Below are 56,914 nucleotides of genomic sequence, written 5' to 3' on the forward strand. Positions count from 1 at the left end.
AACTAACAAGTGTCACAGATAGTGTCACAAATTTTTAATATTTCAATAATTTTAAATAAAAGTAAATTGAGGTTTATCAACATTATAAGTTTCTATTAAAAACTTATTACTTCCGACTGATAAACTAATATACGCATTTTCTTTATGAGGATTTTTTATCATCCATAAATCATCTTTGTCTATTACAATATTTGAGAAACCTAATATTTCATATTGAGATAGCAACTCTAATTTTAGCTCTTCAAAAGTTTTATTGAATATAAAGGGAATAGTAATTTTAAAATTTCCATCTTTTTCATAGATTGATAACTCTTCAACCTCTTTTTTTATATTTTCTTCATAAGTGTATTTTTTGATAAATTTATAAGTAGAAGATAGAGTTGAAACCACTAATACTGTTATAAATAGATCTAAGAAAACATATAAAACATCAAAATATGAAGAAACAACATTTACTAAAAAATTAATAACTAAAGAATAAATTAATCCTACAAGAATTGTAATAATCATAGGAAAAATAACTATAGAAAAAAAAGTTATAAGTTTATAAGTTTTTGTTTTATTCCAAGATTCCCAAATGCTCATCTCTTCATCTAAAGCAATTGCAGGAAAAACCAAAGACATTCTAGAAAATATCATCAAAACAACAATTAAGGTTATAGGAATACCAACTATTGGTATAAATAAAAAAAGAAAAGAAGGAACACATAAAAAACCTATAATAAATGAAGAACTTAAATATTTAAATTCTCTCAAACCAAATTTGAAGAAACCCCATGTAGGAACAGCATTTTCTTCAAGTAAGAGAACTCTGTGAGTTGTAATAGCTACTATAATACTAATAATTAAAGACAAAATAAGAAAAAATACCAAAGTAAAATCTGAAAAAATATTCGTAATATTTGGAGTAGTAAAAGATTTATTATAATAATCAATTATCATTAATAAAATAAAAGGAATTATTAAAGCCTTTATTAAAATATTTTTCTTTTTAACCAATAAAATAAAAGTATCATTTATAATTTCCTTATATGCTCTAAAAAAACCAATATGATTAGATCTATTTTCATTCATTACTTTTTTCCTTGTTTATTGTATAAATAACAACAATTTTTTAATCAGACATTCTATCAATTTTCTGTCACAAATAATGTCACAAAACATACAATATAATAATTTTTGATTATTTCTAATCTATTTGATATAATGGTATGATTTCTAAAATAGATGTTATTAAATTTAAATTGAAAGAAAGGTAATCAAAATTGAAAAAAAATTTTCATATTAAAAAAATCTCAGATTATGCAATGGTTGGTGGGTTAGGTGCTTTACTTGTAGTTGGATTAGTTGGATGTGACGATAAATCAAAAAACAATCAACAAAACCAAGGTCAAAGTGATGCTTTTTCAAATGCTAGCCAAAAACAAAATGCTTTTGTAATTATAGAAGAATCAGCAGATGGTAAATACAAAATAGCTGATGAATTTCCAGCTTCAAAAACTACAATTGTACTTAGAAAACCAGATGGAACTGAAAAAATTTTATCACAAGAAGAAATAGATAAATTAGTAAAAGAAGAAGAAGTAAAAATTGATGCAGGTACATCTCCTCTTACAAATCCAAATGCCCAAGTATCAGATGGTGGAATGGGACTTGGTGGAGTTTTATTATCTTCAATTGCAGGTGCAATGATTGGTTCTTGGCTTGGGAATAAACTATTTAATAATCAAAACTTCCAAAACCAAAGACAAACTCAATATAAATCACCACAAACATATAGTAAATCTCAAAGTTCATTTACAAAATCTTCAGCAACAACAGGTAGTAATTCATCAAGTAAAAAAAGTGGATTTTTTGGTGGAAACAATAGTTCTACGACATCAAAATCAACTTCATCGTCTAGTTTTGGGAGCTAATAAATGCAATTAGAAAAATTAAAACCTTTAAGTGATGAATACTTAGAATCAATAGGTTTTGTCTGGCATACAGATAGTGATAATTCATCCTATGTTAGTGATGAAATTGTAGTGATTAGTGAAGATCAAGCAAATGCTTTTTATGAAGCAACAAATGAACTTTATGATATGTTTGCTGAGACGGGTCAATATATAATTGATAATGAGCTATTTCATGAAATAAACATACCTTTTAATCTAATTGAAGTTATAAAAGAGTCTTGGGAAAATGAAGTTCATTGGCATTTATATTCAAGATTTGATTTAGCAGGTGGGATTGATGGGAAACCTATAAAATTAATTGAGTTTAATGCGGATACTCCAACTTCACTTTTTGAAACAGCGATTATTCAATGGGCAATGTTAAAAGCAAATGGTTTAAATGAAGCTAGTCAATTTAACAATCTTTATGAAGCTTTAAAAGATAATTTCAAAAGAATTATTACTTTAAATGGAGATTTAGAAAAATTTGATGAATATTATTCAACTCTTGGCTGGAAAATACTGTTTTCTTCAATTTCAAACTCAAGTGAAGATATAAACACAACAAAACTTTTACAACATATTGCAAGTGAAGCTGGGTTTAACACAGATTTTGAATTTATAGAAAATGTTCAATTTAGTGATGATGGTATTTTTAAGGATGATGAACTTTTTGAATTCTGGTTTAAACTAATTCCTTGGGAAAATATCGCTATTGAAGAGAGTGAATTAGCTTTGATTTTAACAGAAATTATAAAAGAGAAAAAAGCAATTATTTTTAATCCAGCTTACACATTGATGTTTCAATCAAAAGGATTTATGAAAATTTTATGGGATTTATATCCAAATCATCCTTTATTACTTGAAACTTCATTTGAACCTTTAGTTGATAAAAAACAAGTTGAAAAAAGATGTTTTGGAAGAGAAGGTGCAAATACAAAAATAATAAATAGTGATGGTTCAATTGATCAAGAAACATTAGGTGATTATGAAGGTCATAAAGCTATTTACCAAGAGTTTGTAGAATTTCCTAAAGATTCAAATGGAAACTATTACCAAGCGGGAGTATTTTTCGCTTATGAAGCTTGTGCATTAGGATTTAGAAGAGGTGGAAAAATATTAAATAATATGTCTAAATTTGTAGGTCATGTTATAAAATAAAAGACTTGTAAAAAAGAAGATTTATTTAATAAATCTTCTTTCTATCTCTTCATCACTTAATTCAACACTATCTTCATTTAAAAAACCATAAAAATAACTATCAACTTCAGTAAGAACTTCAATAATTAAAATATTTTTACCATCATAATTTTTAACAAATTTTTCAATAGCTTCAAGAGCAGAATCATCCCAGTATTTTTCAATCTCATCATTGTTTCCAACATCACAGAACAGACAATCTTCACACATTGAAAATAAATATTTACCAGCACCCTCATAAATCTCAAATGAATTATTTTCATTATCTAATTTCTCATTTGTAAAAGGACAATACAAACTAAATTTACTCATATTCTTAGGTTTTATAACAACTTTATTCAAAATCAATCCTTATTTTTATTAATACTTACTACTCAATTTATTGCAGAATTATACATTTAATTTTTTAAACAAACGCTTTATTTTAGGAGTTTATATATATTTATACAAATGATATTTTCTTATTTTTGATTATTTATAGCTCTTTGAATATCATTATTATATTTATATACCATATAATCAAACATCTTAGCTTCTTGGTTTTTTTGAAAGAAAAAAAACATTTCTATAAGCCTATAACCCATTCTGAAAAATGCAGTAAAAGGAACTAAATAACTAAATAAAGTCGAATAAGTTCTATAGGGATAATACTTTTCTAACTCATCTTTTAACTCTTTTAAAACTACACTCTCTTCTTGCAGTGTCATCCTATCTTGTGCCGAAATTGTTCTAATTGCGATAAAAAAATTTACAACAAACATAAAAGAATTTAAATTCCAACCAATAATACAAATATCTAAATAACTCATCTATTCTCTTTATTTTAATATTAAAGTTTGGATTATAACCTATTTATCTTTTATACTAAATCTATTAAGTATAATTGTAATTAAAAATTTTACTAATGAGAAAAAATGACAAAAATTGAATACGAATTAAATATTAAAAAATTAATCTCTTGGGCACATGAATATTATGTAAATGATAATCCACTAGCAACTGATGAAGAGTATGATAAATTAGCGAGAAGTTGTTTAGCTTATGAAAGCGAAAACCCAACTTTAAGCCATCCAAATTCGCCAAATAAAAGGGTTGGAGGTTTTATTCTTGAAGGTTTTGAAAAAGCTTCACACCTAAGCCGTATGTGGTCACAAGAAGATGTATTTAATACTCAAGAGTTGGAAGATTGGATTAAAAGAGCTCACAAAGTTAATACAAATTTAGAGTTTTTTTGCCAACCAAAATTTGATGGAGCATCTTTAAATCTTATTTATGAAAATGGTTTATTAAGACAAGCTATCACAAGAGGTGATGGAAGTATTGGAGAAGATGTTACAAATAATGTTAAAACTATCCACTCTATTCCTCTTCAAATAGCTGAAAAATCTTTAGTTGAAATTAGAGGTGAGATTGTTATTAAAAAAGCTGATTTTGAAAAGATAAATATAGAAAGAGTTAAAAGCAATGACCAAGTTTTTGCAAATCCAAGAAATGCAGCAGCAGGAAGTTTAAGACAATTAGACCCAACAATCACAGCAAAAAGAAAACTATTTTTTAATGTTTGGGGAGTTGGACTTAACTCATTAAGATTTACAAAATACTCACAAATGATGGATTATATCTACTCTTTAGGTTTTGTAAAACCTCCAATGCAAACAATAACTTCAAGTGTTGAGGGAATAGAAAATCTATATCATGAAATAATAAAAGTTCGAGATGATATAGAAATGATGCTTGATGGAATGGTTGTAAAAATTGATGATATTGAAACACAAGATGAATTAGGTTACACAGTAAAATTTCCTAGATGGTCTTGTGCTTATAAATTTCCTGCTTTAGAAAAAACGACTAAAATCAAAGATATTATTTTACAAGTTGGAAGAACAGGAGTTATAACGCCAGTTGCAATTGTAGAACCAACTGATATAGAGGGAGTTATCGTTGAACGTGCAAGTTTACACAATTTTGATGAAATAGCAAGAAAAGATATAAGAATCAATGATGAAGTAATTATCATAAGAAGTGGTGATGTAATTCCAAAAATCACAAAGGTTTTTACAGACAGAAGAGATGGAACACAACTTAATATTCTTCGCCCTACTTCATGCCCAGATTGTGCTAGTGAACTACTTGATGAAGGAGCTTTAATTAAATGTCAGAACCTTGATTGTCCAAGTCGTGTGGTTAATTCAATAATATATTTTGCAAGTAAAAACTGTATGAATATTGATGGATTGGGAAATAAAATTGTTGAAACTTTAGTAAATGAAAAAAAGATTTTTGATATTTTAGATTTATACTCTTTAAAATATGAAGATTTAGAAAATCTTGAGGGATTCAAAGAGAAAAAGATTAATAATCTTTTAAATGCACTTAATAATACAAAAGCAACGGCTCTTCACAGAATTATAAATGCTTTAGGAATTGAACATATTGGAGAAGTTGCTTCAAAACAGATTTGTTTAGAGTTTGGATTAAAAGTTGTAGATATTGATTATGATAGTCTAATTGCTTTAGATGGAATTGGTGAACAAATGGCAAACTCATTTTGTGAATTTATGAGAGTAAATAAAGAGTTAGTTTTAAAACTTTTTGAAATTATCAATCCAACAGTTGAAGAAAAAGTTGAAGTTGAAGAAAATAACTTTAAAGGCAAAACAATAGTTCTAACAGGAACAATGAGTGTAAGTCGTGGAGATATAAAAAAGAAACTAGAACTTCTTGGAGCTAAAATCAGCTCATCAGTATCTAAAAAGACTGATTTTGTCATTTATGGAGAAGATGCAGGAAGTAAATATGATAAAGCAATTGAATTAAATGTTCAAGTACTAACCGAAGATGAAATGAATAAAATGATTTAAAAAAATAACTTTATTTAAGAGTAAATTTAATAAAAATTTAAGTATAATAAACACAATAAAAAAAAGGAGCAAAATATGGATGTTAATAGTATAAATAGTAATATATCTACTCTTAATTCCTCGTCTTCTTTAGGTCTTGAAAGAATTAGTTCAAGTAAATCAGTAAATAAAATAGACAAAGATGGTACAAATCTTTATATAAGTGATTATAATAAAAAAAGAGATGAACTATCTTTAAATGTTCAATCTTTAAATGAGGGAATTGCAATTAGTAAAATTGCTCAAGACTCTATTTCTAAACAACAAACATATCTTACAAATATTCAAACAAAACTTGAAAATAATGATTCATATGAAAATAAAAATGATTTAAAACAAAGTATAAATGAAGATTTAAAAAGTTTTAATCAAATAGCTTATAGTACAAAATTCAAATCAGAAAATCTTTTGGCAACTGATTATTATGATGAAAAAACAACAATTGATATAAATACTAAAAATTCAAACTTTTCAATTGAAAAACCAAATACTCCAAGTTATGCTAATGATATTTTTGAACTTTCAAATAATAGTGATTTAAATAATCAAGAAGCTTTACAAGGTCTTTCATCAAAAGTTCAAAACTCATCAGATCAATTACAAAATTCATATAATGATTTTAGTGAATTTGGAAACAATCTTAAAAATAGTGCAAAAGATACTATAGAAGAACAAGTAAATTTATATAACGAAAATAAAATGAATAAAGATAGAAATTTCGGGCAAGACTCAAGTGATTTTACAAAAACAAATGTTAGTTCAAATATGGGTTATCTAGCAGCTTCTCAAGCTAATATCGTTCAAGAACAAAGTGTAAGACTTTTATCTTAATTCTTAAACTTTGTTTGACAATAGTTTATAGCAACACCTTCTCTTAAGCCATCATCTAGAACTATCGACTCTTTTTTATTTAAAACTTCGAAAATCATTTTATAAATAAAAATCCCAACTTCAATAAATTCGACTCGTCCACGGCCTACTAATTTTGTAATATCTTCTTTTGATGAATTTTTAAAAATATCTAAACTATTAGAAATATCTTCAAGATTTACTATTGTTCCATTTACGATATTTCTATCATATGAAAAAAAATCTTGACCTAATTTTATAGCAGCAATTGTTGTTGGTGTTCCAGCAGTTGCCACAAAACTATAATCTTTTAAATCAATATCTAAATTATCCAAAAAGATTTTTATCTCTTTTTTTCTAAATTCTAAATCATTATGTAAATCATCATAATTTAAAGATTTTTGAGTCATTGTAACTATTCCAAAATCAAAACTATGAGATTCATAAGTATCATTTGTATTTATAATTATTTCAGTAGAACCACCACCAATGTCTAATAAAATAAATTTTTCAGAATAAATTTTTTCTCTTTTTAAAGCATATTTAACAGCTAATAAAGTTAATCTAGCTTCTTCTTTTCCATCTATTATAGTAAAAGTAGTTCCAACTTTTTGTTTAAAATATTCCAAAACATCTTTGTTATTTAAAGCTTTTCTCATAGCAGCCGTTGTGACACAAATTGCATCTTCTGGATTATAATTTATAACTTGGATAGAGTGTGAAATTGCCTCTATCACTCTTTGAAGAGCTTCTGATGAAATCAATCCTGTATCAATTAAACCATCAGCCATTCCTACTACTTCATTATATTCTGAAATAATTTTATGATCTGTACAATCATATTTCAAAACACGAAAAGAGTTTGAACCTAAATCAATAGTTACTATTTCTTGATTCATTAAAATACTTATAAATGAGGAATTTTGATTTTTGAATTTAATAAATATCCAATAATTATCATCATAAATAAGACAAAAGTTTCTGAAATAAAACCTGTTAAAAAAATCAAATACACAAGCCATAATAAAATTGCACCTAAAGGAGTTGGAATACCTGTAAAAAAATTTTCTACTTTTCCTTCATCTGCATTTATATTAAATTGAATTAATCTTCTAAGTCCTGAAATTACATAATAAACAAAAGCAAATATAACTAAAGGCATATTCATAAACGCCTCTTTTGTATCAATAACTGCAAAAAAGATAAACATTGTTGGAACTATTACGAATGATAAAAAATCTGCAAAAGAATCAAGTTGAATTCCAAATTGTGTAGATAAATTATATTTTCTAGCAATTTTACCATCCACTATATCAAAACCACCTGCAAGCCAAGCAAAAAGTGCAGCTGCAAAAAAATCATGGTGAGTTAAAAAATAAATTGCAAAAATTCCAGATGCAATATTAAAAAAAGTTACGATATTAGCTAAATTAAAATGATTGTTTTTATTAAACAAAAAAGTCATTCTTTCCCTTTGTATATATGATATTGATTTCGTCCATTTTCTTTTGCTTTATATAAACTCTCATCAGCTTGTTTATAAAGTTTGTTAGCCGATATATAAGTATGTGGCTCATATACAATAGCACCCATTGAAATTGAAACGATGTTGAGTATTTTACTATTTTTATGCTCAATTTCTAGTTCTAAAATCTTGTAATTTATATCTTTTAAGCAATTTTCCAAGCTATTTTCATCAATATCAAATAAAACCACACCAAACTCTTCACCACCTAACCTAAAAACAAATTCATATTTTTTATTGAAATATTCTTTTAGTGTAAAAGCAACTTTTTTTAATGTAACATCACCCATATCATGCCCATATGTATCATTGTATTGCTTGAAATAATCAATATCAAACATAATAAATGCACATTTCCAATTATTTGCATTGGCAATGAATGGCATATTATCAAAAATAGTATCAAAATATTTTCTATTATATAGTTTTGTCATTGAATCAGTTATGGAATCGATTTTATATTTTTTATTTAAGACGGTTAGTTGTTTATCTTTTTTTATTACTTGATATATAATATATACTATAACAATAAATGATATAAAAAGAATTATCACAATGCTATAAAATAAATATTTTTTCATATTATCGTAATCTTCTACGAACTTTTTTCTCTCTTTAAAAGCTACTTGAGTTTCATACTGTATTAAAAAATTAATTTTATTTAATACCTCTTTGAAAAAATGAAGTTTATTTTCTTTAAAAGCATTTAATACTTCAGTGTTAATTGTATCTGTTACAATTTTCTCATCACTATTTTTATAAGCATCATAGTAGTACTTCCACTCTTCTTCAATTATTAGTTGTTCTTTTTTTATATCACATACATACTTCAATGTTCTACAAGAGATGATTTCTTTATAATTATCTGAGATGATTTGAAGTTTAACAATAGGTATTAAATTTCCAAAATATATGTTATCAACCTGTTTTTTTAGGTTATCTATTTGAGTGTTAAATAAAATTGAAGAGAAAATTAGTGTTGATAAAACAGTACACACTAAAATTATTAATCTAACTGTAGTTGATTTTAAAAAATTACTTATCATATTATTATGCTATCTAAAAATATATTTAAATCAAGTAAAATAGTTAATTTACTTTTCTACTGTTTTTTGTTACAATTTTAACATATAAATATTAGGAAAAACATGCAATTAAATACTAGCAACCAAAGTTCAAGTACAATTTATCAACAATTATCAAATGAGAAGTCTCAACAAACTTCTATTGATAAAAATAATAAATCTACATTTGAAAAAAATGATATGGTTGAAAGTTCAAATAGTAAAAATACACAAAGAGATGAAGAATCGAAAAAAATAGAAAATATGACTTCTTCAAATCCAAATTTAGACAATGCAAAAGAAGAATTATCAAAAAATGGGAACTTAAATAAGCTTTTCTTACAAAATTTAATCTAAGGAGTTAATTATGACAATTAGTAATAATTTAAATTCAATGAATTCATCTGAACTTCAATTAAATCAAATGGTATCAAATATTGCACAAGTTGCAGATACAATTGGAGATCCAGAGTTTCAAGAAGTAAGTGCTGATTTAATAGATTCTATTGTAGGCCAGATTCCAGAAGTTATATCATATCAAGCAAATGCTCAAAGTATACAAACACAAAATGCTGTATCAGATATGCTTTTAAATATAAAAGCTTAAGTAATTTATAAAAACTATTTATTAGTTTTTATAAATTTAGACAACTCTCTTAATTGCTCTTCATTAAAAACTTCAATTTCATTATCTTTTAAAAGTCTTGCTGTTAAACCTTGACCATCTACTAAATTATGTGAAAAAGTCCCATCATAAATTTTTATATTTCCACAAGAGGGAGAATTTGCTTTTAATAGAGCTACTTTTATATTTTCTTCTTTGCAAATATCAAGAGCTTTTTTTGCACCTAATAAAAAGTTGATTGTTACATCTGTTCCATTTTCATCTTTTACAATAAAAGGTTTATTATTATTAACAATTTCAGCTGGATTTCTAGGAATCCCTAACCCACCTGCAACTTCTGGACAAAAAGAATAAATTTCATTTTCGCAAAGAATATCCATAAATAATTCTTTCGAAGAAAATGGAAATTTCGGATTAAATGCTATTGATGAATTAGCTCCATCATATCTAACATCTTCTCCCAATAAACAAGAAGATATTAATATTTTCATATAATATTTTCTTCTTCAGAACTTTCTAAATGTTCTACATCATTATTATAAAAAAAAGTTGATAATTGGATATTGCTAAAAGCTGCTTTCATAGATACAAATATTTGAGGATTTTCTGCTTCTAATTTTGCAAGTAACTCTTTTGTAGTTGCCCTTGCATGTGGCATTTTTACATCAAATCTCAAACCAGGACAAGCTTCATCTCCAATTACATTTATTTCATTTGTATCTGCAAATGCTCGTAATTGTCTCTCTCTACAAAAAATCAATGGTCTTATAACTTCTAAACCATTTTCTGCTTTGTATTTTGGAGGCATAGAACGCATAGTTCCATTGTAAAAGAAGTTCATAAAAAATGATTCCATTGCATCATCTAAATGATGCCCCAAAGCTACTTTATTAAAACCTTGTTCTTGTGCTGTTGAGTATAAATACCCTCTTCTCATTCTTGAAAAAAATGAACAAAAAGATGAATTTTTTCTAATTTTTTCACCTGCTAGTTCAAAAATTTGTGTATCTATAATTTCATGGTCAATTCCATGCTCTTTGCAGTGATTACTTAAAAATTCAACTTGCTCACCCATTCCATAAGTTACTGTAACTGCTTTAAATTCAAAATTATATGGGGCAACTTTTTTTATTCTATTTAAGGCGTGAATTAATGTTAATGAATCTTTTCCACCTGAAAAACCCACTAAAATTCTATCACCTTCTTTTATTAATCCATATTCTGCATTAGTTTTTCCAACTATTGTAGAAATTTTTTTACTTAATTCAACCAATATATTATTCCTATAATTTTTTTGTGATTATATCAAAAAAGTTCTCAAAAGCTTTTTGATATTTTCTGTATTTATATTTTTATACTAAAATGATGAGAATCAATTTGCATATTTTGACTCAAATAAAATTTATGAGCCTCTTTTCTTATAACAGAAGAGTCAAGATGTATAGATTTACAATTTTGCTGTTTTGCATATATTTTTATAAAATCAAAAAGTACTTTTGCTGCACTAGAATATTGAGCACTTTTCTCTGTTACAAAATCTTCAATATAAAGATATTTTCCCCAAGATAATTTTTGTAAAATATTAAAACCTACAACACAAATTATTTGGTTATTTTCTGTAACATAAATAACTTGATAACCATTTTTTATCTGTTCTGCAATCATTGAAAAAAAATCATTTTCAGATAAGTCTTCCCTTATTTGATGCATTAATGTATAACAATATTTTATTTCTTCTTCTGAAGCAATTTTTATTTCCATAAAAATCCTTAAAATTATTTTACAATAATATCTAAGCTTTTTTAATAAATGGATTAACAATTGTATATAATGTTGTTTTTACTCTATTTTTAGATAAATACTATATAATTTCATAAATACTACATAAAGATTCGAAATGACTATAGAAGAAGAGAAAGAACTTAGACAAAAAATCACTGACATAATTTTGCCCTTAGCTATGAATATGACTGAAGATCAAATTAGAAATATTATTATGTCAGTTGAAAAAGATAATGATAATATTCAAAAAGGTTTTGGAGCAATGCTTTTTGAACAAATTATGGTTCAGAAAAATAATAGAATAAGAAGAAATTTCTTTTAAACTATCCTATCAAAAATACCAAAAGACTCAACAATAAATATACAAAGGATACTTATGCGAAATTTTATAAGTTATGATGAATCTATTAATATATTAAATAATATAAATATTTCAAAAATAACAACTGAAAAACTTTTTATAACAAATGCTATTGGTAAAGTTATTGCAAAAGATATAATAGCAAATCACAATAGTCCAGAATTTCCAACATCTGCAATGGATGGTTATGCAATAAAATTTGAAGATATTAAAAATGAAGATATTAAATTAATAGCAAAAAATCCTGCGGGAAGTATTGTAGAATCCGAAGTTATAACTAACACTTGTATCAAAACCTTTACTGGTTCTTTAATGCCAAAAGGAAGTGATACTTTAATTCCTATTGAAAATGTTGAGATTGTTAATGATAAAATAAAAATTATCAAAGCTGTTCCTTTTGGATTTGCAGTTAGAAATATTGGTGAAAATTATAAAAAAAATGAAATTCTAATAAAAAAAGGAACTGTTATTGGTTTTGCTGAAATAGGAGTTTTAGCATCATTAAATATCTCTCAAATTGAAGTAGTTTGCAATCCTACAATTGCAATTGCAAGTACTGGAAGTGAAATTTTAGATTTAGGTGAAGTGCAAACAAATGATTCACAAATTAGAAGTTCAAATCATCTAACATTAGAAGCTTTGTTTAAAAGTAATGGTGCAAATATTATTCAAATGGGAATAGTTAAAGATGATATAAATTCTATTACAAACTTACTTGAAACAGCTTTGTTAAAAGCTGATATTATTATCACAACTGGTGGTGTTTCTGTTGGTGATTATGATTTTGTTCAAGATGTTATAAAAGATAAACTAAAAGCTGAAGTTTTATTTCATGGGGTTAATATAAAACCAGGAATGCACTTATTAGCAGCAATTAAAGATGGGAAAATTATTATTGCACTTCCAGGATTTGCTTACTCTTCAACAGTATGTGCAATTTTATATGTGTTACCATTAATTTTTAAATTTAGAAATTCAAATGAGTCTCTTCCAATTGTAAAAGCAGTTATAAATCAAGACTTTCCAAAGAAAATGGATAAAACAATTTTTACAGCTTGTAATGTGGAATATAAAGAGGGTCAATATCATATAAATTTTGATGGTAAAAAAGAAGGTACAAGTGCAATTTTAACAAATATGTTAGAAAGCCCTGCTCTTTTAATACAAAAAGATGATAGTCAAAATATAAAAGCTGGAGATTTAGTAGATATTTTACTTTTAAATAATATAAAATAAAAAGAATTCTCTTTTATTTTATATTTACTGTTTGTTTTGATTTAATTAAATGATAAGTAGTTAAAAGAAGTAAAATCAAAGTTGCAATTTGAGTTAAAACTGAACTCTCTTCACTAATTGTATTAAAATTCAAAATATTTAAATCTGAAAAATACATATCAAATAAAAAACCAAATAATAATGACAATATTGCAATAGTTGCAATATATATTATTAAAGAAGTTTTTCCAAGAAGTTTATATACAACACTCATAGTAACAGCACTTGTTGCAGGTCCTGCTGTTAAAAAAATAAATGCTGCTCCACCACTCATCCCACTTAACATTAAAGCAGCAGCAAGTGGCAAAGAAGCTGTCGCACAAACATATAAAGGCATAGAAAATAAAATAATTACAATATATGTTAAAAATTGATTTTCAAATAGTAGAGAACTATACTCTTTTGGAACAAAAGTAGTAAAAATAGAACCTAAAATAAGTCCAATAAATAAAGGTTTTACCATATCTTTTGCTAAAGTTATATAAGCATATTCAAAAACTTCTTTTATTGAAAAAAATTTTTTTTCTTCTTTTGAAGAACTGCAAGAACAATGACAAGAACAAGATGATTCTTCTTTAATTTCATCTGTTTTTTTACTATCTTTTTCTACAAAGTTCTGAATTAACCCCACCATAATTGCAATTATAATAGAAGAAACAACTCTAAAAATAGTAAAAATTAATCCAAAAAATGAGAATGTTGCTAAAATAGAATCTACACCAGTAATTGGAGTAGAGATTAAAAAACTCTGAACGGCACCTTTACTTGCACCCTCTTTTCTCAAACTTTGAGCTAGAGGAATAACGGAACATGAACAAACAGGAAGTGGTATTCCAAAAAGTGTAGCTTTAATAACTGAACCTATAGAGCTTTTTCCTAAATGTTTTGAGATAAAATCATCAGGAACTAATTGTTTTAAAATACCAGCTAACAACAATCCAACTAATAAATAAATTGACATTGCATCTAAAAGTAATAAAAAATTATTTGCTAAGAGTTCAAATTTTTCCATTTATTCTTCAATCAAAGTTTTTGTTGTAATTGATTTTTTTGGCTTAACACCAAGATCTATAAACTCTTCAGCTCTTTTTATTAAATTTGCATTTCCAGTACTTAATTTATTCATAGCACTATCATAAGATTTTTGAGTTCTATTTAGATTTAAACCAATATCTTCAATATCTGCCACAAAACCTGCAAATTTATCATATAAATCAGCTGCTTTTTTAGAAATTAATTGAGCATTTTCATTTTGGTGTTCATTTCTCCAAATATTTTCAATTGTTCGTAAAGTTACGTATAAAGTTGATGGAGAAACTAACATGATATTGTGTTCAAAAGCCATTTTGAATAAACTATCATCATTTGAAGTAGCTAGGATAAAAGCTCCCTCAATTGGAATAAATAATAAAACAAAATCTAAAGTACTAACACCTTCTAAAGCTTCATATTTTTTAGAACTTAATCCTTTTATATGTCCATTAATAGATTTAATCAAATCTTTACAAGCATTTTCTTTATGTGTTTTATCTTCTGTTTTACAATAAGCTAAATAAGCATTTAAAGACACTTTTGAATCAATAATAATATCTTTTTTAGATGGCAAATGCACAATCACATCAGGTTTAAGTCGTCTTCCATCTTCATCATTAAATGAACCTTGAACTGTATACTCTTTGCCTTCTCTCAAACCTGTTTGCTCTAAGATAGAAGATAAAATCATTTCTCCCCAATCACCTTGAGTTTTATTTTGACCTTTAAGTGCTTTTGTTAAATTTACAGCATCAGTTGATATTTGGTTATTTAAATCTTTTAAATTTTTAATCTCTGTTAATAATGTTGTTCTTTGAATTGTCTCTTCATTGTAAATTTCATTAACTCGTTTTCCAAATAAATCAAGTTGATCTTTAAATGAAGTTAAAACTTGTGTCAAATTTACATTTGATTTTTTTTGATTTTCATCAAAAAGTTTATTTGCAAGATTTTCAAACTCTATTTTCATTTGTTGTTTTGATTCTTCTAAAAGAGTGATTTTTTCATTAAAATTTGACTCTCTAATTTCAAACTCTCGTACTAATTGTTTCTCTTTATTTTCAGAGAGTTTTGATAGATTTGATAATTTTAATTCATAAGTTGCTGTTACATTATCTATTATTTGATGAGAGTGTTTTTCAATAACTTTTAATTTATCTTCTAAACTCTCTTTTATTAGCTTTTTTTCTTCTTCTAATTTTCTATTTGAAGTATTAAGAGTATTGATTTGACCTTCATAAGAGCTATGATTTAACTCTATTTTTTCATTTAATGCTTTTAGTTTTAGCAAAGCTTCATCTTGTAAATTTTTCAATTGATTTTCATATTTTTGTCTTGAAAATTGTAATATAATCAATAAACCCGATAAAATTGCAATTGATGCAATAATTATTGTTAAATAATTAACTTCAATAATTCCACTATTCAACATTAAATTCCCCTTTTAAAGCACTTTCTAAATCCATAGCATGAACATCATAACCTAACTCTTTAAATCTCTCAATCAATGGTGGATGAGAATAATAAAAGAAAATATACATAGGATGTGAAAGTGGAAATGATTTATTTTCATTTGCTAATTTTAACAAGGCACTTACCAAATCCTCTTTTGTTGATAAATTTGAACCAAATTCATCAGCAGCATACTCATTATGTCTTGAAATCATAGAAATCAAAGGCATTAAGAAAAATGATAAAATTGGTGAAAAAATCATAAACACGGCAATAATCGCATAAGGTTCATTGTTTAATGATAAACCTAAAAATAGTTTATCTGGTAAATTTCCAAAAATTGCAAAAAATACAAACATAACAACACCCATAATTCCGATATTTTTTATAATATCTCCATTTTTAAAGTGACCTAATTCATGCCCTAAAACGGCTAAAAGTTCATTATGAGTTAATTTTTCAACTAAAGTGTCAAATAGAACTACTCTTTTTGTAGCTCCAAGTCCACCAAAATAAGCATTTAATCTATTGTCTCTTTTACTAGCATCAACGCTGAAAACTCCACTACTTTTAAAGCCAACTTCATCTAAAAGATTTTCAATTTTTGATTCTAACTCTTTATCTTTTAATTTCTCAAATTTATCAAACATTTTATCTCTAATTACTGGATAAAGCATGTTTATTAAAATAATAACTGCAAAAATAAATATAAATCCCCAAATCCACCAAGCTGAAAAACTATTTATAATAAATGAAATTCCAGCAATTACAATTGATCCAAAAACTAAAAATAGAACTCCAGTTTTTAAAGTATCTTTTATAAACAAAGCTGGTGTCATATTTGAAAAACCATATTTTTTATTTAATTTAAATGTTGAATAAAGTTCAAAAGGAAGAGTCAAAACCCAATTTATAATAATAAACAAATCCACAAAAACAACTGCTTTTAACCAAAAAGAGTCTAATTGTACCAATGAATCTAAAAATGACAAACCAAAGCCAATCCATAAAATAAAAAGTATAAAATCATAAAATGATGAACAAATAGCTAGTTTTTCTTTTTCAATTGAGTAATTTGCAGCTTCAAGATATTTAGAAGAATCTAAAATAATAGGCTTTAAATTTTTTGCGTTTTTTATGTAACCAATTTGCATAAATGATGTATAAGTGTTAAATACAAAATATAAACAAAAAGCTATAACAAATATTTCTAACAAGGCAATAATCCTTTTTTTATGATATTTTTTATTATTATAATACTACTTTAATTCTTGGAAATATGTAAAATCTTCCCTAAATCAAAGTGTATTTATAAAAGAAGTGAGTTCAGCTATTGTTTTTTTATCTTCACTTATATAAACTAGCTCATAATTCTCTTCAAATGACTCTTTTGTCCAATTAATACTGCCAAAAATTGCAGTTTTCGAGTCAATTAATGCTAATTTTAAGTGCATTTTATCTCTTACCAGAATTACTTTTATGTCATTCTTTTTTAGAAAATCGAAGATTTCTGAATCTTCTTTTACTTTTTTTGCATCAAGAAAAACACTAACTTTAACTCCATTTTTTGAAGCTTCTACTAAATCTTTAGCAAACTTTTTATAAGAAAAATTATACATAGCGATTAATATTTCAGATTTTGCACTTGTAAGTGATTCGCTAATTTTGTCTTTAACCTCTTCACCTTGTTTTGGAAGAATATAAATCTCATTTGCAAATAGATTAATTACTAAAAAAATTGAAATAACAAATATTTTTAACACTTTATTTCCTTATTCAAATATATCAAAAAATTCTAAAGGAATTTTTGAGGGTTTAAAGTTCTTTAGAAATGCTAATTTAATTGTAGCTTTAAATAAAAGTTCCTCATCTCTAAGAACTTCTTGATACATTACAATTGAAGCTGCTTTTCTTTCAACTAATTTTGTTTTAACTTCTAAAATATCACCAAAAATAGCTGATTTAATATAATCAGCTTGCACACTTTTTACCACAAAAAAATCATCATTTTTATGAGGAGATAAACCCTTTTGAAAAAAAAGCTCAGACCTAGCTCTTTCACAAAAATTTAAATAATTAGCATAATAAACAACACCACCGCAATCTGTATCTTCATAATAGACTCTTATTTTCACTAAAAACTCCATATATTTAACAATTAAGTTTATTTTACACTCTTAAGTGTAAAGATGATGTTAATTTTACTCTAACAAAAATATTGATTTTCCAATCATTCTTAGATTTAAAAGTTAATTATGTTAAAATTAACTTTCAAAATTTCGTATATTTCAAGGTGTATTTGTGTCAATTTTTGCTTTACAATCATTAGCAGGTGGATTTCTAGATGAAGATTTAGAACATTTTAATAAAAGATTTGATGATTGGTGTATTCAATTTGAAAGTTATGACGATGCTATGGATATAGTACAAACTCTTGAAAACCAAGAATCTATAGATGTTGTTGAAATAACACCATTAAGTTATCCAAAATATTTTTTTACTAATTTACAAGGTACTATTTATGCCACACGACAGATTCAAGATAAAATTATTTGTGTTGTAGAACCAGTTATGGGTGCTAGTTTTAGAATTGCAATATGTGATCTTAAAACAAGTAATGTTAGACTAACAATGACTCACTATAAAAATATTCCAAGTATTGAAGGTGCTTTCGCTAATTTTGGAGAGTAATTATTCCCACTTATACTTTCAAATCTAATTTTTCCAAAAGTTTTGGCATAACTTCACCTATTTGACTATATTTATAGTTAAAACTTTCTAGGACAATATCATATAATTTGTGATTTTTATATTTGTCATGCCATTGAGATTCTTTATTTTCATAAAAATTATAATATTCAAATCTTAGTTTGTATGCTTGATTTAGTATTTCTTTGTAAGTATTCAAAAGTACAATCCTTTTTTTGTAAAAAGAATTGTAACTTAAGAAGATTAAAATTTATAACTGACTTTAATCAGCACAATTAATTTCTCTAATTTTATTTAATAAATCAAAAACTATATCTATATTGTCTTCCATTATTTTTGTTGTAGAGAATATTTCTTCATTTTTTGATTTATTTGCATAGAGAGTCACTGTTTTTTGTACAAGTTCATGTACATTTTTATGTGCTATTTTTAAGTCATTCCACTCTTTTGTTTTTGCAAATGCTTTATTTTCATTTGCATCTAACCATTTTCCCAAATTACATTCATGGGCATTTTTAACTGCAAAATTAGAACCTTCTTTACATAAAGCAAAATTCACATTTTTAAAACTAATATGATCAGATTTTAATCTATTAATATTAATAATTAAATTTGTATCACAAACCCGTTTATGGGCATTTCTATCAAAACTTGTTTGATTTATTGTACTTTGTAATTGCTGTACTAAATTTGATGTTTTTACAGCCATATCATTTATATTTGAGGCTAGTGCTGCATTTTCTTGAGTTACTTGATCAAGTGAATTAACTGTATCATTTATTTGAGCCATTGCCATTTGTTGCTCTTTTGAAGCAGTTGTTACATCATCAATAAGTTTTATAGTTACTACAATATTTTCATTTAATTCAGTATATCCTTCAATCATTTCAGAAGTTATATTTTTCCCTTCTTTTGCTTTTATTGTTGCATTTGAAACTATTGTTTTAATCTCTTTAGCAGCTTCAGCACTTCTACTTGCTAAGTTTCGCACTTCTGCTGCAACTACAGCAAATCCTTTCCCTGCTTCACCAGCAGTTGCTGCTTCAACGGCTGCATTTAAAGAAAGAATATTTGTTTGGAAGGCAATTTGATCTATCACACTTATTGCATCATTTATTGCTAATACTTGGTTATTAATTTCATCCATTGAAGTAGCAGTTTTATAAGCTAATTCTTTTCCTGTATTACTTGATTTTGTAACATTTTTTGCATACAGTGCCATTTGAACTGCATTTTCACTACTTCTTGTTACAGTTGCTGAAATTTCTTCAATTGCAGCTGCTGTTTCTTCTAATGATGCTGCTTGTGTATTCGATGAATCACTAAGTTTTTTTGATGCATTTGTAAGTTCGCTTGAACTTGAAGATAATTCATTATTTGATTTTTCAATTAAACACATAATCTCATTTATTGAAGATTGAGTAACTTTTGTTCCACTTATTAATGAAGCAATTATTCCTGTTACATTTTCAATATGTGGGATTTCATAATCATATTTTGCAGTTGATAAAGCGACTAATGCTCCACTTAAAATTGTAAGATTTTTTTGCATTCGTTCAATCATATTATTAATTTCATTTACTAAAGAATCAACACCCAAAGAATGAGCTTTCCCTTTGATTCTATCATTTAATAATCCAGCATTTACTTTTGCAATTATTTGTCTTGATTCATCTATTACTAGCTGATCAACAATTAATCCTTCTTCAATAGAATCTAAATAATTATTGAAACTATTTACAACATCACCTATTTCATCATTTGATTTTACTTCTATTCTTGTGCTTTGAGATAAACTATGAGAACTAATTGAATTGATTGAATTTTTAAGATTTAATATTGGAGCTAAAATATAATTTTTCATATTTACCAATGAAATAATCATTGTAATAGTTAAAGCAATAAATAAAATAATTAAAGCAACCCAAATAATATATGAAGCATGATTAATAGCATTTTGAACAATTTCAATTGGTTTTGCGATTAATGTAATTCCTAATTTTTTACCTGCAAAATCTGTAACATCAGTATAAGAGTAGAAATATTTATCCGTAATCAAATATTTACTGCTTAGAAGTTCTTTAAAATTAATTTTTTTAGCATCTTCTAAAAAATCTTTATTTATAAATTTTTGAGAAATTAGATAATTATTTAATTTATCCTCTTCTTTTATTTTTACTGTTGCTAATGAGCTATCCATTAATAATAAAAATGCTTTATTCTCTTTATCAAATGAAGTTGCAACAGAATTAATTCCTTGCATAAACTCTAAAGAACCAACATGATTTTTATTCACATCAAAAATAGGTACAACTGAACGAATACTTAGTCCTGCATTTCCTATTTCGAAACTATTTACTGCAATCTTTTCAGCATTTACTTTTACAACACTTGCTCTAAATGAACTTAAATCATCACCAAATTTTGTTGGTGTCCATGAACGTAAAAATGAGTGATTATCTTTTGTATGTAAATGAACTTGAATATTTTTAAAAGGAGTGAAATCTTTCATACTTTGTGATAGATTTGCTAAAGTATTTATTGCTAAATCTCTATTATTTGTAGCCAATGATTCCCTTATTGAAGAATCATTAGCTATAGAAATTGCATTAGAAATTCCAGCTTCCAATTTTGCTTCTATTTTAAGATTTGATAATGAGTTTAACTCTATAGTTACATCATTATAAACCTCTTTAGTCAAATCATTTTTATACTTTGTTAATACAAAGTACCCGATTACTAAAACTAATATAGTAACTATTACATTTATTAATGTAAATTTTTTTCCTATTGTAAGGTCTTTCATTTTAATCCTTATTCCAAAATAGCGTTATTTTAGTATTTTATTATAAAAATAAAGATTAAAATTTGTATAAAACATTATAAATTTATCCCATTGGATATAAAATTTCTTTCTGAATATTTTCAATTTTTGATAATAATTCATCATCAATTTTAAATTTAAATGCAGCTAATGATTCATCTAATTGATTAAGAGTTCTAGCTCCAATAATCGTAGAAGCAACAAAATCAAAATGCTTAGAATAAGCAACAGCTAATGTTACAGGTGAAATACCATATTCACGAGCTAGTTCAATATATTTTGCAGTTGCTGCAATTGTTTTATCATTTACAAATCTTGTAGCTTGGGCTTGAACTCTTGGATTTTCATGTCTCATATATGCTGTAAATCTAGCATCTTCAGGATAAAAAGCATTATTATATTTTCCACTTAAAACTCCTCCACCAATTGGAGAATATGGAAGTAAAGAGATATTCTCTTTTTTACAAACTGTTGATAATTCATCTAAAAATCTAGGATTTAAAAGTGAAAAATTATTTTGAATAGATTCAAATCTAGCTAAATTTTTATTTTTTGAAGTTTCATTTGCTTTTGTAAGACCATAAGCTGTGTCATTTGAACTTCCAATATATCTTACTTTTCCTTCACGAACTAACTCATCAAAAGCTTTTAAAGACTCTTCAATTGGCACAATAGTATCAGGCCAATGCATTTGATAAAGATCAATATAATCTGTATCAAGTCTTTTTAAACTTCCCTCAACTGCTCTTTTAATGTGAAAAGAATCAATTGCAGTTAAGCCATGACGAGTTGGTGGAACAAACCATCCTGATGCTGCTCCACTTACTTTTGTAGCAAGAATTATAGAATCTCTTGGCTTTGTTTTTAACCACTCACCAACGATTAATTCAGTTGTTCCCTCATAAGATTTTTTTGGTGGAACTGGATAAATCTCAGCTGTATCATAAAAATTTATTCCACTATCATATGCTTTATCTAAAATTTTAAAAGCTTCTTGTTTTGATGCACTTGAACCAAAAGTCATAGTTCCCATACAAATTGAACTAACTCGAAGTCCACTTCTTCCTATATATCTAAAATCCATAATATATCCTTCATATTTTTAATAGAAAAATATTATAACTATTTTAAGAAAAATACAAATTAAATATTACTCCATTATACAAATTTCTTTTTTATTCATATGTATTATTGTTTGTCTTGCAACTAAAATAATTATTATAGTTGTTATAGCCATTAAAAAATATGATAATACTGCATAAAAGAATTTTGATGATAATTCATACATTAAAATTGTTGCAAGAGTAATAGCAGCCATAGGAAAAGTAAATGCCCACCAAGATATAAAGAATTTTATTTTAATAAAGTTTTTATACATTACAAAAACTAAAATTGTAAAAAATAATCCCAAATTAAATAGAATCTGTGCAAAGAAATCTAAATGTCCAGTTAATTTTATATATGAAATAAATCCAATTGCAGGAGGTGCAATAAGTATAAAAAGTGTTGGCATAAATTTTGGCATAAACTGCGCATGAAAAATGATTCTATTTAAAATTATTGCAAATAAAATAATCCAAAAGAAAATACCAATTGAAAAATAAAAGTACAATACTGCATCATCAACAAAACCCTTTCCAGCTATTGGAACAAGTAAATTTCCAACAATTGGAATAAACCAAGCAGGATTTGAGTGTTGCATTTCAAGATTATTATTTATCCAAAATCTAATCGTATAAAAAGTGAAAAATATATGTAAAAATGCACCAATAACAAATAATACTTGAGATATTTCATCAATATTATGTCTATAAACCATTGATAAAAGTAGTGTTGAAATAGAAGAAGCAGCAAAAAAGTTAATACGTACAGGATGAGAAAACTCTTTTTTTACTTCATCTTTATATTTTATTATTTTTAAAATATAAAAATATGAAACTGTAAGAAATACTATAGTTGTAAGTACTATCATAATTATTGAAATAAAAGCAGGTAAATGTAAAACTTCACTACCTCTTCTATAAACCAAAGTTAACCCAGCAAGTCCCATAATAGTTGCAAACATCATTATTGGAAAAAATTGTAGCCTATTTGAAGGAATTGATTTAATTGATTCTTGTTCTTGCATTATTAAATCCTATTAAGAATAATTTATTATAATTAGAAAAAATTTATAAAGGCAAGTTTTTGGCAAAAAATAAAAATACAACAATTGATTTAAGTAAAGAAAATCTCTTTTTTGAAGAGAGAAATCAAACTATAAAACTATTAAACTTCAAAATTCAAACCATGAGCCTTGATATTGCTATTTATGAAAATGAAAAATTTATCAAAAATAGCACAATGGTATTTGCTCACTTGCCTAAAAAGCTAAAAGCTAAATTAAATCCAACTAAATAGCTAAAATTATAACTTAATATAATAAAAATATTCTTATTTTACATAAGTAAAACTTATATAAATTTATTGAACAAAATCAATAAACAAAGTCATATATTTATCAACTATATCTTTTCTTTGTTCAAAAATATTTTCTCCCTTAAAATTTAGATTCTCAAAAGTAAACATTTGGCCTATTTGAGGTATCTCAGCTGTTTTCATTCCAATTTTTGGTCTCATATAAACAGTTGTATTTGGAACATCTTTTTTATGTAAAGGCATAATACTAAAAGAGCCATCTCCAATACATAAAGGTTTTTTAACTTTTGCAGAAGCATTTGAAAAAGATGTTATTCCAGGTATTACTTCAGATTTTTCATAAACAATGCTATTTTGTTCTTTTATTAAATCTAATAAATAATATACTGTACTATAAACCGCACTATCGCCTAAAGTTACAAAAGATAAAGTATTATATTCCTCAAACGATTTATGAATAATATTTACTTGATTCTGCCAATCTTCTGTTTTAAAATGCATTGGAGTATACATTGGAATAATTGGTTTTACAAAATCAAATTCTTCCATTAATTTTTGAATTATTTTGTAAGTCATAGAACGAGTAAAGCTATTATCTGGGCTTTTTGTAGGAACACAAATAGCATCTGAATTTTTCAAAGCTCTTAATGCTTTTACAGTAATAAGTTCAAAATCACCCGGCCCTAAAGAAACCATATATAATTTCATTTTGTTTCCTTAATAAGTAATTTCTTTATGACTTGTACCAAGCATTCTAAATGAATCTTGAATACCTTTTTCAATAATTTTTTGAATCATTGGTAACTCAATTAAATTAAATTGCTCACTTGCAGTTAAACTTGAAACTATTGAAGACTCAAAAATTTCAGATAAATCATCTTTTATTTCAAACATATCTTTTGTATAGTGATTCCCGCTAACTAAAAGTAAAGGTACAATTTGAACTTTTTTTAAGCCTGTATTTTGGATTTTCGTTTTTATTACATCATTTATTTCAAAATAAGGAAATGCTCCCTCAAGGGAACAACAAAAATTTTTCTCACTAATTAACTCTAAAAAGGATGTACTATAAGTTATTGAATCAATTCCAACAGTATCAAGCTTTGGAGTTCCATGTATTACAAAAAGATTTGCCATATCATCTTTTGAAATTTGCTCATTTAAATTTTTTAAAAAAGCTGTTGTGTCTTTAGCTTTTGTTAAAAGAGCATTTGTAAAACCGATATTTGCTAAAGAAAAGTTCTTGAATCCATCAACTATTTTTTTTAAAACTTCATGTTCATCTGTTGGAAATATATTTATAGATGAAACAACAACATGTTTATATCCCAACATATCAATATCAGCTAAAGTTTGAGGAAGATTTTTATACTCTTCATTTTTTTTCTTTTTTAAAAGTTTTATTACCATTCTTGAAGAAAAAGAGACAAAAATATCACAATCAGGAAACTTTTCATTAATCATATCTTCTAAATCTAAGTATTTTTGTTGCTCTATTACTGAACCAAAACAAGCAAGGACAATAGCCCTTTTCTTGTTGTAATGTCTAAATCTTTTCATTATTTTGCTATATTATAAAGTCTATTTTCAACAAAAGCACTATTTTGTAAAGAATTTAAAGTTTTAGCAGCTGCTAAAACAGCTAAATCAACTAATGGTTCTAAAAGAATAACACTCATATATGCTAAGCCAAATGTGAAAACGGCAGATAAACTTTCAACACTAAATCCTTGTCCATAAAATGCCCAAAAAGCAACCCAAGAAACGATTCCACCTTGATAAATTACTGATAATTTTAAAGCATCTAAATATTTAATATCTTTGTATGCAATATTTGTTGGAATAATTTTTTTTGCTAAATATCCCATGGCAAATAAAGGCATTAAAAGTGTTGTTACATTCATTCCATATTGAGCTAAATCAAGTGGTGCAAAAAACAGACCTTGAATTAATAATCCAAAAGCCAAACCAAATGCAGCTGGTGCAATGCCAAAAATTAGAAATAGTGTTGAACCTAAAATCAAATGAACTTCAGAAACGCCAACTGCTTGATGAGGAAATATCTCAAAAAATATAAACACAAATAAAGTAGTAATAATAGTTTTTACCAATATTGGTAATATTCCACTGTTTTTGATACTTTCAACTGCTAATTTTGTAGCAATTCCAAATGAAACAATAGCTGTTCCATAACCTAAAACCATTTTTGCGCCATGCACAATTCCTGCTTCTATATGCATAAGTAATCCTTGTTTATTAATGTATAAGTGATGGTATATATATAATTTATAATATATATTTTATTTGTTAAAAAAAGTAATTATTTATTAATTTGAGGGTGGATCAAGAGATTGAATTGCATTTTCATAAGCAATTCTATGGTATAACATATTAATTTCAATCTTAGTTAATTTATTTATTGTCGAGAACATCGCAATTGTTGACAATTTAAAATAACGTTTATTATACCCGCGTAGATTCTTCATGCCAAAATTATAACACAATTATTTATAAAGAGGTAATATGAAAACAATTTACGCATCTACAATTTTTTCTAAACAAAGAAAAACACTTCAAACAATGGCTGTATTGCATCATTCCAAAAAGAATTCAAAAGCTTATAAAACTAACTTAGATTATATATTTAGAATTACATAAAATTATTTCTTTATAAAATAAAATAAATTTATAATGAAATTCACGCATACACTATGATTAGAAATAATATTAATACATTAAAGGATTACTTTGGAATTTAAAACAGAAGAACCACCAATAAATATTGGTGCAGACATATCAATACGGTCATTTGAAATGATTGAAGAAGAATTAAAAGACTACCCAAAAGCAGATGAATTTTCATTTGAACAAAAAGAAGTTATATCAAGATTAATTCATACAACAACTTGTTTTAATGAGGTTTTAGAAAACATCTATTTTTCACCAAATGCCATAGAAAAAATACAAAACTTACTTCAAAATAAAGCAAAAATAATTGTTGATGTAAATATGATAAAAGTTGGTCTTAGCGACTTTTATTTGAAAAAATATGAAACAGAAGTTGTATGTTATATAAATGAACCATTTACTTATGAAATGGCCGAAAAAAACAAAACAACTAGATCTTATGCCGCTGTTGTTGAAGCTATAAAAAAACACAAAAATGAACCAATGATTTTAGCTTGTGGGAATGCTCCTACTTTTATTTATGCAGCAATTAATACTTTACTTGAAGAAAAAGTTGATTTATCAAAAGTCGCCCTACTTTTATTTCCAGTTGGTTTTGTAAATGTAGTTGAATCAAAAGATTATGGAAGAAGATTTTGTGATTTTTTTGATGTTGCTGGAATTATTATGCAAGGAAGATTTGGAAGCTCAACAATGACAGTTGCCACACTTCATGCGATTTTTAAACTAATCAAAGATTATGATGGAAGCGAAAAATATAATGGAAAATAGATTATTTAATATGATGGGTTCGGAAGTTGTATCAGGATTTTCTTGCAAACCTGTAAAACTAGTTCCAGATAAACCAATAATGCACTTTAAAACTCATATATTTATTTGTGGTGATGAAAGATGTGGTGGCGCTCATAAAAATGAAAATATAGCTGCTGATTTAAGAGATATTCTAAAAGAAATTAATCTAGCAAATGGTGAAACTAGAATTAAAATATCAAGAACTGGATGTTTTGGAGCTTGTAGATTTAGAAGTGTTGCAAATATTTATGAAAATACAAAAACAAATGGCTTTGAAGCAAATAACAATATTTGGCTAAGAAATATACATAAATATACAAAAGAAAAATGGATTGAGTTATTCAAAGCATTAGCTCAAAATAAAAGTATTGATGATTTAGATTTTAAACAAGTTCCAATGAGTGAACCTTCAACTTATAAATAATGAATCAAGAAAAAAAAGTATTAAGAAAAGGACTCACAACAGGAGTTCACACATGTTGCGCATTTTCAAGTGTTCTTGAAGCATTTATTGTTACAAAAGAATTTGTTTTTGGAAAAATAAATAAAATTGATAATGATGACTTAGATGTTACAAAAGGCTGTGAAATTGTTGTGAGTATTAGTGCTAAAAAAGAAGATTTAGAATTTAATGAATTATCTTTAATTCCCCAAAGAACTCAAATTGGAACAAATTCTTTGGAAATTTATGCGGGAATTGGCGTAGGAGTTGTAACAAAAAAAGGTTTAAAAATAAAACCAAATTTTCCAGCAATAAATCCAGTTCCACTAGAAAATATGCAAAAAATATTTGAGAAAAAAGTAAAAAACCTTGAAAACATAAATATCTTTTGTACGGTTTCTGTAACAAATGGCGAAGAAATAGCCAAACAAACAGCAAATGCAAAAGTTGGTGTAATTGGTGGAATTTCAATATTAGGAACAACAGGAATTGTAAAACCAGTTTCAAGTACGGCATATATTGATTCAGTAAAAACTGAAATAGAATTTGCAACACAAAATGAATTAGAACCTTTGATTTTTACTTTAGGAAACTCAGCATTTAGAGTTTTTAAAGAAAAATATGATGAAGGGCAAATTGTTGAAGTTGCAAATTTTGTTTATGATTCTATTGAAATAGCCAATAATTTGGAAGTAAAAAAGATTATTTTTGTATGTGGAATAGGAAAAATGACCAAAGTTTATCAAGGGTTTAAAAATACTCATAATAGATTTGGTGTTATTGATTTTGAAAGATTAAAAGAAGATATAAAAAATGAATTAGCTTATGAAGTAGATATTGAATCTACAAAAACTGTAAAAGGTATTTCAGAAGAACTAGAAAAAGTCGGACTCATAAATGCTTTATATTCAATGATTGAAAGAAAAGCAAATGAACAGATAAAAACTTGGTTTCCAACTTCAAATGTGGAAGCTTTAATATTAGAAGAAAAGGAGGTAACAGGATGGTAACAATAGCTGGAAATGGTATGGGAGATTATGATTTTTCAAACTTAGAATTAAACTTTTGTAATTATGACAAAATCATTTGTGACCCAAATTTTATTGAAAATGGCAGAACTATTTTAAAACTAAAATTCAAAGATGCCCAAGATTATATATTAAAAAACTATGACAAAGAAAACCTTTTATATGTGGTTACAGGTTCTCCACTATTTTATTCAGCAGGAACAATAATCGCTAATAAATTGCCAAAAAATGAAGTTAAATTAATAAACAATATTTCATCAAAAACTTATCTTTTAGAAAAATTATTTATTAGTGAAAATGATGTAAGTGTCGTTTCAATTCATGGAAGAAGTGCCATTGATTTAGAAGAGTTTTTAAAGAAAAAATATACTTTTGTCCTTTGTGATAAAAACTCAATTACAAGATTAAATGAAGCTTTGAGTTTTTTTGATAAAAACTCAATTACAACTTTCATTGGTTATAAGCTTGGATACAAAGATGAAATAATTGAAGAAATAAATATTTTTGATTTTGATGAAAAAAGATTTGATTTAAACCAAGCTTTTGTTTTATTGATAAAAAGAAATTTTGAACATAAAAGTGCCATTTGTGAAGATATTGAATTTGAAACACAAAGGGGAATGATTACAAAAAAATACAAAAGACATTTAAGCTTACAAAACCTTGACTTAGAACCAAACCAACTTCTTTGGGATATTGGTGCTGGAAGTGGAAGTTGTGGAATTGAGGCTTTTAAAAGATACAAAGTAAGGACTTTTTATTTTGAAAAAAATGAAACAAGAGTTGAATTTATCAAACAAAATTTAACAAATCATTTTGTGTGTGATTGCAAACTTTTTATTGGTGATGCTGAGGATTATTTTGAGAATTTAGAGGAAAAACCACAAAGAATTTTCTTAGGTGGTGGTGGAGAAAAAGTTATAGAAAAACTTCCATATTTATATGAGAAGTTGGATGAAAATGGAATTATGCTAATAAATGCCATTACTTTAACCAACTTAAGCCAAATGATAAATGTTTTAAATGAAGCAAATATAGAGTTTGAAACCCATTCAATTTCTCTTACAACATATAAAGACAAACTAAATTTAGTAGAGCCTGAACGGCAATTATTTCAATTAAAGGTATATAAAAAATGATTTATTTTATAGGTGCAGGTCCTGGTGATCCTGATTTAGTTACTGTTAAAGCTCAAAAAATATTACAAATCGCAGATGCTGTTTTATTTACAGGTTCACTTGTGCCAAAAGAAGTTTTATCTTGGTGTAAAAAAGATGCAATTATTGAAGATTCACAAGGAATGAAATATCCTGAAATTTTTGATTTTTTATTAAAACACAAAGATAAAATCGTAGCTCGTGTACATACAGGTGATCCTTCTATTTATTCAACAATTGCAAAACAAATAGAGTTTTTAAAAGAACAAAATATTGAATATAAAGTAATTCCAGGAATTACAGCAGCTTTTGGAGCAGCTTCAAGTTTGGGAATTGAATACACAATTCCAGGGGTTTCTCAAACTTTGATTTTATCAAGAATTGAGGGTAAAACTCCAAATCCTGAAAAACTTGAAAATATTCTTGCTTGTAAAAATTCTTCTTTGGCTTTTTATTTATCAATATTGTTATTAAAAAAATTAAAAAATACAGCTTACAAAATGGGTTATTCAAAAGAGACTCCTTGTTGGGTTGTTGAAAAAGCAACTTGGGAAGATGAAAAAATTTATAAAGGAACAATTGATGATATAGAAAAACAAGTATCTCATATAAGTGGTGTTGCTTTGATTTTATTTGGAGATTATTTAAACCAAAAAGAGACGCAAGAATCACATTTATATGTAAAACCCCTAATCAAAGAATTAAAAGAGAGTAGAAAAAACAATGAATAAATTAAAAATAGCAATTGTTACAATAAATCAACCAAGTTTAACAGCTGCTTGTAACTTGGTTCCTTATTTATACGATTATCAGGTTGATGTTTTTGGTAAAAAAGATTTAGCACACAACTTAGAAAATCTAAATTTATATGACAAAATAGATGATATTATGGCACCTGCTTGGGAAGGTTATGATGCAATTATTTGTATTTTAGCAATTGGAGCGGTGGTGAGAAAAATAGCGCCATTTTTAAAAGACAAATCAACCGACCCAGCAGTTATCGTTGTAAATCTAAAGCTTGATAAAATCGTTCCACTTTTAAGTGGTCACTTAGGTGGAGCAAATGAATTAAGTGACATTATAGCTTCAAGAATACCTTCTTGCCAAAACTTTGTTTCAACAGCAACTGATCAAACAAATACTTTGGCTTTTGAAATGTTTGCAAAAAAAAATGATTTAGAAATTCACAATTTGAAACAATTAGCTCTTATTTCCAATTCACTTTTAAATAAAAAAGAGGTTGAAGTTCTAACTTATGACTCGATTTTCCAAACTATTCCAAATAAAGAAAATTTAAAATTAGTAAAAGAACAATCTTCAAATTTATGTGTGAATATAACTCCCTTTGATAGCCCTCTTTTGACTTTTAAACCAAAAGTTTTTTTAGGTATTGGTTGTAATAGAAATACAACTTTTGAAGAGATAAAAAATGCAGTTTTTTCATTTTTACAAAAACATAAATTAAAAATTGAACAAATACAAAATATTGCTTCATATGAAGCAAAAGCAGATGAAGTAGGACTTTTAGAGTTTGCAAAAGAGTACAACTTTGATATTAAATTTTTTTGTGAAACTGAAATAAATGCACTTCAAGGAAATTTTTCTACTTCTCAAGCAACAAAGTTTTTTGGAGTAAAAGGGGTTAGTGAACCATCATCAATTTTGGTTTCAAAATATAAAGAGTTAATAATACCTAAAGAGGTATATGAAAATAAAATTACAATAGCAGGAGCAATATAAAAATGAAAAGATTATACATAGTATCAACAGGAGCTGGTGGTTTAGGATATATTTCACCAGAAGCAATAAACGCAATAAATGAATCAGAAGTAATAGTATCTTATAGTAAATATGCAAGAGAATTAGGAAGCCTTATAAAAGGTAAAGAGTTATTTACATCAGGAATGACTCATGAAATAGCAAGATGTGCTCAAGCAATCGAATATGCAAGACAAGGTAAAACAACAGCAATTTTATCAAATGGTGATGTAAATGTTTACGGAATGGCAACTTTAATTGTTGAATTAATGGAAGAAAAAAAATTATGGGATGAAATAGAAGTTATTTCACTTCCAGGTGTTACTTCATTTTTAGCTGCTGCTTCAAAAGTAGGAGCTCCTGTGTCTCAAGATTTTGCAATTATTTCTCTTTCAGATAGATTAACAGATATAAATTTAATTGATAAAAGAGTTAAATCAGCCCTAGATTGCGACTTTGTAATAGGAATTTATAATCCAAAATCAGCAAAAAGAGTTCAACCATATCTAAATTTTATGGCAGCTTTAGAAGGATATGAAGATAGAATTGCGATTATTGCTTCAAATGTTGGAAGAGCAGAAAAAGAAGAGATTACAATAACAAGTGCTCAAGATATAATAAATCAAGGTTTAAATCACCCACAAGTTACAATGTCAACTCTTATAATCATTTGTAACTCAAATGCAAAACTTACTTCAAATGGAAAAGTTTTAACGCCAAGAGGTTATTTGAATAAATATGAATTAGATGGAGAATTAAAAGCCTAATTTGGCTTTTAATTTTTCTCCCTTAAAAAACCTGCGTAATACCTTCTTTATTAAAAATACAATACAAAAAATAAAAATCCTTGGGGCAAGACATTTCAAGCTTAATGCGAGAGCGTTAAATATTCCGTATCAAAGTAATTCTGATAAAAAAAATCCTATCTCACCTGAACTTAAATTTTAAGCTCACTATCTAATCTACCTTCAAAAATATTGCCAATTGTGAAAGTGTTAAATTCCAATTTCACATTGGTATATTCCATTTTTTTGTGACATTTTGAATACCAGATAAAGCAATTTTAAAAGTGAATTTTTATTTATACAATACAAACATATAAATCAGGTCGTTCATTTGAACCCCAATCACACATTGCATCTAAAATAGGGATAAGTGACTTTCCTCTATTTGTTAAACTATATTCCACTTTTGGTGGTATCATTGCATACTCTTTTCTATTAATTAATTTATCTGCTTCTAACTCTTTTAGTTGAGAACTGAGCATTTTATAAGTAATACTTCCTATTTTTCTTTGTAATTCGTTATATCTTACAACTTCATATTCAGATAATAAATATAAAATTATCATTTTCCATTTACCTGAAATCAAAGATAAAGTATAACCAAATGACGTCTCAGTTATGTTTTTTGGTACATTTATTTCCATAGTCACTTCCCTTTTTGATAGTATATTACATAAAAGTACATACTTACATTTTATTTTGTATTCATATATAATCCTATCAAAATTTACAAAAAAAGGATTTAATATGAAAAAAATATTAATAAATTTAGTTCACCCAAATTTTGAAGAATCAATTGTGAATAAAAAACTCTTCAATGCAGTCAATACATTAGAAAATGTAACAATAAATAATTTATACTCAAAATACCCAGATTTTAAAATAAATGCTCAAGCAGAACAAGAGCTGTTGTTAAACCATGATATTATTGTTTTTCAGTTTCCAATGTATTGGTTTAGTTCTCCTGCTCTTTTAAAAGAGTGGTTTGATATTGTATTAGCATATGATTTCGCTTATGGAGCTAATTATAAATTAGAAAATAAACCTTTTGCAGTGGCTGTTAGTTGTGGAGGAGACGAAAAAGTATTTTCAGAAACTGGAAAAGATAAAAAAACAGTTGAAGAATTTCTTTTTCCACTTTTTGGTACGGCAAACTACGTAAAAATGGATTATAAAAAACCTTTTATCACTTATGGAACAGAACATACTTTAAGTGAAGAAACACTAAATAAATTTGCAGAAGATTATACAAGATATATCAAAGAACTATCTAAATAGATATTTCTTCATTTAAAAGAGAGCTTCTCAACGTTATGAAAAGGGGATAGGAGCATTTTCTATCAGATTTTTTAGATATAAAATCATCCTATTCTCTTTATTCAAAACACGTAAAATATTTTCTATCTTCTTCCTAATATTTTTAATTATAACTAACAAATGACCAATTCACAAAAACACACTACAAAACAATCAAAAACTTTTATAAACTCAAAATATGAAAACATTTATTCTTTACCCAAACCAACTATTTAAAAATCTATCAAATTTTATAGGTAAAAAAGTGCTTTTAATAGAAGAGCCATTATTTTTTACCCAATATGAGTTTCATATCCAAAAGTTAGTTCTTCATAGGGCTAGTATGAAATTTTATGAGAATTACTTAAAACAAAACAATATTTTAGTTGAGTATTTTGAAGATGAAAGTTATCTTGAACTTTATAAAAATGAAGAGATTTTTGTGTATGAACTTTTTGATAATTATTTGGAAAAAAAGGTTTATAAAAACTTTTCAAACATCACAACAATCAAAAATCCAAACTTTATAAACCCAAAAGATAAAAACAAGTTTTTACATAAGTTTTATATAAATAGAAGAAAAGAGTTGGATATTTTTATGCAAAATGGAAAACCTCTTTTTGATAAATATAGCTTTGATGAGGATAATAGAAAAAAACTTCCAAAAGATATAAAAATTCCCCCTACTTTAGCCTTTGAAAATGAGTTTGTAAAAGAGGCTTTGAGTTATTGTAAAAAGTTTAAAAGTGTTGGAGTTTGTGAAAACTTTTATTATCCAACTACTTTTGATGAAGCCTCTTTTCAATTAAACTATTTTTTAAAAGAAAAATTTGAGAATTTTGGCTCTTTTCAAGATGCAATTACAAAAGATATTAGACAAAACTTTTTATTTCATTCAAATATTTCAAGTAGTTTAAATATTGGACTTATTGACTTAAATGAATTAATAGAAAAAATCATTAATTCAAATACTCCATACAATGCAAAAGAAGGCTTTATAAGACAAATTATCGGTTGGCGTGAGTTTATGCTTCGTGTTTATGAAGACAATGGTGTGGTTCTTAGAAATTCAAACTTCTTTGAGTTTAAAAATCCTATGCCAAAAAAGATTTTAGAAGCTAAAAGTGGTATAAAACCTCTTGATGATGCTATCAAAAAACTAAATTTTACAGCTTATAATCATCACATTGAAAGGCTTATGATTTTAGGAAATATTTTTTTATTACTTGAAATCAAACCAAATGATGTTTATGAGTTTTTTATGAAAAACTATATCGATGCTTACGATTGGGTGATGGTTGGAAATGTTTATGGAATGAGTGGTTTTAGTGATGGAGGAAGTATTACAACAAAACCATATATTGCAAGTTCTAACTATATTTTAAAAATGAGTGATTATAAAAAAAGTGAATCTTGGTGCGAAATAGTTGATGCACTTTATTGGAGATTTTTATATAAATATTCAAATAGATTTTCTTCAAACCCACGAATGAAAATGCAAATAGCACTTTTAAATAAAATGTCCGAAAAGAAATTAGAAAATCATCTCACAATAGCTAATGATTTTATAAAACAAAGTTGAACTAACAAAAAATATATACTAAAATCCTTTATATTTATCTATACTAGTAAAAAATCGAAAGGCGTTCTTATGCAAACTCTATTTAAATATACTCTAATTTTATCAATTGTTTTACTCTTCACAGCGTGTTCTTCAAAAAATCCACCTCTACAAACTGTAGAAAAAGTTGATTTAAACAAATATCTTGGAACTTGGTATGAAATAGCAAGATTTGAACACTTTTTCGAAAGAGATTGTAAAAATGTTACTGCGAATTATTCAATTTTGGATGATGAAACAATAAAAGTAATAAATAGATGTACAAAAATAACTACAAATGAAAAAGGTGAAGCACAAGGTCGAGCCCATGCAATAGATGAAACAAATAGCAAACTAAAAGTTAGTTTTTTTAGACCATTTTATGGGGATTATTGGGTTTTAATTTTAGATAAAGATTATAATTATGCAGTTGTAGGAACTCCATCAAGGGAGTATTTGTGGATTTTATCAAGAGAAAATAAAATTCCTGCTTCTGTAAAAAATGAAATTTTACAAAAACTTCCAACTTTAGGATTTGATACTTCAAAACTAATTTGGACTATTCAGGAATAACTATGTATTTTGAAAAAAAAGATAGTGTAAAACTAGATTTTACAAAAAAACCTAAAAGAGAAAATAAAAGTTTAGAAGAGCTGAAAGAAGAGGATTTAAATCGTCTAATAGAGATGGCATGGCAAGATAGAACTACTTTTGATACAATATTTGAACTTTATGGTTTAACTGAAAATCAAGTGAAAAAAAAGATGAGAAATTTACTAAAAAAAAGTAGTTTTAAAATGTGGAGAGAAAGAGTTCAAGGGCGAGTTACAAAACATAAAAAAAAGGTTTTGCATAAAATTAGCAGATTTCAAGGTCCTTGGTAATTAAAAGACAAAAATATCATACAAAGTAATAAAAAAAAGAGATATACTAAATAAAAAAGGATTCAAAATGTTAAAAGAACTTATTTTTACAGGACTTGGTGGAGCTTTAGTTTTAAAAGAAAAAATTGAAGATGAACTAAAAAAACTAGAAGAAAAAGGAAAACTAGATACTAAAGATGTAAAAAGTTTTTTAGAATCACTAGAGCAAAAAGGTAAAGAGAGTGATGAGAAGTTCAAAGCTGAATTAAAATCAACAATGAAAGAGATTATTGATGAACTAGGGCTTGCAACTAAAGAAGATTTAGAAAAATTAAAAGAGGATTTAAAATAAAAACTTTTTTTAAAACCCTGACTCTTTACTCTCCAAGTAGAGTTTATAGTGTATTTCAATTTTTATTAACTATTTATTTAGTGATAAAAAAAAGAGATAGTTTTTTATTTTTTAAACCTTTAAAACCTAAAAAATTAAAAGAAATAATTATAAACCTTGGAGCTAGTTTTGTAAAATTAGCGCAAGTATTAGCAACTAGAGCAGACTTTTTTTCAGCTGATTATTTGGATGAATTAAGAGAACTTCATGATCAGCTTCCAGCTATGAAAAATGATGAATATAAAGAAATTTTCAAAAAAGCCTTCGAAATAGATCCTTTTATAAAGTTTGAAGAAACTCCACTTGCATCGGCATCTATTGGTCAAGTTCATGTAGCTTTTTTAAAAACAAATGAAAAAGTTGCTGTTAAACTGAGAAGAAAAGGAATAAAAAATCGGGTAGTTGCTGATATAAAAATCATCAAATTTTTTAACACAATATTTAAACCCCTATTCTCGCATCATACAAAAAATTCTATAGAAGCTGTAATCTCTGAATTTTCTTCAATGATTTTACAAGAAGTTAGCCTTACAAATGAACTTTCAAATCTGCAAAAATTCTCACATATGTACAAAGATAGTGGTGTAAATTTTCCAAAAGCTTATGCAGAAATTTCAAGTGATGATGCCTTAGTTATGAGTTTTGAAGAGGGATTTAGATTTGATGATAAAAAAAGTTTAAAAGAACAGAACATTGATTTTAATATTATTATTTCAAAACTTATAGATTTTTATACAACTCAAATGTTAATAAATGGTTATTTTCATGCGGATCCTCATCCTGGAAATTTACTTGTAAATAAAGAAGGTGAATTAATCTTACTTGATTTTGGAATGGTTAAATCAGTTCCAAATACTACAAGAGTTGCAATAATAGAGCTTATAAAAGCTGCACATGAAAGGGATTATGAACTTTATATAAATGCAAGTAAACGATTAGGAACGATAGCTTATGAAGCACCTACAAACGAATTAGCTGAGTTTACAAATAAAATGTTTGATATATTTTCAAACGATAACTTAAGTAGTGAATCAATGCAAAAGTTAGCTTTTGATGTACTTGAGAATACAAGAGATTTTCCTTTTAAACTTCCAAGTGATGCTATTTATATATTAAGAGTTAGTGCAATAATCGAAGGTTTAGGAACGACTTATATAGAAAATTTCAATGGAATAAAAGATATTTTACCAATTTTACAAAAAAATATCCCAAAAGCTTTGGGAGCAAATGAGTCGATTTTAGAAACATTAGTTGATGAAATAAAATCTATTCCTTTTACTATAAAAGATTTTAAATCCGTTCTAAAACAAGCCAGCTCAGGAGAGTTAAAAATTCAGATTTCAAATGACCAAGTAACTTGGATTTCAAAAGAGATAAAAGATTATTTTAAACCAATTATTTTTTCAATGGCTTTATTCGCTAGTTCAATATTTATACTTTTATATGACAAAGAGTTAAAAGAGATTGCTTTAGGTTTGTTTATTTTTGCAATTGCAAGATTAATTTATAGATAATTTAGACTAAATAAATATATTATTTTTATTAAAACTAATTATAATATATATAAATTTATCTAAGGATTTATATGACAGTTTTTTTGACTCTTCTTGGGAAAATAATTCCCTTGTATTTTAGTATATTATTAGGTTTTTTCAGTACAAAATATTTTGATTGTAGTAAAGACACTATTGCTAAAATACTACTTTATATTTTAGCTCCATTAATTGTTTTTAATGCAACTTTGAGCGTACATATAAATAGTTCAATAATATTTTTACCACTTTTCTTTTTTACAATAAGTCTAATTATTGCTTTTGGAACACTTCCAATTTTTCAAAAAATATTCAAAGATAATAGTGCAAATGTTCTTTCTTTTACCGTTGCAACTGGAAACACAGGAAATCTTGGTATTCCTGTAGCCATTTTATTTTTAGAACCAAAACTTGTAGATATTTTTATTTTTAGTATCTTAGCTTCAATTTTATATCAAAATTCTGTGGGATATTATATTACTGCAAAAAGTAGTTTTACTGCAAAAGAAAGTATCAGAAAAGTTATGAGACTTCCAGTATTACACGCTTTTATTTTAGGACTTATTTTAAATTTATCAGGTTTTCAAATGCCAGAAATGTTTATGTCTTATACTGGTTATTTAAAAGGCGCGTATGCAATATTAGGAATGATGCTTTTAGGTATGGGAATGGAACATATAAAAACAAGTGGTGGATTTGATAAAATGTTTATCTCATTAGCACTTTTTGTTAAATTTATCATTTGGCCACTGATTATACTTATTTTTATTTTTTTAGATAAAAATTTTATACATTTTTTAGACCCTGATTTATATCTAGTTATGTTTATATTTGCAATTGTTCCATTAGCTGGGAACACAGTAACAGTGGCAACTTTATTGAATGTAAAACCTGAAAAAATGTCTGTTGCTGTTTTAATTTCAACACTTGTTTCATTGTTTTATATTCCATTTGTACTTTATTTGTACAATCTTTAAAATTAAAGAATAGTTATTTTGTAACCAAATCCGTAAATGTTTTCAATTTTTAAACTACTTATTTTACTTCTTAGCCTAGATATTAGATTTTTCAAATTTGAGATATCTGGGCTTTTATCAAACTCTTCATGCCATACATAAGTTATAATCTCTTCATTAACAAATATCTTTTCAGGTATTTTAAGAAGTAAATCTAATAATCTAAACTCTTTTTTTGTAAGTTTAAATAATTCATCATTAAAATATAACTGTTTTAGCTCTTTATTCCAAAGTAAATCATTATTTAATTTTATAAAAATCTCTTTTTCTTCTATAGTTTTATTTTTTTCTAAATAAATCTCTTTTGATATTTTAAATACAACTTCAAAAAAATTATCATAATCAACTGGTTTTAAAATAAATCTATATATTCCTAGATTTACCAATTCCATAAGATATTCTGATTCATTATAAGCAGATAATACAATAATATTTTGTTTTGGATTTATTTTATAAATATTTTTTATAAGTTCAATTCCATTCATATTAGGCATTTGAATATCTGTAAATACTAAATCAGGATATTCATTATTTAATTTAAAATAATTACAATACTCTTCTAAAGCTTCTTTTCCATCAAAGGCAACATCAATTCTTGAAAAAACTTCACTTAAAAGATTTTTCATCTTTTCAGAAATTTCTCTTTCATCTTCAACTAATAAAATAGACATTTCCTTTGCATATTTTTCTAAAGAAATATAATCTATCATTTAAAACCTTTCTTTTAATTCTATAAATTGTACTAGATAAGATTTTATATTACTATTAATAATCATCATTTTCCATTCTAATCTCTCTTCTTATCTCAACTTCATTTCTAATTGCATCTTTATTTGTAAGATCTAACAAAGGTCGCTCAATAATTTTGATTTTACCCTTTAATTTTGGGTTAAGTTCAAAAAACTCATCAAAATCTATTAAAAACATTTCACCTTTATTATGGAACTCTACCCTATTTGGATATTTTAAAATATAACAACCTTTATAATCTTTTTCTAAAGTTCTCGAATTTTTCATTTTTTTAAATATGTCGTATTTAAAAATTAAATATCCAATAAAAAATACAAATAAAGCAAAAAATAATTCTCTAAAATAATCCATTTTTTAAATCCGTTATAAAATTTTAATATTATTAGTTTTTTTAATAAGTTGGAATTCTACTATATTTTATATTTTAAGCTAATTGGAAAGTTTTTTTATCGCCTCGGATTAGATGTATTTTGTTTTTCCTGATATTTTTTTGTATTTGATTCTTTTGAAATTATTAACTTGAATTTATTTTAAATATAGTAATTTAGGAAAGAGTTTTAGAGTCATTTATACTCTAAAACTCTTTTTGGGATTTTTGCTTCTTTATTATCTTGTTTCATAAGGTTCATATATTTTTCATAGTTTTCTTTTGCTTTTTCTTTATTCCCTAATCCATCATAAGCATCTGCTAGGTTTAGGTATGCAACTGTTCTATTTGGGAATTTTTCTAATATCTTTTCTAAAAGAAATATTGCTTCATTATTTGCATTTGCTTGTTGTAGGTAGTAAGCTATATCATTGTACTGAGTTAGGGTTTTTAAATTTAATTCATAAGTATTAAATAATGAAAAAATATATTCTTTAGAGAACAAAGGAATATTTTTTTTATTCTTTAAATTTTCAATAATATTAATAAGAATATTATTCTCTTCTAAATTTTTAACATGATAACAATTTTCCTCTTTATTATTTAGAATACATATTTTTGTTTCTAAATATGTTGAGTTTGTAGTTATAGATTTATTTAATTCCCATTTTTTATTTATGTAATAGATAAAATATTCTATAGTCTGATCTCCCGAACCGTTAAACATAGTTTTAATATAAAGAACATTATCATTTTCATTATATTCTTTTATATCCTCAACTCTATATACCCAATCAAAACTATAATTTTCTCCTTGATAAACTTTTTTATAATTATTATCTTTTTTTATATAAAATAATAATTCATTACCCTCTTTATTGTAAGCAACTTTATCTTTAATTCCATCTTTATTTATATCTACGCTATAAATATGATAAGATGTATCTTCTTCTATATTTTTATAAGACATATCTTTTGCATATAAAAATGAGAAAATAAATAAAATAAGACTAGTTTTTATTAATACAGTTTTCATAATTCATTATTTCCTTTATTTCTTTTAAATAATTTCTTCTTTCTTCAAAACCATTAGCTCCACCATTTACAAGCCAACTAATTGTATCTATCCAATTATTATCAGCTAATAAGTTTAGATTAATAGTTCCATATTTTTTTGAATTATTTCCATAAGATATTATTTGTTTCTCTGAGGAAGCATTCTCTTTTCCAACAGCAAGACCTACTGTCCCTGCAAAAGAAGGAGCATTCCAAGTTCCTATATTACTATTACTTAAAGTTTTTCCTTGTTCCCAAAACCAACCTGCAGAATCAAAAACTAAGTTAATTTCACTACCAACTTCACTGTAATTACTTTCATAGTCAGTACGTTTCAAATAATCAAAATATTGTTTATATCCCGTACGACCTGACCCACTACTACCTTTCCATGTCAGTTGCATTAAACCTCTACCATAAAATGGATAATAACTTTTATTTTGTAAGTAGCTAGTTTTACCTTCTTCTTCACTACTCCTAAATCTATTTGTTTCATGATAAACTTGTGCTAAAAAATGTATTTTCCGTAAACAAATGTTTACTTTATATTTAGTAAATGTTTTATTTAATTCTTCGGTAAATCGCGCATACGTTTTATCTGCTTCAGGAATACTTGTTTTTATTGTAAACAAATCATAGTTCCCTTTTGTGTCTTTTTCTTTATCCCTTAAATCCTTTACAATTTCTTTTACTTCATCAACAGTAAAATCTCTATTACAATAACATTTTGATCTATTCCCAAACACCCCAACCAACCCAATAGGATTAAAATGATAAACTTCATCACTTTGAGGAAAATCAGCAATTGTTTTACATTCAGCAAAAAAACTCAAGTTTTTTATTCTTTCTTCTACTTTCTCATAATACAAATCAAATTCTTCTATATTATCTATTTTATCTTTATTATTTCCTACTCTATCTATTATTACTTGTGCTAAGTTAATTTCATTATCCCATTCACTTGAGTGTTTTACGATATTTACTTATTATCTCTTTTATATCTTTATTTCTTACTGCTTCTTTTAATTCTTGAAAATCTAACATATTATTATTATCTTTATCTATTAATTTAAACAATTCATTATATGAACTATTTAATTTTACTTCATTTGACACATCTGTAATTATTAAATCTTCTATATTCTCAAACATTGATACTTTATCATTTGATTTCATATCTATTATTTTTGCCCATTCTAATGTTATTGGGTGTATCTCTTTACACTCTTCATACAGGTATACTTTTGCTTTATCTTCTAAATTGGAGTTTGAGAAGTTTTTTTCTATTTCTACTCAACTGCATTTTTAGGAATCCAAGCTTTTATATCTTTTTTACCTTTATACAAAATATACAACCAATCATCTTTTTCTTCTAATATTTCTACTTCATCACCTTTTACTAAGTACATTTTTGTTTTAATAGCAGGAGTTTCATAAAGAAATTGTTTATCTAATCTAATTTGTTTAATAGTATATTTATTGGTATTATCAAATGCTTCAATATACTTCATACTATCAAAGTTACTCAAGTAAATATCTTTCAATGTCAATTCTTGTGTTTTTAAATCAAATCCATCTGAAACTTCAACACTGTATTCTTTAATTGCTGTAATTAATTTAAAATCATTTTGGATTTTTATAAATGTATATTTGTAAGATACATGATTTGTATTAGTTCCCCCCGATGCTAAATAAAATATAGTAAGTCTATTGTCCTTATACGATAGAGAATCAAATGCCAAACCTTGTTCAACATTAGTTAGTTTTATTGCTTGATTATTTATAAATATCACTTTATCATTATTTGAGTAGATTAAATAACTCATTATATGTTCAGGATATTTATACTCACAAATATCTAATTGATTATTATCGACTTTTAATGTATCTACTTCAACATCATTAGTTGTAGTATATAAGCTTATAGATTGTGTATTTTTATTTTCAATAGTTTGTAATTTACTAAAAAAATCATGATTATCCTTTGTCAAGTTATAGCAAATAGACTTTGTATCTGCAAATAAACTTACCGCTAATAAAATTAATGCCATAAAAAAAAATTTCATTCTAATTCCTTCCAAAATATTGTATTTCCTTTAGTACCTGTTGCAACTAATTTTATTGTAATTAAATTGCCATTTCTATCTTTTGCATAAGTTATATATTCAAAATTGCCTGTTTCCCAGTTATTAGGATTGGTAAAAACATTGTCTGGTATAGTATAATATACCCTACTGTATCGAACTCTTCCTTGAGCATATTTTACAAGTTGAGCAGATTTATAATCCTCATATATAGAAGACTCTATAGTTATTTTAGAAAATTCTCTAAATTTTGCTTGTGGTTTCCCTCCATAAGGTGAATTTAATCCCCAAGCTAAGAAATCTGTTCCATCCCATTTTGTCGCTCCATTCGTAGGGTCATTATTTGTAATATAAATATCTAATATACCTTTTCGAGCAAAGTTAGACCTACTATCATCGTTTATATCAGGTAATGGTATCTTTTCAGTAGATGATACAGAAGAATAACCTGTCATTAGTACTTGATATAAAGTTTTAGCTTTCCTTTTCGCATAATTATTTGCAGTATGAGCAATCCAAATATATTCATTTTCATCTGTTATATGCGTACCTTCATGCTTAACAATTTGCGAACAAATTTGAAATTCTCTATGAGTTATATTCTCTATTTTTTTTACATTTATAAAGTTCCCATTTTCAAATCTTTCAGCAATATATACAGTATCTTCTCTTTTTTCATTTACACCTAAATATACACCGTCATAAGAATATACATATCCATCGACGTCTATACTTGATTTAAACTCATTAACCAAGCCAATAGGATTAATAACATAAACCATATCACTTTGAGGAAAATCAGAAATAGATTTACATTCACTAAAAAAACTTAAATTTTCTATCCTTATTTTCTCTTTTTTTAGCATTTCTATATATTTATCTTTATTCTCAAACTCTGAGTTATCTATATTATCCACTATATTTTGTAATACATCTACCATATTTTGTGTTTTATCCCATTCACTAGAGTGTTTTACTACATATTTATTTGTTATCTCTTTTATCTTTGGATTTTTTGTTGCTTTTTCTAGTTCATGTACTTCTAGTATTCCATCTCCGTTATCTTGAGTACCTTTATCTATTAAATCAAACAACTTTCTAAACACTTCATTCATTCTTAAATTTTCTTTTTTAAACACTGCTTCTAGGTTCTCAAATATTGACACATGATCTCTTGAGCTTTGTGCATTTAATATTGTTGCCCAATCAAAGCTTTGTAGTAGTCTTTTATCCCCTCTTTGTAGTTTGTACAAATGTTTTAAATTGTTCACTTGCAAATACTTCTAGATGTAGGCAGTTAACATTTCTTTCACCTTCTATATTATATTCACCCATTAATCCTATAGTTTCTCCTGCTTTTATTTTTATTGGATTTGAAAGAACTATTACTTTATTAAAGTCTTTATTTACAAATATCTCTTCTAATTTTGGAATATCTTTTTTATTTATATCACTTACATTTGAGTTATGGATTGTTAGGTTTAAAGATAAGTCTATATCTCTTCCCTCTACATATAAAACTCTTGCTCTATTTTGTATCCATTTCCCATCTATAATAATTTTTGTATTAGCTGCTATTGCATCTCCTATTGCTGGAGAGTAGGCTCTTCTTTCATATCCACTTCTGAGAAGTATATTTTCACCTTTTGTTTTTACTAAGTAATCTTCTTTATTTAAATAATCATCTTTTTTTGCTGTATGCATATATAAAGAGAAAAAACTTTGTTTATTATTTGTTGGGTATTCTATCTTATGTTTGATTAGAAAGAAACCTGTAGAATATAATCCTCTTCCATCATTTAAATATTCATTATTTATTCTATATGCAACTATTTCTCCATCTGCAATACATTTTATTCCTTCTTGAGCTTTTAAGTCTCTTAACATACTTCCCTCAAAATGTATTCCACCATGCCAAAATCCCATTTTAGTAAATAGATAATTTCCATGTGATAAAGAACCTAGTTTATCTTTATATATAGTTTTATTTTTCTGCGCAAATGGGTAAGAAAATTTTGGAATATATGTAGTTTGAGTTGTATTATTAGCTGTCATCTTATATTCCTTATTTTGAAAAAATTGGTTTTTGTTTAATTTTTTGAGATTCTTTGAAAAGTATTTTAGAAACTTCCATTCCATTAACCCCACCATTTCCTGAATTCTCATTATAATTTGGTGTATTAAAATGTATCCCTGAGTTATCTATTGTTAGTACATTACTTCCACTTCTTATACTTATTCCACTACTTGATTCTATTACTATTTCATTATTTCCTTCAAGCAGTACATTTGTTGTATTTAGGTGGAAACTATCTTTTATATCTATTCCCATTTCATTTGCTACTTGTACAAACAAATTTTCTAGGTATTTATCACTTACATCTTTTTCCACATATTTTACAAGAGTATTTTTTATTGAAGTTACTACATTCTCTTCCACAATAGATTTTAAATCATTCTTAACAATAGTATTGAAATCCTTAAGCACATGTATCTCATAATCCTCTTGCACTGTTGTTAGCTTCTCTTTCTCTACTACATTTATATGATTCTCTTTTACATTTTGCGTATAATCTTTATTTACTATTAATATTGAGTTTGATTCTACTGTTTCTTCTTTCTCATTATCTATTATTATTTTTGAATTATTTTGCACATGAGTTAATTGATTATTTAACACTAGGGTATTCATATCTCTTTGGGCTCTAAAAGAGAGTTCTTCTTGTCCTCTTTTATCTTCGAAAGCCATTTCATTATAACCCTCTTTATCTTCATATTGTGGCATTGAGTAACTCTTTATATAACTCTTTGTTTTATTTTCTGGAAGATTATAAGGATTTTTATTCTCACCATTATGCAAGCTTCCTATTATTATTGGAAGATCTGGGTCACCATTTACAAAGCTTACTATTACTTCACTATTTACTCTTGGCAAAAACTGACTTCCAAAGTTTGTTCCTGCATAAAAGTTTGATACTCTTAGGTAACAAGAGCTTATTCTATTTCTTTCAAAGTGGAAAAGTACTTTTATTTTACCTTCATCATCTACATCTATTGTATTTTCATAATCTTTTGTATTTGATTCTCCATTTGAGACAATTGCTGTTACTATTGAGTTTATTCTTGGCTTTTTTATACTTATTGAGGGTTTATAGTTTATATCTTTTGGGATTGATTCAAATTCTACTTCATATTGCAGTTCATGTTTCTCATTATCTTTTACATTTTGTCTATATTCATCCAAAGCATTTTCAAATTTACCTTTATATATTACATTTAGGATTATTACATCTATTTTCTTATTTGCTTTTTCATCTTCTAGGGTTATACACAAGCTATCATTTATATTTAGTTCTTGGCTTACACCTTTTATTATATTACTTTTTGAGTATTCTCTTTGGGAATCTATTTTTGTGTATCTATTAAGGTCTTTATAGTAACTTTCATCTAAGAGGTTTAACTTATCTCTTAATTTCTCTTTTTTTATATCTGTTCTTAATTGTTTGGTACTATCATTATCTTTTACACTAGAGTTTATATTTGCTCCGTAAGAGAGTTTATAATCCAAGCTTGGATTATTCTTATCATAATAATCTTCTACATAATTACTTGTTTTAAATTTCTTACTATGATTAAAGCTACAAGTCGAGGAGTATGTTTTTACTATTGCATGTTCATTTAATTCACAAACAATTACAGAGTAAGGATCATTTGAACTATAATCTATTATTAAACTATAACCCTCTTCTTCACAAAGCATTTGAATAAATTCCAAATCACTTTGATCATATTGGGTTACATATTCTCTTTTAGGAGCTAGAGTTTCATCTATTTTTACATCTATTTTTATATTTAACAATTGGTTATATCTATTTATTATTTCACTTATTATATCTACAACCGTTTTATCTTGAAATATCTCATATTTATTTGTTAATCCTAAATAATACATAGGAGAAACTACTTTTATTTTATAAAGGTATTTTTTTGCAACTACAGAATCTTCAGCTGCTTCATATATTTTTCCATAAATATCTTTTCTAACTAAAGGATTTACAGAATCACTCAATCTTATTTGAACATCAGTATCTACAATATCTTCGATTTTTATAAATTCATCACTAACAAAAGTAAGTTCAAAGAAATAAGGAGAATTTACCCTACTTTCTCCATTTAGTTCATAAACACTATAGTTACCATCACTTACACCTAAAGTATCATTTGTTTTATAGTTAAGAAGTTTTAATCGACATACAATATCTTGTCTTATTTCTATTCGCAAATCTTTTAATTTATTTACTACACTATTTACTTTCTCTTCTATTAGCTCTTTGCTCATTGTGCTCTCTTTATTAATTCATAAAATAATAATAAATTTTATTATAGTGTTATTTTAATAAAATTTCAAAATAATATTTTAACTTATTATTAGTTATTTATGTAAATTTTAATATTTGGGATTGATGTTTTTGATAGAGTGTAAGTTTTGTAGTTTTTTTAGATTTTATGCTTTGATGATTTAAAAAATCATCAAAGTGTACTAATAATATAACCTCTATTTGATGAGTTTTTAATAAATGCTTCTTCTGTTTTTTCTCTAATATGTTTAATAACATTTCTTAAAGAATATATAGAAAATTCTTTTCCTTTCCATACTGTTGCTGATATATCTTCATAAGTTACTAGTGTATTTGGATTTGAAGCAAGTAAATTAACTAATTTTTTTTCAATTTTTGTTAATTTAATTATTTTCTTACCTTGATATAAAGTTTCACTTATTGTGTCAAAGTAAAATCCATTTTCGAATTGAACTTTTTTATTTGAATATAAAAATCCTAAAGCAATATCAATATTTAAAAATAAAAATTTTTCATCAATTTTTTTGTCAAAAATTGTATAAACATTACAGTATTTATAAACTGAAATATCTTCAAAATTTCCATCTTCCAATAAAATCATAGGTATATTAAAGTTATAAGACTTTGCAAGTTTTAAATCTTCAACAAACTTTTTTAATTCACTTGTACTATTATCAAAAATAATCAAATTATAATTATTAATTTCTTCGTTTAATAAATGAAATTTGTCATTATTAAAATAAGATATATCATATTTATTATTTAAACCTTTTTTTAATATATCCATACACTCTAAATCTTTACTAACTACTAAAATAGAATTATTACTATTATTTATTATATCTTCTGAAATACTATTCATATAAAATCTCCTAAAAAATGTTTTCTATGTAATTTTATAATTAAATGGTATGTAAATAGTATCATTTTTAAAATTGTTAAAAAAAGTTATAAAATCATAGTTTTAAAATGTAAATTAACTCTAATATTTTTTTAAGCATGAGTTTTAGGATAGTTAGATAATGATGTTTTTTCTTTTATAGAGTTTTAATAGTTATTTTAATAAATTGATTTAATTTAATTAATAGTATTCACAATAATAAAATATTTTTTTGATTTTTTAAAAGTAGTAATATAAGAGTATCTTTTAGATACTCTTATATTTTATATTTATTTAATAAATTCAACAATATCTTCGAATTTTTCTCTTTGTTGTTTTGATTGCTCATTAATTCTATATCCAAAAGGTAAAACTAAAGATAATTGGTATTTTTTAGTGTCAAGTCCTAAAATTTCTTCAACTTTCTCTTTATCAAATCCTTCAACTGGACAAGAATCTATTCCTTTAATTGCTGCTGCTATCATCATATTTCCTGCTGCAAATGCTGTTTGTTTTGCTGTCCATGCAAAAATATTTTCATCACTACTTAATGTATTTTTTAAATGTCCTGCATATAATCCTAAATAAAAATCTAATTTTTCTTTAGGCATTTCACGTCTTGAAAATCTTTTTTCAGGAATTCCGCTTTCAGGTTTAACACCTTCAATTCCAGCTAAAACAATAACTAAATGAGAACAAGATGTGATTTGAACTTGATCCCAACAAGCAGGTCTAAGTTTTGCTTTTAGCTCTTCATTTGTAATAACTAAAAACTTCCAAGCTTCCATACCAAAAGAAGATGGCGATTTTCTTCCAGCTTCAAGTATAAACTTCATATCCTCATCACTAACTTTTTTTGTTTCATCAAAAATTTTGCACGCGTGTCTAAAATCCATAGCTTCTGCGAATGTTTTTTCCATATTTTTTCCTTTTAAATTAATTTAATACATCATAAAAAATGATATTCTAACTTCAAATTTTTTAACAATTGTTAAAAAACAACCTTAATTTCTTAACAAGTAAATTATTCAGCTGTTTCGCTTAATCTTATTTTTTCTAATTTACTTTTTTTATTAAACAAAATAACTGCTATAAAAGAGAGTAAACAACCTATTATTGTAGATAAGGCAATTTTTTCGCCATAGGCAAAATAACTTGATACTATTGCTCCAATTGGAACAATAAACATAAATACACCCGTATTATGAGCGCCAATTCTGCTAGCACTTGCAAAAAATATTGCCATTGCAAATGTCCCAGATAAAAGTCCTACAAATGTAATATTCCACCAAAATACTGAATCATACAAAGCTATATCAAAAGGATGATGAGGCAATGCAAATATCATATTTGTAAATGCTGTTACACCAAAAATAACTAAAGTATAAAACATTGGGTCAACTCTGTGTGAAACTTTTTGAGTTATTATAGTGACAAATGACCAAACAACTGCACATACTAAAAAATATATACTATTAAGATTTAAAAATCCCATTCCTTCCATTGGTATTTTTAGTAAAATAATAGCACCAAATACACCAATACCCAAAGCAATCATCTGTTTTGTAGATACTTTTGTACTAAAAATCAACATAGATAAAAAATATGTAATCAAAGGGACTAAAGAAGTAACCATCGTTCCTCCATACCCTGCTTCCCCGTGAGAAAGTCCAGCAAAAAACAAATAACTAAATAAGGCACTTAAAACACCTCCAGCTATCATATAAATATATCCAATAAAATCTGTTTTCAAAGATCTTTTCATATAAATTATAACTGGTATCATTCCAATAAAAGAAATTGTATATCTCCAAAATGAAGCTACTTGTATATTAGAGTGTTCAACAGCTGCTTTTCCTGAAGTCCAAGCAATACCCCAAAGTAACATAGCTATTAACATACCAATAAAGTATTTAGTTTTATTCTCTTCTTTGTGCATTAAAAGGCTCTTGAATATGAAGGAATTATCAACTCTTTTTGATTAAATTCATTTGCTGCTATAAAAACAAAATTAGGTGAACGTAATAGTTCTCTTCCATATGCTACAAAATCACAATATTTTTCTTCTAAAAGTTTTTCACCCTGCTCTGCCGTTGTAATTAATCCCACAGCAATAACAGGAATATTTACCTCTTTTTTTATCTCTTTTGCCAAATCAGATTGATACATAGGTTTTAATTCTAAAGGTTTATTTGGTTTTTCTTGATTACCACCAGATGAAACATGGATAGAATCAACTCCAATTTTTTCAAGCTCTTTTGATAAATAAATTGAATCGTTTATATTCCAACCTTCATTCATCCATTCATCAGCACTAATTCTTACAATCAAAGGTAAATCAACTTTTTCTTTAAGCTCTTTTGCTATTTCTAAAGTTAATCTACATCTATTTTCTAAACTTCCACCATAAATATCATCTCTTTTATTACTTAATGCAGATAAAAATTCACATAATAAATAGCCATGAGCTGCATGAAGTTCAATTGCATCATAATCAGCAGTTTTTGCTCGAAGTGCAGTTTTTACAAATAATTCTTTTATATTTTTTATATCTTCTATTGTTGCAGCTTTTGGCATTTTAAATGGTTTATTATCACTAAAAGCAATTGCACTTGGGGCAATTGGAGTTTCATCTTCAACTGTACATTTTCTACCTGCATGGGCAATTTGAATAGCTGTTTTTGCTCCAAAAGAGTGCATTTGTTCATTTAGTTTTTTATGAGCATCAATTAATGAATCATCCCACAGACCTAAATCATTAGCAGATATTCTTCCTCTTGGTTCAATAGCTGTTGCTTCAACAATTATAAAACCAACACCACCAATGGCTCTTGCTAAGTAATGTCCCTTATGAAAAATTTTTAGTTCACCACTATTATCACTAGCATACATGCACATAGGAGGCATAACAATTCTATTTTTAAGTTTCAAATTTCCTATTTGTCCCTCTTTAAATAATAAACTCATAAGAATTCCTTTTAGTTATCTACTTTTTCTAATTTATTGATTGTCAAACCATCTATTTTATTTTCTATTTTTGATACAAAAGTTATAAAATGCTCTTTTTTCTCATGTGCTGATAAAAACTCTGGATTTTCCCAAGTTTCAACAAAAGTAAAACTATTTTCATCATCTAAGTTTTTATGTAAATCATATTGAATACAACCCTCATCATGTTTGTGAGTTGCTTCATGTAATTTCAAAAGTTCACTATAAACTTCATCTTTAAATCCATCTTTTACTTTAACTGTTGCTACGATTACTATATTTTTCATGATATTTCCTTTTTTTAGTCTTTAAAGACAAAACCTTGTTTTGTATAATTTTCTTCAATTTTTCTAAAATATATATTTTTATAATAACTTGCAGTTTGTTCGCAATATGATTGTAAATAGTTCATATTATTATCAACTCTAAACTTTTTCATCTGTTTTTCATATAATAAAACACCATCTTTTACTTTTTTATCATCATATTTATCTTCAAAAGCAAAACTCTCAATTGGAACTCTAGGTTTAAGTGGAGCATTTTTTGCTTGAATTGTAGGTACTCCAATAGTAGTACCAACAATTGGAAATGTTTTAGGAGGAAGCCCTAGAAGTTTAATCATAGCATCTGGTTCATTTCTAGCTGCACCAATTGCAGTTGTACCGTAACCTAATGACTCAGCTGAAATTTGTATAGCATTTAACATGATTCCAGCATCAACAGCACCTACAAGTACACCCTCAGCTGATTTATCTATTTGATGTTTTTCACCGGTTTGCTCAACTGCAAAAATAGTTCTATTAAAATCTACACAAATAACAATAAAAACATCTGCTTCTGCAATTTTTTCTTGGTTGCCTAATCTTGCAATTTCACGTATCTTATCTTTATCTCTTGTATAAACCAAAGATATTTGTTGTCCGTTTACAGAAGTTGGACATCTTTGTGCTGTTTTTATAATAAGTTCAAGATCTTCATCACTTACATTTTCACCTGTAAATTGTCTTATTGATTTTCGATTACTTAATTGTTTAATAATTTCATTCATACGCACTCCAATATTTTATAAAAAATTTTTACTTAAAACTTTCTCAAACTTTTCTAATTCAAAATCTAAATCTAAATCACCTTTGAAAATATCATGAACAGCATAAGTTTCTAATGGTTTTAATCCACAAAATTGAAATGTTTTATGAACAGCAACATGAGCTTCATCTAAAGACATTCCATCAAATAGACTATCTTTATTATCAAATGCAGATGCTGGACAATTATAAGTCAAAGATAACATATATTTTTTACCTGTTAATAATCCTCCACTTCCATAAAGTTTTGAAGCATCAGTTCTACTTCTTCCATCACTTGCATAATGTCGTCCTTGTGTAAATGTCTCATCAAAATATTTTTTTGCAATCCAAGGAACACTCATCCAATAAACTGGATATTGAAATAACACATAATCTGCCCATTCAAACTTTTGGCATTCTTCTTCAATGTCATAACCTTTTTCAATATTTGTATGTTTTACTTCAAAACCATTTTTTAGGAAAAATTCATCTGCTCTATTTATAAAATTATTTGTTAACTCACCACGTGCTACTACATCATAATATTGATGACCATTTAAAATTAAAACTTTTTTCATATTTACTCCTTTTTAACTTTGAAAATTATATACCCAACAAACTTAATTTACTCTTACTTTACTTTAGGTAAGTAATGGAAATTAATTTTCTTTATGTTATAATTGCATTTGAATTAAAAGGAAACTATTATGTATTATATAAATGATAAAGAATATAAATGTTCAGTATCTGTAACTTTAGATATATTTAATGACCGATGGAAATTAGGAATAATTTGGCATCTATTAGATGGTGATATGAGATTTAAAGATTTACATGAAACAGTATGTGAAATAACACAAAAAACTTTAACTGTAAAATTAAAAGAGTTAGAAGAAAAAAATATTATTCACAGAGAAGTTTATGCAGAAGTTCCACCAAAAGTTGTTTATAGCTTAACTCAAGCTGGAAAAAATCTAAAACCAGTTTTAGAAGCGATGCATAAATGGGGAATTAATTATTCAAAAGAGTATGGAAAAGTAACGTCTGAGAATCTATGTGAAAACAATTTTTGTGAATAATATATGGAAAATTTTGTATTAATTTTATTAGCCATTGTAATTGGTTATATTATCAATAGATTAAATATTTTTTCAAAAGATGCTCCAACAATTTTAAATCAATTTGCAATTTATATCTCGCTTCCTGCGATGATATTATTGCAAATTCCAAAACTTAGTTTTTCAATAGATATGATTATTCCAATTATTGTAGCTTGGATTGTTATGTTTATTAGTGCAATTTTGATACTTGTTTTATCAAAGTTTTTCTCTTTTTCAAAAGAGATTACAGGTTCACTAATGCTTGTATCAATTTTAACAAATAGCTCATTTTTAGGTATTCCTATAATAAATGCATACATGGGTGAAAGTGCAATGCCTTATGTTTTGGTTTATGACCAATTAGGAACTTTTATAGCACTTGCAACTTATGGGACATTTATCGCTTCATACTATTCAAATAAAAACAAAATTACCTTTAAAATCATGACACTAAAAGTTCTTACTTTTCCACCTTTTTTATCTTTAATTGTAGCTTTATTTTTAATTGGTGTTGAGTTTAATCCAGTAATTACAAAAGTATTAAGTTCATTTGCAAGTACGATTGTTCCTGTTGCTCTTGTTGCTGTTGGTCTTCAATTACAATTAAGACTTCCAAGAGAAGAGATAAAACCTTTTAGTGTAGCTTTAATAGTAAAACTTATAATTGCACCACTTATTGCATTTATTATTTGTAAAATATTTGCTTGGGATAATCAAGCTTCGATTGTATCAATCATGGAAGCTGGAATGGCTCCAATGATTACAGCTGGTGCAATTGCTTCAATGGCAGGATTAGCCCCAAGACTTAGCACTGCAATTGTAGGTTATGGGATAATTATTTCATTTATAACAACGGGTTTCTTATTTAAGATTATTAGTTAATAATGAATACTAAATTTTATAAAAACTTAACAGTAATAAGTGATTTTTCAAAGATTATGGAAAATAAAAATTATTCAAAAGTTCCAAATGATTGGTTGATTTTGGTTTCAGATATTAAAGATTCCACAACAGCCATAGAAAAAGGAAATTATAAACAAGTAAATTTTATCTCTGCTCTTACAATAATTGGAATTTTAAATATAGATAGAAAACTTGATTTTCCATATATTTTTGGAGGAGATGGAGCTAGTTTAATAGTCCCTCCAATATTATTAGAAAAATCTAAAAAAGTACTATCAGAAGCGTCAATAAAAGCAAAAGAAGTTTTTAATTTAGACTTAAGAGCTGGAATAATCAGTGTAAAAGAGATAGAAAAAAGAGGCTCTTTTATAGAAGTAGCAAAATTTCAAACTACAAAAGACCACACCCAAGCACTTGTAAGAGGAAATGGTTTAGAACTTGCAGAAAAATTACTAAAAGATGAATATGAAACATTCAAAATAAAAGAAAATTTAATTAATGATTATGTACCTAATTTTGATGGATTAGAGTGCAGATGGGAAGATATTAAAACACCAAAAGAAGAGACAATTTCTATTTTAATAAAAAGCCTAGATGAAAATAATTCAAATGAAATTTATCAAAATTGCTTAAAAGAAATTGAACAAATTGTAGGTTCATATGAAGAAAGAAATCCTTTAAAACAAACAAATCAGTTAAAATTATCTTTTAATCTAAGAGTTTTAAATACTGAAGCTTCAACTTTTAGTACAGGTAAAATATCTAAATTTTTTACAATTTTAAAACTTATATTTGAAAACTTTTTAGGTTTAATTTTAATGAAATTTTCTATTGGTTTATGGGGTGATTATAAAAATAGGATTATGAAAACAACTGATACTGAGAAATTTGATGATATGCTTAGAATGGTAATTTCGACAAATAAAATTCAAACAAAAGAACTTGAAAGATACTTAGAAAAACAGTTCCAAAACAAAAATTTAGTTTATGGAATACATAAATCAAATTCAGCTTTAATGACCTGTCTAATTTTTGAAAGACATGGCAAACATATCCACTTTGTAGATAGTTCAAATGGTGGTTATGCACTTGCATCAAAAGAGTTGAAAAATAGATTAAATTTTCTTTAAGAATTAACGCAAAATAGCCATAAACTAGATACAATACGCAAAAAAATTTATATTAGGATTTATAATGTTTGATTTTACTAAAAAAGTGATAATCAGTTCTTTACTTTTAACAGTTAGTTTAAGTGCTAATTATAAAGAAGTAACAAAAAATGAAGTAGCTCAAATGGAACAATTAGAATTGTTCAAAAGAGCTCAAATAAAAATTACAAAAGCTTATGATGCAGGAAGTATCTATATTTTAAATGTTAATGTTCAAGGAAATCCTGATGAGATTTATTTAACAAAAGACAAAAAACTTGTACTTGCAGGTGATGCAATTGATGTATCAAATGGAGCAAAGATAACTGCTCCTGTTGATTTATCAATACTAAAAGGAAAAGAAGCTTTCACTTATGGACAAGGAACAGAAGAGTATTACTTATTTACAGACCCAGAATGCCCATACTGTAAAAAATTAGAATCATATCTGCCACAAATTGCAAATAAAGTAAAAATTAAAATATTTTATTTCCCAATTGATTCTCATGTAAATGCAAAAGATTTATCTTTATATATCATGAGTCAAAAAACTACAGAGAAAAAAATTGCTGCAATGTTTGATGCAAGTGATAATTTAGAAAAAGTAAAAGCTACAAAATATTCTCAAGCAGAACTTGAAAAACTTGAAAAACAATTAGAAGAACAAATTCAACTAGGAATGAGTTTAAATGTTCAAGGGACACCAACTATTTTTGATAAAGATGGGAAAAATGTTATTTGGGTTAATCTTCTTGAAAAATTTGGAATAGAAGTTAAATAAGTATCTTTTAAAGATACTTATTTTCTCATTTATTAAAATATATATTTAACTAAAAAATACCCTATTACCATCAACCAAACAAATAAAATCAAAGATAGATAAAAAGGTTTCATTCCTACATTTTTGAACTT

Annotated in this window: 68 protein-coding genes (1 of these 68 cut by a window edge); 29 read left to right on the forward strand and 39 right to left on the reverse strand. The window is 26.1% G+C overall.

Going from position 1 to position 56,914, the window contains the following annotated elements; all coding sequences use genetic code 11:
- Window positions 1-51 precede the first annotated feature (51 nt).
- A complete protein-coding gene (locus AVENP_RS08615; RefSeq protein WP_128358166.1) occupies window positions 52-1,074 on the reverse strand; it encodes a hypothetical protein in 1,023 nt (340 codons plus the stop codon).
- 191 nt (window positions 1,075-1,265) lie between these two features.
- Between AVENP_RS08615 and AVENP_RS08620 the strand changes: the two genes are divergently transcribed.
- Entirely contained in the window at window positions 1,266-1,916 is a 651-nt protein-coding gene (locus tag AVENP_RS08620; RefSeq protein WP_128358165.1) for a UPF0323 family lipoprotein, read from the forward strand.
- 3 nt (window positions 1,917-1,919) lie between these two features.
- Window positions 1,920-3,098, forward strand: a complete 1,179-nt coding sequence (locus tag AVENP_RS08625) for a glutathionylspermidine synthase family protein (RefSeq protein ID WP_128358164.1) — start codon at window positions 1,920-1,922, stop codon at window positions 3,096-3,098.
- Window positions 3,099-3,119: 21 nt separating this feature from the next.
- Here the strand turns inward: AVENP_RS08625 and AVENP_RS08630 are convergent, their stop codons facing one another.
- Both AVENP_RS08630 and AVENP_RS08635 read right to left on the reverse strand, forming a co-directional pair.
- Window positions 3,120-3,479, reverse strand: coding sequence for a hypothetical protein (locus AVENP_RS08630; protein WP_128358163.1), 360 nt, complete (start codon window positions 3,477-3,479; stop codon window positions 3,120-3,122).
- 119 nt (window positions 3,480-3,598) lie between these two features.
- A complete protein-coding gene (locus tag AVENP_RS08635) occupies window positions 3,599-3,946 on the reverse strand; it encodes a hypothetical protein (RefSeq protein WP_128358162.1) in 348 nt (115 codons plus the stop codon).
- A gap of 105 nt (window positions 3,947-4,051) precedes the next feature.
- Between AVENP_RS08635 and ligA the strand changes: the two genes are divergently transcribed.
- Together ligA and AVENP_RS08645 are read left to right on the forward strand one after the other, a co-directional pair.
- Window positions 4,052-5,998 (forward strand): NAD-dependent DNA ligase LigA, encoded by a 1,947-nt coding sequence (ligA, locus tag AVENP_RS08640; protein WP_128358161.1) that lies wholly within the window; start codon window positions 4,052-4,054, stop codon window positions 5,996-5,998.
- Window positions 5,999-6,073: 75 nt separating this feature from the next.
- Window positions 6,074-6,868 (forward strand): flagellin N-terminal helical domain-containing protein, encoded by a 795-nt coding sequence (locus AVENP_RS08645; RefSeq protein WP_128358160.1) that lies wholly within the window; start codon window positions 6,074-6,076, stop codon window positions 6,866-6,868.
- Here AVENP_RS08645 and AVENP_RS08650 read toward each other — a convergent pair.
- The 3 genes from AVENP_RS08650 to AVENP_RS08660 are packed head-to-tail and all read right to left on the reverse strand — an operon-like array spanning window position 6,865 to window position 9,457.
- Window positions 6,865-7,785, reverse strand: a complete 921-nt coding sequence (locus tag AVENP_RS08650; RefSeq protein WP_128358159.1) for a Ppx/GppA phosphatase family protein — start codon at window positions 7,783-7,785, stop codon at window positions 6,865-6,867. The two genes, AVENP_RS08645 and AVENP_RS08650, sit on opposite strands and share 4 nt — an antisense overlap.
- An 8-nt stretch (window positions 7,786-7,793) precedes the next feature.
- Window positions 7,794-8,351, reverse strand: a complete 558-nt coding sequence (locus AVENP_RS08655) for a CDP-alcohol phosphatidyltransferase family protein (protein ID WP_128358158.1) — start codon at window positions 8,349-8,351, stop codon at window positions 7,794-7,796.
- Entirely contained in the window at window positions 8,348-9,457 is a 1,110-nt protein-coding gene (locus AVENP_RS08660) for a GGDEF domain-containing protein (RefSeq protein ID WP_172664266.1), read from the reverse strand. The genes AVENP_RS08655 and AVENP_RS08660 overlap by 4 nt, the downstream gene beginning before the upstream one ends.
- A 102-nt stretch (window positions 9,458-9,559) precedes the next feature.
- Here AVENP_RS08660 and AVENP_RS08665 point away from each other — a divergent pair, with 102 nt between their 5' ends.
- Window positions 9,560-9,832, forward strand: coding sequence for a hypothetical protein (locus AVENP_RS08665; RefSeq protein WP_128358157.1), 273 nt, complete (start codon window positions 9,560-9,562; stop codon window positions 9,830-9,832).
- Between the two features lie 10 nt (window positions 9,833-9,842).
- Window positions 9,843-10,082 carry a hypothetical protein gene (locus tag AVENP_RS08670; protein ID WP_128358156.1) on the forward strand — a complete coding sequence of 80 codons (240 nt, stop codon included), beginning with the start codon at window positions 9,843-9,845 and terminating at the stop codon, window positions 10,080-10,082.
- A gap of 14 nt (window positions 10,083-10,096) precedes the next feature.
- Here the strand turns inward: AVENP_RS08670 and AVENP_RS08675 are convergent, their stop codons facing one another.
- The 3 genes from AVENP_RS08675 to AVENP_RS08685 all read right to left on the reverse strand — a co-directional run bounded on the left by AVENP_RS08675 (window position 10,097) and on the right by AVENP_RS08685 (window position 11,861).
- On the reverse strand, window positions 10,097-10,591 hold the full coding sequence (locus tag AVENP_RS08675) for a 2-thiouracil desulfurase family protein (protein ID WP_128358155.1): 495 nt from the start codon (window positions 10,589-10,591) through the stop codon (window positions 10,097-10,099).
- Window positions 10,588-11,373, reverse strand: a complete 786-nt coding sequence (locus AVENP_RS08680; RefSeq protein ID WP_128358154.1) for a PP-loop family protein — start codon at window positions 11,371-11,373, stop codon at window positions 10,588-10,590. Before AVENP_RS08680 ends, AVENP_RS08675 begins: the two co-directional genes overlap by 4 nt.
- A gap of 71 nt (window positions 11,374-11,444) precedes the next feature.
- On the reverse strand, window positions 11,445-11,861 hold the full coding sequence (locus tag AVENP_RS08685; protein WP_128358153.1) for a GNAT family N-acetyltransferase: 417 nt from the start codon (window positions 11,859-11,861) through the stop codon (window positions 11,445-11,447).
- 136 nt (window positions 11,862-11,997) lie between these two features.
- Between AVENP_RS08685 and AVENP_RS08690 the strand changes: the two genes are divergently transcribed.
- Together AVENP_RS08690 and AVENP_RS08695 are read left to right on the forward strand one after the other, a co-directional pair.
- Window positions 11,998-12,204, forward strand: a complete 207-nt coding sequence (locus tag AVENP_RS08690) for a hypothetical protein (protein WP_128358152.1) — start codon at window positions 11,998-12,000, stop codon at window positions 12,202-12,204.
- A 54-nt stretch (window positions 12,205-12,258) separates the two neighbouring features.
- Window positions 12,259-13,479, forward strand: a complete 1,221-nt coding sequence (locus AVENP_RS08695; protein WP_128358151.1) for a molybdopterin molybdotransferase MoeA — start codon at window positions 12,259-12,261, stop codon at window positions 13,477-13,479.
- A 13-nt stretch (window positions 13,480-13,492) separates the two neighbouring features.
- Here the strand turns inward: AVENP_RS08695 and AVENP_RS08700 are convergent, their stop codons facing one another.
- The 5 genes from AVENP_RS08700 to AVENP_RS08720 all read right to left on the reverse strand — a co-directional run bounded on the left by AVENP_RS08700 (window position 13,493) and on the right by AVENP_RS08720 (window position 18,137).
- Window positions 13,493-14,530, reverse strand: coding sequence for an SO_0444 family Cu/Zn efflux transporter (locus tag AVENP_RS08700; protein ID WP_128358150.1), 1,038 nt, complete (start codon window positions 14,528-14,530; stop codon window positions 13,493-13,495).
- Window positions 14,531-15,982, reverse strand: a complete 1,452-nt coding sequence (locus AVENP_RS08705) for a DNA recombination protein RmuC (RefSeq protein WP_228201846.1) — start codon at window positions 15,980-15,982, stop codon at window positions 14,531-14,533. It abuts the gene before it with no gap.
- Window positions 15,972-17,219: a M48 family metallopeptidase gene (locus AVENP_RS08710; RefSeq protein WP_128358149.1), complete on the reverse strand. Its 1,248-nt coding sequence runs from the start codon at window positions 17,217-17,219 to the stop codon at window positions 15,972-15,974. The genes AVENP_RS08705 and AVENP_RS08710 overlap by 11 nt, the downstream gene beginning before the upstream one ends.
- An 81-nt stretch (window positions 17,220-17,300) precedes the next feature.
- Window positions 17,301-17,765, reverse strand: coding sequence for a phospholipase D-like domain-containing protein (locus tag AVENP_RS08715; protein ID WP_128358148.1), 465 nt, complete (start codon window positions 17,763-17,765; stop codon window positions 17,301-17,303).
- Between the two features lie 9 nt (window positions 17,766-17,774).
- A complete protein-coding gene (locus AVENP_RS08720; protein WP_128358147.1) occupies window positions 17,775-18,137 on the reverse strand; it encodes a YbgC/FadM family acyl-CoA thioesterase in 363 nt (120 codons plus the stop codon).
- A gap of 166 nt (window positions 18,138-18,303) precedes the next feature.
- On the opposite strand from AVENP_RS08720, the gene AVENP_RS08725 reads away from it, so the two are divergent.
- Entirely contained in the window at window positions 18,304-18,693 is a 390-nt protein-coding gene (locus AVENP_RS08725; protein ID WP_128358146.1) for a hypothetical protein, read from the forward strand.
- A 10-nt stretch (window positions 18,694-18,703) separates the two neighbouring features.
- Here the strand turns inward: AVENP_RS08725 and AVENP_RS08730 are convergent, their stop codons facing one another.
- The 4 genes from AVENP_RS08730 to AVENP_RS08745 form a co-directional block, all read right to left on the reverse strand.
- On the reverse strand, window positions 18,704-18,910 hold the full coding sequence (locus AVENP_RS08730; RefSeq protein WP_128358145.1) for a hypothetical protein: 207 nt from the start codon (window positions 18,908-18,910) through the stop codon (window positions 18,704-18,706).
- 63 nt (window positions 18,911-18,973) lie between these two features.
- Window positions 18,974-21,517, reverse strand: coding sequence for a methyl-accepting chemotaxis protein (locus tag AVENP_RS08735; RefSeq protein ID WP_128358144.1), 2,544 nt, complete (start codon window positions 21,515-21,517; stop codon window positions 18,974-18,976).
- 82 nt (window positions 21,518-21,599) lie between these two features.
- A complete protein-coding gene (locus AVENP_RS08740) occupies window positions 21,600-22,619 on the reverse strand; it encodes an aldo/keto reductase (protein WP_128358143.1) in 1,020 nt (339 codons plus the stop codon).
- Window positions 22,620-22,685: 66 nt separating this feature from the next.
- Window positions 22,686-23,663 carry an SLAC1 anion channel family protein gene (locus tag AVENP_RS08745; RefSeq protein WP_128358142.1) on the reverse strand — a complete coding sequence of 326 codons (978 nt, stop codon included), beginning with the start codon at window positions 23,661-23,663 and terminating at the stop codon, window positions 22,686-22,688.
- 59 nt (window positions 23,664-23,722) lie between these two features.
- On the opposite strand from AVENP_RS08745, the gene AVENP_RS08750 reads away from it, so the two are divergent.
- Window positions 23,723-23,935: a malate dehydrogenase gene (locus tag AVENP_RS08750; RefSeq protein ID WP_128358141.1), complete on the forward strand. Its 213-nt coding sequence runs from the start codon at window positions 23,723-23,725 to the stop codon at window positions 23,933-23,935.
- Window positions 23,936-23,998: 63 nt separating this feature from the next.
- On the opposite strand, the gene AVENP_RS08755 is transcribed toward AVENP_RS08750, so the two are convergent.
- From AVENP_RS08755 to AVENP_RS08765, 3 genes are read right to left on the reverse strand one after another with little or no spacing between them, the layout of a single operon-like run.
- The gene (locus AVENP_RS08755; protein ID WP_128358140.1) at window positions 23,999-24,661 is read right to left on the reverse strand and encodes a precorrin-2 C(20)-methyltransferase; all 663 of its coding nucleotides are present in this window, start codon (window positions 24,659-24,661) and stop codon (window positions 23,999-24,001) included.
- A 9-nt stretch (window positions 24,662-24,670) separates the two neighbouring features.
- Window positions 24,671-25,513 carry a sirohydrochlorin cobaltochelatase gene (locus AVENP_RS08760; RefSeq protein ID WP_128358139.1) on the reverse strand — a complete coding sequence of 281 codons (843 nt, stop codon included), beginning with the start codon at window positions 25,511-25,513 and terminating at the stop codon, window positions 24,671-24,673.
- Window positions 25,513-26,193, reverse strand: a complete 681-nt coding sequence (locus AVENP_RS08765) for an energy-coupling factor ABC transporter permease (RefSeq protein WP_128358138.1) — start codon at window positions 26,191-26,193, stop codon at window positions 25,513-25,515. Before AVENP_RS08765 ends, AVENP_RS08760 begins: the two co-directional genes overlap by 1 nt.
- A 283-nt stretch (window positions 26,194-26,476) precedes the next feature.
- Between AVENP_RS08765 and AVENP_RS15995 the strand changes: the two genes are divergently transcribed.
- The 8 genes from AVENP_RS15995 (at window position 26,477) to AVENP_RS08800 (ending at window position 32,585) form a co-directional block, all read left to right on the forward strand.
- Window positions 26,477-26,611 carry a hypothetical protein gene (locus tag AVENP_RS15995; protein ID WP_268907612.1) on the forward strand — a complete coding sequence of 45 codons (135 nt, stop codon included), beginning with the start codon at window positions 26,477-26,479 and terminating at the stop codon, window positions 26,609-26,611.
- Between the two features lie 90 nt (window positions 26,612-26,701).
- Window positions 26,702-27,412, forward strand: coding sequence for a precorrin-8X methylmutase (locus tag AVENP_RS08770; protein WP_118886436.1), 711 nt, complete (start codon window positions 26,702-26,704; stop codon window positions 27,410-27,412).
- Window positions 27,402-27,857, forward strand: a complete 456-nt coding sequence (locus AVENP_RS08775) for a (2Fe-2S) ferredoxin domain-containing protein (RefSeq protein ID WP_128358137.1) — start codon at window positions 27,402-27,404, stop codon at window positions 27,855-27,857. Before AVENP_RS08770 ends, AVENP_RS08775 begins: the two co-directional genes overlap by 11 nt.
- Window positions 27,857-28,885: a cobalt-precorrin-5B (C(1))-methyltransferase CbiD gene (gene cbiD / locus AVENP_RS08780; protein WP_128358136.1), complete on the forward strand. Its 1,029-nt coding sequence runs from the start codon at window positions 27,857-27,859 to the stop codon at window positions 28,883-28,885. The genes AVENP_RS08775 and cbiD overlap by 1 nt, the downstream gene beginning before the upstream one ends.
- Window positions 28,879-30,042 carry a precorrin-6Y C5,15-methyltransferase (decarboxylating) subunit CbiT gene (cbiT, locus tag AVENP_RS08785; protein WP_128358135.1) on the forward strand — a complete coding sequence of 388 codons (1,164 nt, stop codon included), beginning with the start codon at window positions 28,879-28,881 and terminating at the stop codon, window positions 30,040-30,042. The genes cbiD and cbiT overlap by 7 nt, the downstream gene beginning before the upstream one ends.
- Window positions 30,039-30,791, forward strand: coding sequence for a cobalt-precorrin-4/precorrin-4 C(11)-methyltransferase (locus AVENP_RS08790; protein WP_128358134.1), 753 nt, complete (start codon window positions 30,039-30,041; stop codon window positions 30,789-30,791). The genes cbiT and AVENP_RS08790 overlap by 4 nt, the downstream gene beginning before the upstream one ends.
- Window positions 30,784-31,800 carry a cobalt-precorrin 5A hydrolase gene (locus AVENP_RS08795; protein WP_128358133.1) on the forward strand — a complete coding sequence of 339 codons (1,017 nt, stop codon included), beginning with the start codon at window positions 30,784-30,786 and terminating at the stop codon, window positions 31,798-31,800. The genes AVENP_RS08790 and AVENP_RS08795 overlap by 8 nt, the downstream gene beginning before the upstream one ends.
- Before the next feature lie 2 nt (window positions 31,801-31,802).
- Entirely contained in the window at window positions 31,803-32,585 is a 783-nt protein-coding gene (locus AVENP_RS08800) for a precorrin-3B C(17)-methyltransferase (RefSeq protein ID WP_118886442.1), read from the forward strand.
- Window positions 32,586-32,899: 314 nt separating this feature from the next.
- On the opposite strand, the gene AVENP_RS08805 is transcribed toward AVENP_RS08800, so the two are convergent.
- Window positions 32,900-33,253 (reverse strand): winged helix-turn-helix transcriptional regulator, encoded by a 354-nt coding sequence (locus tag AVENP_RS08805; protein ID WP_430385350.1) that lies wholly within the window; start codon window positions 33,251-33,253, stop codon window positions 32,900-32,902.
- 97 nt (window positions 33,254-33,350) lie between these two features.
- Between AVENP_RS08805 and AVENP_RS08810 the strand changes: the two genes are divergently transcribed.
- From AVENP_RS08810 to AVENP_RS08840, 7 genes are all read left to right on the forward strand, one after another.
- Window positions 33,351-33,881, forward strand: a complete 531-nt coding sequence (locus tag AVENP_RS08810) for an NAD(P)H-dependent oxidoreductase (RefSeq protein WP_128358131.1) — start codon at window positions 33,351-33,353, stop codon at window positions 33,879-33,881.
- A 217-nt stretch (window positions 33,882-34,098) separates the two neighbouring features.
- The gene (locus tag AVENP_RS08815) at window positions 34,099-35,481 is read left to right on the forward strand and encodes a cryptochrome/photolyase family protein (protein ID WP_128358130.1); all 1,383 of its coding nucleotides are present in this window, start codon (window positions 34,099-34,101) and stop codon (window positions 35,479-35,481) included.
- Window positions 35,482-35,550: 69 nt separating this feature from the next.
- Complete coding sequence (locus AVENP_RS08820) at window positions 35,551-36,072, forward strand: lipocalin family protein (RefSeq protein ID WP_128358129.1); 522 nt, start codon at window positions 35,551-35,553, stop codon at window positions 36,070-36,072.
- Between the two features lie 2 nt (window positions 36,073-36,074).
- Window positions 36,075-36,383, forward strand: a complete 309-nt coding sequence (locus tag AVENP_RS08825) for a TIGR03643 family protein (protein ID WP_128358128.1) — start codon at window positions 36,075-36,077, stop codon at window positions 36,381-36,383.
- Window positions 36,384-36,450: 67 nt separating this feature from the next.
- Window positions 36,451-36,714 (forward strand): hypothetical protein, encoded by a 264-nt coding sequence (locus tag AVENP_RS08830; RefSeq protein WP_128358127.1) that lies wholly within the window; start codon window positions 36,451-36,453, stop codon window positions 36,712-36,714.
- Window positions 36,715-36,785: 71 nt separating this feature from the next.
- Window positions 36,786-38,267: an ABC1 kinase family protein gene (locus AVENP_RS08835; protein WP_268907613.1), complete on the forward strand. Its 1,482-nt coding sequence runs from the start codon at window positions 36,786-36,788 to the stop codon at window positions 38,265-38,267.
- A 71-nt stretch (window positions 38,268-38,338) separates the two neighbouring features.
- Entirely contained in the window at window positions 38,339-39,262 is a 924-nt protein-coding gene (locus AVENP_RS08840) for an AEC family transporter (RefSeq protein ID WP_128358126.1), read from the forward strand.
- Window positions 39,263-39,264: 2 nt separating this feature from the next.
- Here the strand turns inward: AVENP_RS08840 and AVENP_RS08845 are convergent, their stop codons facing one another.
- From AVENP_RS08845 to AVENP_RS08920, 16 genes are all read right to left on the reverse strand, one after another.
- Window positions 39,265-40,011 carry a response regulator transcription factor gene (locus AVENP_RS08845; RefSeq protein WP_128358125.1) on the reverse strand — a complete coding sequence of 249 codons (747 nt, stop codon included), beginning with the start codon at window positions 40,009-40,011 and terminating at the stop codon, window positions 39,265-39,267.
- A 55-nt stretch (window positions 40,012-40,066) separates the two neighbouring features.
- Window positions 40,067-40,402 (reverse strand): hypothetical protein, encoded by a 336-nt coding sequence (locus AVENP_RS08850; protein WP_128358124.1) that lies wholly within the window; start codon window positions 40,400-40,402, stop codon window positions 40,067-40,069.
- 212 nt (window positions 40,403-40,614) lie between these two features.
- A complete protein-coding gene (locus AVENP_RS08855; RefSeq protein WP_128358123.1) occupies window positions 40,615-41,454 on the reverse strand; it encodes a tetratricopeptide repeat protein in 840 nt (279 codons plus the stop codon).
- Window positions 41,429-42,343 carry a hypothetical protein gene (locus tag AVENP_RS08860; protein ID WP_128358122.1) on the reverse strand — a complete coding sequence of 305 codons (915 nt, stop codon included), beginning with the start codon at window positions 42,341-42,343 and terminating at the stop codon, window positions 41,429-41,431. The genes AVENP_RS08855 and AVENP_RS08860 overlap by 26 nt, the downstream gene beginning before the upstream one ends.
- Before the next feature lie 88 nt (window positions 42,344-42,431).
- Window positions 42,432-42,650 (reverse strand): EF-hand domain-containing protein, encoded by a 219-nt coding sequence (locus tag AVENP_RS08865; protein ID WP_128358121.1) that lies wholly within the window; start codon window positions 42,648-42,650, stop codon window positions 42,432-42,434.
- A 113-nt stretch (window positions 42,651-42,763) separates the two neighbouring features.
- A complete protein-coding gene (locus AVENP_RS08870; RefSeq protein WP_128358120.1) occupies window positions 42,764-43,540 on the reverse strand; it encodes an SH3 domain-containing protein in 777 nt (258 codons plus the stop codon).
- The gene (locus tag AVENP_RS08875; protein WP_128358119.1) at window positions 43,537-44,829 is read right to left on the reverse strand and encodes a hypothetical protein; all 1,293 of its coding nucleotides are present in this window, start codon (window positions 44,827-44,829) and stop codon (window positions 43,537-43,539) included. Before AVENP_RS08875 ends, AVENP_RS08870 begins: the two co-directional genes overlap by 4 nt.
- Window positions 44,786-45,613, reverse strand: a complete 828-nt coding sequence (locus AVENP_RS08880) for a hypothetical protein (protein ID WP_128358118.1) — start codon at window positions 45,611-45,613, stop codon at window positions 44,786-44,788. Before AVENP_RS08880 ends, AVENP_RS08875 begins: the two co-directional genes overlap by 44 nt.
- Before the next feature lie 10 nt (window positions 45,614-45,623).
- On the reverse strand, window positions 45,624-47,897 hold the full coding sequence (locus tag AVENP_RS08885; protein ID WP_128358117.1) for a type VI secretion system Vgr family protein: 2,274 nt from the start codon (window positions 47,895-47,897) through the stop codon (window positions 45,624-45,626).
- A gap of 191 nt (window positions 47,898-48,088) precedes the next feature.
- Window positions 48,089-48,778, reverse strand: a complete 690-nt coding sequence (locus tag AVENP_RS08890) for a winged helix-turn-helix domain-containing protein (protein WP_128358116.1) — start codon at window positions 48,776-48,778, stop codon at window positions 48,089-48,091.
- A gap of 308 nt (window positions 48,779-49,086) precedes the next feature.
- The gene (locus AVENP_RS08895; protein WP_128358115.1) at window positions 49,087-49,716 is read right to left on the reverse strand and encodes an NAD(P)H-dependent oxidoreductase; all 630 of its coding nucleotides are present in this window, start codon (window positions 49,714-49,716) and stop codon (window positions 49,087-49,089) included.
- A gap of 104 nt (window positions 49,717-49,820) precedes the next feature.
- Window positions 49,821-50,735, reverse strand: a complete 915-nt coding sequence (locus tag AVENP_RS08900) for a DMT family transporter (RefSeq protein WP_128358114.1) — start codon at window positions 50,733-50,735, stop codon at window positions 49,821-49,823.
- Window positions 50,735-51,763 (reverse strand): NADH:flavin oxidoreductase/NADH oxidase, encoded by a 1,029-nt coding sequence (locus AVENP_RS08905; protein ID WP_128358113.1) that lies wholly within the window; start codon window positions 51,761-51,763, stop codon window positions 50,735-50,737. The genes AVENP_RS08900 and AVENP_RS08905 overlap by 1 nt, the downstream gene beginning before the upstream one ends.
- A gap of 11 nt (window positions 51,764-51,774) precedes the next feature.
- Window positions 51,775-52,071 carry a putative quinol monooxygenase gene (locus AVENP_RS08910; RefSeq protein ID WP_128358112.1) on the reverse strand — a complete coding sequence of 99 codons (297 nt, stop codon included), beginning with the start codon at window positions 52,069-52,071 and terminating at the stop codon, window positions 51,775-51,777.
- A gap of 14 nt (window positions 52,072-52,085) precedes the next feature.
- Window positions 52,086-52,832, reverse strand: coding sequence for a nitroreductase family protein (locus AVENP_RS08915; RefSeq protein ID WP_128358111.1), 747 nt, complete (start codon window positions 52,830-52,832; stop codon window positions 52,086-52,088).
- A 15-nt stretch (window positions 52,833-52,847) separates the two neighbouring features.
- The gene (locus AVENP_RS08920) at window positions 52,848-53,429 is read right to left on the reverse strand and encodes an NAD(P)H-dependent oxidoreductase (protein ID WP_128358110.1); all 582 of its coding nucleotides are present in this window, start codon (window positions 53,427-53,429) and stop codon (window positions 52,848-52,850) included.
- Window positions 53,430-53,558: 129 nt separating this feature from the next.
- Here AVENP_RS08920 and AVENP_RS08925 point away from each other — a divergent pair, with 129 nt between their 5' ends.
- From AVENP_RS08925 to AVENP_RS08940, 4 genes are all read left to right on the forward strand, one after another.
- Window positions 53,559-53,930: a winged helix-turn-helix transcriptional regulator gene (locus AVENP_RS08925; protein ID WP_128358109.1), complete on the forward strand. Its 372-nt coding sequence runs from the start codon at window positions 53,559-53,561 to the stop codon at window positions 53,928-53,930.
- Window positions 53,931-53,933: 3 nt separating this feature from the next.
- Window positions 53,934-54,833, forward strand: a complete 900-nt coding sequence (locus AVENP_RS08930; RefSeq protein ID WP_128358108.1) for an AEC family transporter — start codon at window positions 53,934-53,936, stop codon at window positions 54,831-54,833.
- Between the two features lie 2 nt (window positions 54,834-54,835).
- Window positions 54,836-55,984 (forward strand): DUF3095 domain-containing protein, encoded by a 1,149-nt coding sequence (locus AVENP_RS08935; protein ID WP_128358107.1) that lies wholly within the window; start codon window positions 54,836-54,838, stop codon window positions 55,982-55,984.
- Between the two features lie 64 nt (window positions 55,985-56,048).
- Window positions 56,049-56,783, forward strand: coding sequence for a DsbC family protein (locus AVENP_RS08940; protein ID WP_128358106.1), 735 nt, complete (start codon window positions 56,049-56,051; stop codon window positions 56,781-56,783).
- A gap of 32 nt (window positions 56,784-56,815) precedes the next feature.
- Here the strand turns inward: AVENP_RS08940 and AVENP_RS08945 are convergent, their stop codons facing one another.
- Window positions 56,816-56,914: the final stretch of a YeiH family protein gene (locus AVENP_RS08945; protein ID WP_128358105.1), read on the reverse strand. The gene runs 924 nt beyond the window's last position; 99 of the gene's 1,023 nt are visible here — the last part of the coding sequence; its start codon lies beyond the right edge, outside the window; it ends in the stop codon at window positions 56,816-56,818.

This window comes from Arcobacter venerupis (assembly GCF_013201665.1).
Classification (GTDB): Bacteria; Campylobacterota; Campylobacteria; order Campylobacterales; family Arcobacteraceae; genus Aliarcobacter; species Aliarcobacter venerupis.

What these genes read in the sequence shown, in the direction of transcription:
- AVENP_RS08825 (WP_128358128.1), top strand. Translation starts at nt 36,075, where the DNA reads ATGTATTTTGAAAAAAAAGATAGTGTAAAACTAGATTTTACAAAAAAA.
- AVENP_RS08765 (WP_128358138.1), bottom strand. Translation starts at nt 26,193, where the DNA reads ATGCATATAGAAGCAGGAATTGTGCATGGCGCAAAAATGGTTTTAGGT.
- AVENP_RS08855 (WP_128358123.1), bottom strand. Translation starts at nt 41,454, where the DNA reads ATGAAAACTGTATTAATAAAAACTAGTCTTATTTTATTTATTTTCTCA.
- AVENP_RS08790 (WP_128358134.1), top strand. Translation starts at nt 30,039, where the DNA reads ATGATTTATTTTATAGGTGCAGGTCCTGGTGATCCTGATTTAGTTACT.
- AVENP_RS08820 (WP_128358129.1), top strand. Translation starts at nt 35,551, where the DNA reads ATGCAAACTCTATTTAAATATACTCTAATTTTATCAATTGTTTTACTC.
- AVENP_RS08650 (WP_128358159.1), bottom strand. Translation starts at nt 7,785, where the DNA reads ATGAATCAAGAAATAGTAACTATTGATTTAGGTTCAAACTCTTTTCGT.
- AVENP_RS08665 (WP_128358157.1), top strand. Translation starts at nt 9,560, where the DNA reads ATGCAATTAAATACTAGCAACCAAAGTTCAAGTACAATTTATCAACAA.
- AVENP_RS08735 (WP_128358144.1), bottom strand. Translation starts at nt 21,517, where the DNA reads ATGAAAGACCTTACAATAGGAAAAAAATTTACATTAATAAATGTAATA.
- AVENP_RS08930 (WP_128358108.1), top strand. Translation starts at nt 53,934, where the DNA reads ATGGAAAATTTTGTATTAATTTTATTAGCCATTGTAATTGGTTATATT.
- AVENP_RS08865 (WP_128358121.1), bottom strand. Translation starts at nt 42,650, where the DNA reads ATGAAATCAAATGATAAAGTATCAATGTTTGAGAATATAGAAGATTTA.
- AVENP_RS08870 (WP_128358120.1), bottom strand. Translation starts at nt 43,540, where the DNA reads ATGAAATTTTTTTTTATGGCATTAATTTTATTAGCGGTAAGTTTATTT.
- AVENP_RS08915 (WP_128358111.1), bottom strand. Translation starts at nt 52,832, where the DNA reads ATGAATGAAATTATTAAACAATTAAGTAATCGAAAATCAATAAGACAA.
- AVENP_RS08675 (WP_128358155.1), bottom strand. Translation starts at nt 10,591, where the DNA reads ATGAAAATATTAATATCTTCTTGTTTATTGGGAGAAGATGTTAGATAT.
- AVENP_RS08910 (WP_128358112.1), bottom strand. Translation starts at nt 52,071, where the DNA reads ATGAAAAATATAGTAATCGTAGCAACAGTTAAAGTAAAAGATGGATTT.
- AVENP_RS08905 (WP_128358113.1), bottom strand. Translation starts at nt 51,763, where the DNA reads ATGAGTTTATTATTTAAAGAGGGACAAATAGGAAATTTGAAACTTAAA.
- AVENP_RS08700 (WP_128358150.1), bottom strand. Translation starts at nt 14,530, where the DNA reads ATGGAAAAATTTGAACTCTTAGCAAATAATTTTTTATTACTTTTAGAT.
- ligA (WP_128358161.1), top strand. Translation starts at nt 4,052, where the DNA reads ATGACAAAAATTGAATACGAATTAAATATTAAAAAATTAATCTCTTGG.
- AVENP_RS08690 (WP_128358152.1), top strand. Translation starts at nt 11,998, where the DNA reads ATGACTATAGAAGAAGAGAAAGAACTTAGACAAAAAATCACTGACATA.
- AVENP_RS08920 (WP_128358110.1), bottom strand. Translation starts at nt 53,429, where the DNA reads ATGAAAAAAGTTTTAATTTTAAATGGTCATCAATATTATGATGTAGTA.
- AVENP_RS08885 (WP_128358117.1), bottom strand. Translation starts at nt 47,897, where the DNA reads ATGAGCAAAGAGCTAATAGAAGAGAAAGTAAATAGTGTAGTAAATAAA.
- AVENP_RS08615 (WP_128358166.1), bottom strand. Translation starts at nt 1,074, where the DNA reads ATGAATGAAAATAGATCTAATCATATTGGTTTTTTTAGAGCATATAAG.
- AVENP_RS08660 (WP_172664266.1), bottom strand. Translation starts at nt 9,457, where the DNA reads ATGATAAGTAATTTTTTAAAATCAACTACAGTTAGATTAATAATTTTA.
- AVENP_RS08880 (WP_128358118.1), bottom strand. Translation starts at nt 45,613, where the DNA reads ATGACAGCTAATAATACAACTCAAACTACATATATTCCAAAATTTTCT.
- AVENP_RS08745 (WP_128358142.1), bottom strand. Translation starts at nt 23,663, where the DNA reads ATGCAAGAACAAGAATCAATTAAATCAATTCCTTCAAATAGGCTACAA.
- AVENP_RS08800 (WP_118886442.1), top strand. Translation starts at nt 31,803, where the DNA reads ATGAAAAGATTATACATAGTATCAACAGGAGCTGGTGGTTTAGGATAT.
- AVENP_RS08815 (WP_128358130.1), top strand. Translation starts at nt 34,099, where the DNA reads ATGAAAACATTTATTCTTTACCCAAACCAACTATTTAAAAATCTATCA.
- AVENP_RS08850 (WP_128358124.1), bottom strand. Translation starts at nt 40,402, where the DNA reads ATGGATTATTTTAGAGAATTATTTTTTGCTTTATTTGTATTTTTTATT.
- AVENP_RS08645 (WP_128358160.1), top strand. Translation starts at nt 6,074, where the DNA reads ATGGATGTTAATAGTATAAATAGTAATATATCTACTCTTAATTCCTCG.
- AVENP_RS08625 (WP_128358164.1), top strand. Translation starts at nt 1,920, where the DNA reads ATGCAATTAGAAAAATTAAAACCTTTAAGTGATGAATACTTAGAATCA.
- AVENP_RS08890 (WP_128358116.1), bottom strand. Translation starts at nt 48,778, where the DNA reads ATGAATAGTATTTCAGAAGATATAATAAATAATAGTAATAATTCTATT.
- AVENP_RS15995 (WP_268907612.1), top strand. Translation starts at nt 26,477, where the DNA reads ATGAAAACAATTTACGCATCTACAATTTTTTCTAAACAAAGAAAAACA.
- AVENP_RS08925 (WP_128358109.1), top strand. Translation starts at nt 53,559, where the DNA reads ATGTATTATATAAATGATAAAGAATATAAATGTTCAGTATCTGTAACT.
- cbiD (WP_128358136.1), top strand. Translation starts at nt 27,857, where the DNA reads ATGAATCAAGAAAAAAAAGTATTAAGAAAAGGACTCACAACAGGAGTT.
- AVENP_RS08830 (WP_128358127.1), top strand. Translation starts at nt 36,451, where the DNA reads ATGTTAAAAGAACTTATTTTTACAGGACTTGGTGGAGCTTTAGTTTTA.
- AVENP_RS08895 (WP_128358115.1), bottom strand. Translation starts at nt 49,716, where the DNA reads ATGGAAAAAACATTCGCAGAAGCTATGGATTTTAGACACGCGTGCAAA.
- AVENP_RS08845 (WP_128358125.1), bottom strand. Translation starts at nt 40,011, where the DNA reads ATGATAGATTATATTTCTTTAGAAAAATATGCAAAGGAAATGTCTATT.
- AVENP_RS08655 (WP_128358158.1), bottom strand. Translation starts at nt 8,351, where the DNA reads ATGACTTTTTTGTTTAATAAAAACAATCATTTTAATTTAGCTAATATC.
- AVENP_RS08755 (WP_128358140.1), bottom strand. Translation starts at nt 24,661, where the DNA reads ATGAAATTATATATGGTTTCTTTAGGGCCGGGTGATTTTGAACTTATT.
- AVENP_RS08760 (WP_128358139.1), bottom strand. Translation starts at nt 25,513, where the DNA reads ATGAAAAGATTTAGACATTACAACAAGAAAAGGGCTATTGTCCTTGCT.
- AVENP_RS08940 (WP_128358106.1), top strand. Translation starts at nt 56,049, where the DNA reads ATGTTTGATTTTACTAAAAAAGTGATAATCAGTTCTTTACTTTTAACA.
- AVENP_RS08840 (WP_128358126.1), top strand. Translation starts at nt 38,339, where the DNA reads ATGACAGTTTTTTTGACTCTTCTTGGGAAAATAATTCCCTTGTATTTT.
- AVENP_RS08685 (WP_128358153.1), bottom strand. Translation starts at nt 11,861, where the DNA reads ATGGAAATAAAAATTGCTTCAGAAGAAGAAATAAAATATTGTTATACA.
- AVENP_RS08775 (WP_128358137.1), top strand. Translation starts at nt 27,402, where the DNA reads ATGGAAAATAGATTATTTAATATGATGGGTTCGGAAGTTGTATCAGGA.
- AVENP_RS08795 (WP_128358133.1), top strand. Translation starts at nt 30,784, where the DNA reads ATGAATAAATTAAAAATAGCAATTGTTACAATAAATCAACCAAGTTTA.
- AVENP_RS08935 (WP_128358107.1), top strand. Translation starts at nt 54,836, where the DNA reads ATGAATACTAAATTTTATAAAAACTTAACAGTAATAAGTGATTTTTCA.
- AVENP_RS08695 (WP_128358151.1), top strand. Translation starts at nt 12,259, where the DNA reads ATGCGAAATTTTATAAGTTATGATGAATCTATTAATATATTAAATAAT.
- AVENP_RS08705 (WP_228201846.1), bottom strand. Translation starts at nt 15,982, where the DNA reads ATGTTGAATAGTGGAATTATTGAAGTTAATTATTTAACAATAATTATT.
- AVENP_RS08635 (WP_128358162.1), bottom strand. Translation starts at nt 3,946, where the DNA reads ATGAGTTATTTAGATATTTGTATTATTGGTTGGAATTTAAATTCTTTT.
- cbiT (WP_128358135.1), top strand. Translation starts at nt 28,879, where the DNA reads ATGGTAACAATAGCTGGAAATGGTATGGGAGATTATGATTTTTCAAAC.
- AVENP_RS08670 (WP_128358156.1), top strand. Translation starts at nt 9,843, where the DNA reads ATGACAATTAGTAATAATTTAAATTCAATGAATTCATCTGAACTTCAA.
- AVENP_RS08810 (WP_128358131.1), top strand. Translation starts at nt 33,351, where the DNA reads ATGAAAAAAATATTAATAAATTTAGTTCACCCAAATTTTGAAGAATCA.
- AVENP_RS08900 (WP_128358114.1), bottom strand. Translation starts at nt 50,735, where the DNA reads ATGCACAAAGAAGAGAATAAAACTAAATACTTTATTGGTATGTTAATA.
- AVENP_RS08740 (WP_128358143.1), bottom strand. Translation starts at nt 22,619, where the DNA reads ATGGATTTTAGATATATAGGAAGAAGTGGACTTCGAGTTAGTTCAATT.